A 57,335-nucleotide genomic window follows, 5' to 3' on the forward strand; every position below is an offset into this window, starting at 1 on the left:
GCCGGGATTCGTCTCGGCGAACGTCCACCGCAGCGTCGACGGGGTTCGCGTCACGAACTACGCCCAGTGGAGCGACCTCGGCGCGTTCCAGAAGTACATCCAGAGCGAGGCGGGCCGCGCGCTCATCCTCGAAATGCACAAGTACGCCGACGACGTGGACGTCCACGTCTACGAGGTCGACTGGATCATGGCGGAGGGGACCTGACGTGCGCAGCGCCCGCGAACTCTGGGAAGCGGCCTACAAAGCGGTCGAGGCCGCCGACGACGACGCGCTGCGCGACCTGTGCAGCGCCGACATCGAGATCCGAACGTCCGCGAAGCAGCAGCGCGGACCGGACGCGCTGGCCGGGCTGTTCGCGCAGCAGCGCGGCCTCTACACCGGGCTGGAGAAGGCGGTCGACGGCGTCATCGAGTCGGCCGACGGCCGGGCGATGGCGGCCGAGCTGACCCTGTCCGGGCTGCCCAACGGGACCGACGAGCGGCTGACCTGGGGCGTCGTGGAGACCATCCGCGCCGACGGGGACCGCCTGGTCTCCTGGCACGCGATGCTCGACCGGACCTGGCTCGTCCAGCAGATCCGCGCCAACCAGCGGTGACGGCCGGTGGACGGGCTGCCCCCGCGGCGGGAGACCGAGCTGGCCGACGGCGTCGTGGCCCTCGTGCATGGCGATGGTGGTGGCGGCATGTCCAACGCTGCGCTGCTGCTCAGGGAGCCGGTCACGGTGGTGGACACGATGCTGCTGCCGGAGATGGCGCTCGGGATCCGGGCGGCGCTCGCGCGGCGCGGACGTGACGCCGCGCTCGTCGTCAACACCCACAACCACGCCGACCACATCGGCGGGAACGCGGTCTTCGCGGGCGTCCGGACGATCGCGCACCCGCGCACCGTCGCGAGCACGAAGGCGATGCTCGGCCCGCACCTGCCCGATCTCCTGAGCCAGGTCATGCCCCGGTTCGCGCCGCGCCTGGCCGGCTGGGACACGCCGCCCGCCGAACCCGTCCGCGCCCTGGCGGACGAGCTGCCGGACGGCGTGGAGGCCCTGGCGTTCGAGGACGCGCACTCGGCGGCGGACGTCGCGCTGTGGCTCCCCGGCGACCGGGTGCTCCTGGCCGGGGACCTCTGCTTCACCGGGGTCACGCCGCTGGCCGTCCACGGCCGGATCGGGCGGTGGCGCGCCGCGCTGGACGAGCTGATCGCCCTGCGCCCGCGCACCGTCCTGCCCGGCCACGGCCCGCCGACGGGACCCGAGGCGCTGCACGCCCTGGCCGACTACCTCGACCGCGTCCTCGCCGCCGCCGACGAGGCCCGCGCCGAGGGCCTGCCCGCCGAGACGGTCGCCGGGCGCTTCGACGCGGGCGCCGCCGCCGGATGGCTCGAACCCGGCCGGACGCTCGTGAACATCAAGGTCGCTCTGTCCGAGAAGAACAGCACACCATTCCAAGGAGAACACCATGTCGGCACTGACGGCGCGACGCATCATCGAGGAAGGCTTCTCGAAGGGTGACGTCGACGTCCTCGACGAGGTCATGACCCCCGACTTCGTCAACCACAACGCCCCGCCCGGGATGGACACCGGCATCGACGGCGTCAAGCAGGTCATCCGTGTCGAGCGGACCGGGTTCCCCGACCTCAACGTCGAGATCATCCGCGACTTCGAGGTGGACGGGTTCGTCATCCAGCAGGTCCGCCTCACCGGCACGCACAAGGGACCGGTGTTCGGCGTCCCCGCCACGGGCCGCACGGTCGTGTGGAACGAGATCCACATCGCGAAGATCCGGGACGGCCGCGTCGCCGAGCACTGGGCCTGCAACGACCTGCACTCGCTGCTCATGCAGATCGGCAAGATCGACCCGCCGGACGTGTCGGCGTTCTCGCTGAAGCCCGCCGAGCAGGGCTGATCCCCGTGCGGGTCCCGGCGCGGCCGGGACCCGCGCGGCTCCCGAGGTTCACGAGGAGACGCACCATGACAGCGGTCGCGATCATCGGCATGTCCGCCCGGCTGCCCGGCGCGGACGGCCCGGACGAGTTCTGGGAGCTGCTGCGCTCGGGCACGGACGCGGTGGGCGAGCCGCCGCCCGGCCGGGACGCCCCGCGCGCGGGCGGGTTCCTCGCCGACGTCGCCGGGTTCGACGCGGCGTTGTTCGGCATCGCGCCGCGCGAGGCCGTCGCGATGGACCCGCACCAGCGGCTGACGCTCGAACTCGGCTGGGCGGCGCTGGAGCACGCCAGGCTCGCACCCGACCGGCTGTCCGGCACCGACACGGGCGTCTTCGTTGCCGCGCCCGGCGACGCGTACGCGACGGCGGTCCGCGACCATTACACGTTCACCGGACGGCAGCGGAGCATGGTCGCCAACCGGTTGTCGTACGCGCTCGGGCTGCGCGGGCCGAGCCTCACCGTCGACACCGGCCAGTCGTCGTCGCTGGTCGCGGTGCACCTGGCGGCCTCGAGCCTGCGCGCAGGGGAGTGCGACCTCGCGGTGGCGGGCGGGGTGAGCCTGATGCTGGCGGCCGAGACGGGGCTCGCCGAGCTGGGCGCGCTGTCGCCCGACGGCCGCTGCCACGTGTTCGACGCCCGCGCCAACGGGTTCGTGCGCGGCGAGGGCGGGGGACTGGTCGTCCTCAAACGGCTGGCGGACGCGCTGTCCGACGGCGACCGGGTCCTCGCCGTCGTCCTCGGGAGCGCGGTGAACAACGGCGGGCGCGAGCGCGGGCTGACCGTGCCGAGCGCGTCCGCGCAGGCCGCCCTGATCGGACGGGCGTGCCGCCGGGCCGGGGTGGACCCCGCCGCCGTCGGCTACGTCGAGCTGCACGGGACGGGCACGGCGGTCGGCGACCCGGTCGAGGCGGCGGCGCTCGGGACGGCGCTCGGCATCGCGCCGGGCCGCGTCCGGCCGCTGCGGGTCGGGTCGGTGAAGACGAACATCGGCCATCTGGAGGGCGCGGCGGGGATCGCGGGGCTGCTCAAGACCGTCCTCGGCCTGGCGCACCGGCACCTGCCCGCGAGCCTGCACTACGCGACGCCCAACCCGGCGATCCCGCTGGACGAGCTGAACCTGAGCGTGCAGGACACGCCGGGACCGTGGCCGGACGGGCGGGCGATCGCCGGGGTCAGCTCGTTCGGCCTCGGCGGGACGAACTGCCACGTCGTCGTCGCCGAACCCGAGACCCGTCCGGTCGAGCCGCGCGCGCAAGGCCCGGCGGAGGTGCCGTGGGTGCTGTCGGCGCAGACGGCGGCGGCCCTGCGCGGCCAGGCGCGGAACCTGCGGGACGTTTCCGGCGACGCCCGCGACATCGGCTTCTCGCTGGTCACGACGCGCGCCGAGCTGGAGCACCGGGCGGTCGTCCTCGGCGGCGACGCGCTCGGCGCCGTGGCCGCCGGACAGCCGCACGCCCGCGCCGTCACCGGCCGCGCGCGGAGCCGCAGCCGGACGGTGTTCGTCTTCCCCGGCCAGGGCGCGCAGTGGGCGGGGATGGGACGCGCGCTCGCCGCATCCTCGCCGGTCTTCGCCGCCCGCCTGCGCGAGTGCGCCGACGCGCTCGCCGAGTTCACCGGCTGGTCACTACTCGACGTCCTCGCCGGCGGCCCGATCGGCGGCCCGGTAGACGGCCCGATCAGCGGTCCGAAGGGCGGTCCGAACGGCGGTCCGAACGGCGGTGCGGACGGCGGTGCGAAGGGCGGTCCGGACGGCTGTCCGAACGGCGGTCCGGACAGAGGTCCGGACAGCGGACCGCTCGGCGGCCTGGACGGTGACCCGGTCGGCGGCGCGTTCGGCGGCCCGGATGGCGGCCTGGTCGACGGCCTGGACCGGGTGGACGTCGTGCAGCCCGCGCTTTGGGCCATCATGGTGGCGCTCGCGGCGCAGTGGCGGGCGCTCGGCGTCGAGCCGGACGCCGTCGTCGGCCACTCCCAGGGCGAGATCGCCGCCGCGTGCGTCGCCGGGGCGCTGTCCCTGCGCGACGCGGCGCGCGTCGTGGCGTTGCGCGGCCGGGCGCTCACCGAGCTGGCCGGGACGGGCGGCATGGCGTCGGTCGCGCTGCCCGCCGAGGCCGTCGCCGGCCGCCTCGCGCGCTGGGACGGACGGCTCTCGATCGCGGCGGTCAACGGCCCGGAGTCGTCGGTCGTATCGGGCGAACCGGACGCGCTCGCCGCGTTCACCGCCGCGTGCGAGGCGGACGGGATCCGCGTCCGGACCGTCCCGGTGGACTACGCGTCCCACTCCGCGCACGTCGAGGCGATCCGCGATCGGCTGCTGCGCGACTTGGCGCCGGTCACGCCGCGCACGCCGGAGATTCCGTTCCGCTCGGCCGTCCGGGACATGCCGCCGGACGCGCCGCTCGACGCCGCGTACTGGTACGCGAACCTGCGCCGGACCGTGGACTTCGCCCCGGCGGCGCGTGCCCTCGCCGAGGCCGACGACACCGTGTTCATCGAGGTCAGCCCGCATCCGGTGCTGACGACGGCCGTCCAGGAGGCCACCGGGTGCGACGCGGTGCCGACGCTGCGCCGCGACGACGGCGATCTCGGCCGGTTCCTGCTGTCGGCCGCCGAGGCGTACGTGCGCGGGGTCCCGGTGGACTGGCGCCCGGCGTGCGGCGCGGACGCCCGCTCCACGGACCTACCGACCTACGCCTTCCAGCGAAAGCGGTACTGGCTGGACCGCCCCGAAGAGACCACGGCGGCCATCACCATGCCCGAACCGGACGCCGAACCGGGCGCGGAACCGGACCTCGCCGACCGGGTGGCCGCCCTGCCGCCGGACGCGGGCCGCCGCCTGCTCGGGGACCTGGTCCGCGCCACGGCCGCCGCACTGCTCGGCCACCCCGGACCGGACACGATCGAAAACGGAACATCGTTCCGCGACCTCGGCTTCGACTCCCACACGTCCGTCGCGCTGCGAGACAAGCTGAGCGCCGCGACCGGACGCCCGCTGCCCCGCACGCTCGCCTACGACCGGCCGACCCCGGACGCCGTCGCCGACCACCTCCACGCCGAGCTGACCAACCCGGCCGCCAGACCCGCCGTTGATCGCGCCGTCGGCCCTGCCGACAACCGCGCCGCTAGCCGCGCCGCTGATCACGCCGACAACGTCGCCGTCGGCCACACCGTCGGCCACACCGTCGGCCGCGCTGCCGACCGCGCGGCTGACCGCGGCGCTGGCTCCGCCGCCAACCCGGCCGCCAACCCGGCCGCCAACCCGGCCGCCAACCCGGCCGCCAACCCGGCCGCCAACCCGGCCGTCGGCCGCGCCACCAGCCACACCGCCGACCGTGCCGCCGATCGTGCCGCCGACCCCGCCGACAATCTCGCCGCCGACCGCGCCGCCAGCCCGGCCACTAACCTCGCCGCCAACCTCGCCTCGGAGGCGGCGGAGGCGGCGGAGGCGGCGGAGGCGGCGGGGACGGCGGGGACGGCGGGCGCGCGCGGTCCCGAGCCGATTGCGATCGTCGGCATGGCCTGCCGGTTGCCCGGCGGCGTTGCCGGTCCGGAGGACCTCTGGAACCTTGTTCGCGACGAGACAGACGCGATGGGTCCATTCCCCGACGACCGGGGATGGGACCTCGCGTCCCTCTATGACCCCGATCCCGACCGCGCGGGCCGCACTTACGTCCGCGAGGGCGCCTTTCTCGCCGACGTGGCGGGCTTCGACGCGGCGTTCTTCGGCATCGCCCCCCGCGAGGCGCTGGCGATGGACCCGCAGCAACGCCTGCTGCTCGAACTGGCGTGGGAGTCGCTGGAGCATGCGGGGCTGGACCCGTCGGCGCTGCGCGGCACCCGCACTGGCACCTACGTCGGCATGTACGGCTGGGACGCGGGCGAGACCGTCGAGGGCTACCGCCTCACCGGCGGCATGTCGAGTGTCGCGAGCGGGCGCATCGCCTACACGCTCGGGCTCGAAGGCCCTGCGGTGACGGTCGACACGGCGTGCTCGTCGTCCCTGGTCGCGGTGCATCTGGCGTGCCGGTCGCTGCGGTCGGGCGAGTCCGACCTCGCGCTGGCGGGCGGCGTGACGGTCATGGCGACGCCGAGCATCTTCGTGGAGCTGGCACGGCAGCGCGGCCTCGCCAAGGACGCCCGGTGCAAGGCGTTCGCCGCCGCCGCCGACGGGACGGCGTGGGGCGAGGGCGCGGGACTGCTCGTCCTGGAGCGGCTGTCGGACGCGCGCCGCAACGGCCACGATGTCCTCGCGGTGGTGGCCGGGTCCGCGACGAACCAGGACGGCGCGTCCAACGGCCTGACCGCGCCGAACGGCCCGTCCCAGCAGCGGGTGATCCGCGCCGCGCTCGCCGACGCGGGCCTTGCGCCCGCCGACGTGGACGTGGTCGAGGCGCACGGGACGGGCACGGCCCTCGGCGACCCGATCGAGGCGCAGGCGCTGCTCGCGGCCTACGGGCGGGAACGCGAGCGTCCGCTGCTGCTCGGCTCGCTGAAGTCGAACATCGGGCACGCGCAGGCGGCGGCGGGCGTCGCGGGACTGATCAAGACGGTCGAGGCGATCCGGCACGGGATCGTCCCGAAGACCCTGCACGTGGACGCCCCCACCCCGCACGTCGACTGGACGTCGGGCGCGGTGGAGCTGGCCACGGCCGCCCGCGCGTGGCCGGAGACCGGGCGGCCGCGCCGCGCGGGCGTGTCCTCGTTCGGCATCTCCGGCACGAACGCCCACGTCATCGTGGAACAGGCCCCCGACCCCGAACCGGCGCCCAGAGCCCAGGCGTGGGGCACCGTCCCGTGGCTCCTGTCGGCCAAGACCGAGGACGCCCTGCGCGGCCAGGCCGAACGCCTCCTCGCCCACCTCGAAGACACCGCGAACAACCCCGCCGACGTCGGTCGCTCGCTGGCCGCCCGGACGGCGTTCGAGCACCGCGCCGTCGTCCTCGGCGCCGACCGGGCCGCGCTGACGGCCGGGCTCGCCGCCGTCGCCGCCGCCGAGCCCGCGCCGGACGTCGTGCAAGGCCGGGCGGGTGAGCGGCACGGCGGGACGGTCTTCGTGTTCCCCGGCCAGGGCGGGCAGTGGCTCGGCATGGCGGCGGACCTGCTCGACCGCTCCCCGGCGTTCGCCGAAGGAATGGCCGCCTGCGCCCGGCACATCGACCCGCTCGTGGACTGGTCGCTGCTCGACGTCGCCCGCGAAACGGCCGACGACGCGTGGCTGGCGCGGGTGGACGTCGTCCAGCCCGTCCTGTTCACGGTGATGGTGTCGCTCGCCGGGCTGTGGCGCTCGCTCGGCGTCGTCCCGGACGCGGTGGTCGGCAGCTCGCAGGGCGAGATCGCCGCCGCGTGCGTCGCCGGGGCGCTGCCGCTGGACCAGGCGTGCCGGCTGATCGTGGAGCGGTCGCGGATCTTCGCCGCCGAGATGGCGGACACCGGCCGCGTCGCGTCGGTCGGCGCGGCGGTCGCGGCCGTGGAGGCGCGGCTGGCCGGTCATCCCGCGCTGTGCGTGGCGGGCGTGAACGGGCCGTCGGCCACGACGGTGGCCGGGCCGGTGGCGGAGCTGACGGCGTTCGTCGCGGAGCTGGAGGCGGCGGGCGTCCGGGCGCGGGTCGTCGCGGCGTCGGTGGCGTCGCACTCGCCGGAGGTCGAGCGGGTCCGGGCGCGGCTGGACGACGTGCTCGCGTTCGTCCGGCCGGAGAACGCCGAGGTGGCCGTCTATTCGACCGTCACCGGGACGGCCGTCGCGGGCGCCGAGCTGACGACCGCGTACTGGTACGAGAACTGCCGCCGTCCGGTCGCGTTCGAGACGGCCGTCCGGGCGCTGCTCGCCGACGGCTACCGCGACTTCGTGGAGTGCGGCCCGCACCCGGTGCTCGCGATGAACGTCGAGGAGATCGCCGAGGGCACCGGCGCGATCGTGGTCGGGACGCTGCGGCGGGGCGACGGCGGCGAGGCGCGGTTCCTGGCGTCCGCCGCCGAGCGGTACGCGCGCGGCGGGCCGACGGACTGGCGGCCGGTGTTCGGCGGTGCGCGCCGGGTGCCGCTGCCCGCCTACGCGTTCGAGCACGAGCGGTTCTGGCTGGAGCCGCGTGCCGGGGGTGACGCGGCCGGTCTCGGGCTCGTCGCGGCCGGGCACCCGTTCCTCGGCGCGGTCACCGACGTCCCCGAGTCCGGCGCGGTGATCCTGTCCGGGCGGCTGTCCCGGACGGCGCACGCGTGGCTGGCCGACCACACGGCGGCGGGCGCGGTCCTCGCGCCCGGCACGGCGTTCGTGGAGCTGGCGCTGCGCGCGGGCGCCGAGGTCGGCTGCGGCGACCTGCGGGAACTCGTCCTCCACACGCCGCTGACGCTGCCCGAGCGGGGCGGCGCGGCGGTCCGCGTCGTCGTGGACGAGGCGGACGAGCCCGGCTCCCGCGAGGTCGCCGTCTACTCCCGCGCCGACGGGACGGACGAGCCCTGGACCGTCCACGCGCGCGGTCGCCTCGCCGTCCCGGAAACCGTGGAAACCCCCGGGCGGGGCGCGTGGCCGCCGCCCGGCGCGACCCCCGTCGACCTCGCCGGCGCCTACGACCGGCTCGCCGGGCGCGGCTACGGCTACGGCCCCGCGTTCCAGGGCCTGCGGGCGCTCTGGCGGCACGGCGACGCGGTGTCGGCCGAGGTCGCGCTGCCCGGCGGCGACCCGGCCGGGTTCGGCGTCCATCCCGCGCTGCTGGACGCCGTCCTGCACGCCGCGCTCGTCGCCGCGCCGGACCGGGAGTTCGCGCTGCCGTTCGCGTTCGAGGACGTCCGGCTGTTCGCGCCGGGCGCCGACCGGCTGCGGGTGACGCTGACCCCGGCGGGACCGGACGCGGTGGCGCTGACGGCGTCCGATATGTCCGGGCGCCCGGTGCTCGCGGCCGGGTCGGTCACGCTGCGCCCGCTGTCGCCCGAGCAGCGCGCGGCGGTGTCGCGCGCCGGGCGGCCCGCGCACCGGCTACTCGCGCTGGCCTGGCCGCCGGTCGCGGTCCCCGACGCGCCGCCGGTTTCGGTGACGGCCTGGGACGCCCTCGGCCCCGGCGCGCCCGTCCCGAACGTCGTCGTGCTGAACGGCGCGTTCACCGGCGGCACGGGCGACGTCGTCGCGTCCGTCCACGACGTGACCGCGCGCGTCCTCGCCGTGCTCCGCGAATGGCTGGCCGACGATCGGTTCCTCGGCAGCACGCTGCTCGTCGTCACCCGGAACGCGGTGGACCCGCCCGGCGGCGCCGCGCCCGACCTCGCCGCCGCCGCCGTCTGGGGCCTGGTCCGCGCGGCGCAGGCCGAGGCGCCCGGACGGTTCGTGCTGGTCGACACCGACGCGGACGTGGACGTCGCGTCCGTCGTCGCGACCGGCGAGCCGCAGGTCGCGCTCCGGTCGGGCGTGCTGCGCGCGGCGCGGCTGGCCCCGGTGCGCCCGGCGCCGGGCGGCGGGTTCGACGCGTCCGGGACGGTCCTGGTCACCGGCGGGACGGGCGGGCTCGGCGCCGCGCTGGCCCGGCACCTCGTCTCCGAGCACGGCGTCCGGCGGCTCGTCCTCGCCGGGCGGCGCGGCCCGGACGCCCCCGGCGCCGCCGAACTGCTCGCCGACCTGGCCGAACGCGGCGCCGACGCGCGGGCCGTGCGCTGCGACGTGTCCGACCGCGCCGCCGTGGCCGCCCTGGTCGGCGGGATCGCGGAGCTGACGGCGGTCGTCCACACGGCCGGCGTCCTGGACGACGGCCTGATCGAAGCGCTGACGCCCGAGCGCATGGACGCCGTCCTCGCGCCCAAGGCCGACGCCGCCTGGTACCTGCACGAGACGATCCCCGAGGCCGCGACGCTCGTCCTGTTCTCCTCGGTGATGGCCGTGACCAGCGGACCGGGCCAGGGCAACTACGCGGCGGCCAACGCGTTCCTCGACGCCCTCGCCGCCCACCGCCGCGCCGGCGGACGGCCCGCGCTGTCGATCGGCTGGGGCCTGTGGACCCGGACGACCGGGATGGCCGAACAGCTTCGCGACGCCGACATCGTCCGGCTCAACCGGCAGGGTCTCGCCGAGATGCCCGTCGCCGACGGCCTCGCGCTGTTCGACGCGGCCGTCGCGCAGGACCGCGCCCACGTCGTCGCGGCGGCGCTGGACGCGGCGGCCCTCCAGGTCTCGGCGGGGATCGGGGCGCTGCCGCCGGTGCTGCGCGACCTCGTCCCGGCGGCGCGGCCCGCCCCGGCCGCGTCCGTCGAACCCGGCGACGTGCTCGCGCTCATCCGCAGCCAGACCGCCGTCGTGCTCGGCCACGGCGGCGCGGACCGCGTCGCGCCGGACCGGACGTTCCGCGACCTCGGCTTCGACTCGCTGACGGCCGTCGAACTGCGCAACCGGCTGAAGGCGGCCACCGGCCTCGCTCTCCCGGCGGCGGTCGTGTTCGACTACCCGACGCCGTCCGCGCTCGCCGCGTACCTGAGCGACCGCGTCGCGGGCACCGAAGCGCGTCCGGACGACGCTCCGGTGGCCGTCGACGCCGCCGATCCGATCGTCATCGTCGGGATGGGCTGCCGTTTCCCCGGCGCGTCCTCGCCCGACGAGCTGTGGGACGTCGTCGCGAACGCCCGCGACGTCACGTCCGGCCCCCCGGACGACCGGGGCTGGGACCTCGCCGCGCTGCCCGTCGACCGGGGCGGCTTCCTGCCCGACGCCGCCGCGTTCGACGCCGCGTTCTTCGGCGTCAACCCGCGCGAGGCGGCGGCGATGGACCCGCAGCAGCGGCTCCTGCTCGAAGTGTCCTGGGAGGCGCTGGAACGGGCCGGGATCGCGCCCGGCTCGCTCACGGGCAGCCGCACGGGCGTGTTCGCCGGGCTGCTCGCGCAGGAGTACGGCATCGGCGTGGACGAGGCGGCGGCCGGGGTCGCGGGCTACCGCCTGACGGGCAGCTCGGGCAGCGTCGCGTCCGGCCGCGTCGCCTACGCGCTCGGGCTCGAAGGCCCGGCGGTGACCGTGGACACGGCGTGCTCGTCGTCGCTCGCGGCCGTCCACCTCGCGGCGCAGTCGCTGCGCGCGGGCGAGTGCGACCTCGCGCTCGCCGGGGCCGCTACCGTCATGGCGACGCCGCGCGTGTTCGCCGAGTTCGCCCTCCAGCGCGGCCTGGCCGCCGACGGGCGCTGCAAGCCGTTCGCGGCGGCGGCCGACGGCACCGGCTGGAGCGAGGGCGCGGGCGTGCTCGTCCTGGAACGGCTGTCGCGGGCGCTCGACCTCGGACACCGGGTGCTCGCGGTGGTCCGGGGGAGCGCGGTGAACCAGGACGGCGCGTCCAACGGGCTCACCGCGCCCAACGGGCCGTCCCAGCAGCGGGTGATCCGGGCGGCGCTCGCGAACGCCGGGCTGTCGGCCGGCGACGTGGACGTCGTGGAGGCGCACGGCACCGGGACCGTCCTCGGCGACCCGATCGAGGCCGAGGCGATCATCGCGACGTACGGGCGGGAGCGCGCGGTTCCGCTGCTCCTCGGCTCGGTGAAGTCCAACCTCGGGCACACCCAGGCGGCGGCGGGCATGGCCGGGATCATCAAGACGGTCGCGGCGATGCGGCACGGGACCGTCCCGCCGACCCTGCACGTGGACGCGCCCACCCCGCACGTCTCGTGGACGGACACCGTCGTGCTCGCTCGCGGCGCGGTGCCCTGGCCCGAGACGGGACGGCCGCGCCGCGCCGGGGTGTCGGCCTTCGGGATCTCCGGGACGAACGCGCACCTCATCCTCGAACAGGCCCCCGCCGCTCCCGAAGCCGCGGCCGGGCCGCCGCTTCCCGTCGTGCCGCTGGTGCTGTCGGCGCGGAGCGCGACCGCGCTGCGCGGGCAGGCCGCCCGGCTGCTGGCGACCGTCCGCTCCGGCGCCGATCCGGCGGACGTCGGCGCCGCGCTCGTCACGACCCGGACGCCGTTCGAGCGCCGCGCGGTGGTCGTCGGCACCGACCCGGACGAGCTGGCCGCGCGTCTGGCGAAGGTGGCGGACGGGGCCGTCCGGTCTCCCTCGGCCGCGGCGACGACGGTCTTCCTCTACCCCGGGCACGGGAGCCAGTACGCGGGCATGGGCCGCGGGCTCGCCGCCGCGTTCCCGGTGTTCGCGGACGCGTTCGCCGAGGTCTGCGGTGCGCTGGACCCGCATCTGGACCGTCCGCTGGCGTCCGTCCTGGACGACGCGGACCTGCTGAACCGGACCGAGTACACCCAGCCCGCGCTGTTCGCCGTCGAGGTCGCGCTGACCCGGCTGCTCGGCGCGTGGGGCGTCCGGCCCGGCCTCCTGCTCGGACACTCCCTGGGCGAGCTGGCGGCGGCGCACGTGGCCGGGGTGCTGTCGCTGCCGGACGCATCCCGGCTGGTCGCGGCGCGCGGACGCGCGATGCGGAGCCTGCCGCCCGGCCGGATGGCGCAGATCCGCGCGAGCGCCGACGAGGTCGCGCGGTCGCTGGACGAGCTGGGCTCGGGCGCGTCCGTCGCGGCCGAGAACGCGCCCGACGCGACCGTCGTGTCCGGGCCGGCGGGCGAGATCGAGCGGGTCGTCGCGCTGTGGCGGTCGCGGGGCCGCCGGGCGGTGCGGCTGCCGGTCGCCCACGCGTTCCACTCCTCGGACCTGGACGGCGTCCTGGACGAGTTCGCCGCCGTCGCCGGGGAGGTCGCCTACCGGCCCCCGGAGATCCCGGTCGTCGCGAACCTGACGGGGCGGCTCGCGTCCGGGGACGACCTCATGTCGGCCGGGTACTGGGTGCGGCAGGCGCGCGAGCCCGTCCGGTTCGCGTCCGGCCTCGGCCGCGCCGGGGACGGGGCCGTGTTCCTGGAGGTCGGGCCGGGGCGTGCGCTGTCGTCGCTCGCGGCGCAGTCCGCGACGGGCGCCGCGCTCCCGACGCTGCGGCACGACCGTCCCGAGCCGGTGACGCTCGTGACCGCGCTCGGCGAACTGTCCGCCCGGGACGTCCCGGTGGACTGGCCCGCCTACTTCGGCGCCCGCCCGCCCGTGGACCTGCCGACCTACGCCTTCGACCGCCCCCGGTTCTGGCTGCTGCCCGAACCCGCCGCCGACGCGACCGACCTCGGCTTCGACACCGCCGACCACCCCGTCCTGACCACGCGGATGGAGACGCCCGGCACCCTCATCCTGTCCGGACGCCTGGCGTCCGGCGGCTGGGCGGCCGACCACGTCGTCGGCGGCGCCGCGTCCGCGCCCGGCACGCTGTTCCTCGAACTCGCGGCCCGCGCGTGCGCGGAGGTCGGCGCCGACGTCGTGCGGGAACTGATCCTGCGGACGCCGCTCGTCCTGCCCGCCCCGGGCGTCGCGATGCAGGTCGTCGTCCGATCCGGCGAGCCCGGAACCTGGGACGTGACGATCTCCTCGCGCACCGCCGACGGCCCCTGGACCGTCCACGCCACGGGCACACTCGCCGCCGCGCCGGACCCCGCGCTGGACGCGGTGCCGGTGAGGCTCCCGTCCGGCGCGGTCCCCGTCGGCCTGGACGACGCGTACGCGCGGCTCGCCGACCTGGGCTTCGCGCACGGCCCGGCGTTCCGGGGCCTGCGGTCGCTGTGGCGCGCGGACGACACCGTGTACGCCGAGGTCGGCACCCCGGACGGCGTGGACGTCGCCGGTTTCGGCCTCCACCCGGCACTGCTGGACGCCGCGCTCCAAGGCTGGCTGGCGGCCGGCCCCGGGCGCGCGCTCGTCCCGTTCGCCATCGAGGACGCGACACTCCACATGCCCGGCGCCGGGCACCTGCGCGTCCGCCTCACCCCGGCGGGCCCGGACGCGGTCGCGATCGCAGTGGCGGATGCGGACGGCCGCCCGGTGCTGACGGTCCGCTCGATGCGGACGCGTCCGATACCGCCCGGCGGATTCCGCGCCCCCGTCCGCCTGCACGCGCTGACCTGGACCCCCGCGACGACCCAGCCGCAGGAAATCCCGCAGCTGGAAGCACCGGACGTCCCCCAACCGGCGGCGGCCAACCAGCAGCGGGAGGCGCCGGACGTCCCGGCGGCGGCGAACATTCTGGTGTCCGACGCGTTCGTGAGGGACGTGCCGGTGCTGGAGGTGCCGGACGTCGGGCTCCATGAGGCGGTGCGCACCGTGTTGTGCGCGCTGCAGGACGCGGAGGGGCGCCTGGCCGTCGTCACGCGCGGCGCGGTGGCGCTGCCCGGCGAGGACGTGACAAGTCTGCCCGGCGCGGCCGTCTGGGGCTTGATCCGCTCGGCGCAGGTCGAGGAACCCGGCCGGTTCGTCCTGGTGGACACCGACGGCTCGCTGGATCTCGCCACCGTGCTCGCCACGGGCGCGCCGCAGCTCGTCATCCGGAACGATGTTCCGTATGTGCCGGGGCTGGCTCCGCTGCCCGAGTGTGGAGCGGAAGCGTTCCCAGCCGACGGCACGGTCCTCATCACCGGCGGGACAGGCGGTCTTGGCGCTGTGCTGGCCCGTCACCTGGCCGCCGCGCACGGCGTCCGGAAGCTCGTACTCGTCAGCCGCCGGGGCCCCGCCGCGCCCGGCGCGGACCGGCTCCGCGCCGACCTCGCCGAGCTGGGCGCGACCGCCGCGATCAGCGCGTGCGACGTCGCCGACGGCGCGGCCGTGGCCCGCCTGGTGGCCGGGATCCCGGACCTGACGGCCGTCGTCCACACGGCCGGGGTGCTGGACGACGGCGTCCTCGGCTCCCTCGCGCCCGACCGCGTCGACCCCGTCCTCGCCGCGAAGGCGGACGCCGCCGGGCACCTGCACGACGCGACGCGCGACCGCGAGCTGCGGGCCTTCGTGCTGTTCTCGTCCGTCGCGGGCACGCTCGGCTCGGCCGGTCAGGCCGGTTACGCGGCGGCGAACGCCTACCTGGACGGCCTCGCCGCGCACCGCCGGGCGCACGGCCTGCCCGCCGTCTCGATCGCGTGGGGCGTGTGGGCGCGGCGCGACGGCATGACCGCCCATCTCCGGGACGTCGACCTGGCCCGTCTCAGCCACCGCGGCCTCAAGCCCTTCTCGACGGCCGAGGGCCTCGCGATGTTCGACGCGTCCCTTGCATCGCCCCACCCCGCCGTCACAGCCCTCGGCCCGCACCACACCCCGGCCGCCGCGCCGACCCACCCGCCGCGCCACGCGTCAGACCGCGCAACGAGCGGCGCGACTGGCCGCGCGATGGGCCGAGCAACAGCGGGAGCGGTGGGCGATGCGGCGAGCCGCCCGACAGGCGATGCGATGGGCTGGGCGGCTGGCCGCTCGGCGGTGGGCGGTACGTCGGACCGTGCGACGGGCTGGTCGGCCGATGGCACGGCGAGCAGCACGGCGGAGTGGTCGGCGGACGGTGCGTCGGGCCGGGCTGAGGATCATGAGACCGGCTGGGTGACGGGCCGCGCGGCGGACCGGGCGACGCATCGCGCGGCGAGTGGCGCGGTGGAGTGGGCGGCGGGTGGTGCGTCGGGCCGGGTCGTGGATCGGGCGGCGGGTGGCGTCGGCGGGGACGATCCGGTGGAGCTGCGCAGGCAGCTTGCCGCGCTGGATCCCGACGGGCGGCGGCGCCGGGTGCTGGATCTGCTCGGCCGACGTGTCGCGGAGGTGCTCGGGCACGGGGACGGGGACGTCGAACCCGACCGCAGCTTCCGTGATCTCGGGTTCGACTCGCTCACCGCCGTCGAGCTGCGCAACGCGCTGACCGCCCTGACCGGCACGCCGCTCCCGGCGACGGTCGTCTTCGAGTACCCGACCCCCGCCGCGCTCGCCGACCACCTGAACCGGACCGTCCTCGGGACGGACGCGGCGGCGGAACCGGTGCGGCAGAACCCGGAGGAGCTGATCGAGGCGATGGACGCCGAGCAACTGATCGAGGCCGCGCTGCGCGGCCGGACCGGTCCGCGATGAGCGCGGGCACCGAGGCGCGGCTGGTGGCGGCGCTGCGCGAGGCGCTGAAGGAGATCGAGCGGCTGCGGGCGCACGGCGCGGACGCGTCCGACCCGGTCGCGATCGTCGGCGTGGGCTGTCGCCTGCCCGGCGGCATCGCGTCGCCGGACGACCTGTGGGACGCGGTCGCCGCCGGACGCGACGCGATCTCCGGATTCCCCGCCGACCGGGGCTGGGACCTGGATGCCTTGTACGACCCGGATCCGGACCGTCCGGGCACCTTCTACGTCCGCGAGGGCGGCTTCCTCGACGACGCCGCCGGGTTCGACGCCGCCTTCTTCGGCATCGGCGCGGGCGAGGCCACCGCGATGGACCCGCAGCAGCGGCTGCTGCTGGAGGTCGTGTGGGAGGCGCTGGAGCACGCGGGCATCGACCCGCACGCGCTGGCGGGCACCGACACGGGCGTCTTCGCGGGCGCGATGGCCCAGGAGTACGCGGCGGGGGACGCCGCCGCCGACGGCCACCGCCTCACCGGGACGGCCGGCAGCGTCGTCTCCGGCCGCGTCGCCTACACGCTCGGCCTCGCGGGACCCGCGCTGACCGTGGACACGGCGTGCTCGTCGTCGCTGGTGGCCGTCCACCTCGCCGCGCGCTCGCTGCGGACGGGCGAGTGCGATCTCGCGCTCGCGGGCGGCGTGACCGTCATGGCGACGCCGCGCGCGTTCGTGGACCTGGCGCGCCAGCGCGGTCTGTCGCCGGGCGGCCGGTGCCGGTCGTTCGCCGCGTCCGCCGACGGGACGGCCTGGAGCGAGGGCGCGGGCGTGCTCGTCCTGGAACGCCTGTCGGACGCCGAGCGCCGGGGCCACCGGGTGCTCGCGCTCGTGCGCGGCAGCGCGGTCAACCAGGACGGCGCGTCCAACGGCCTGACCGCGCCGAGCGGCCTCGCCCAGCAGCGCGTCATCCGGGCGGCCCTCGCCGACGCGGGCCTCGCGCCCGCCGACGTGGACGTGGTCGAGGCGCACGGGACGGGCACCGTCCTCGGCGACCCGATCGAGGCCCGCGCGATCCTCGCCGCCTACGGCCGGGACCGCGAGCGTCCGCTGCTGCTCGGCTCGGTGAAGTCCAACCTCGGGCACACGCAGGCCGCGGCGGGCATCGCGGGCCTCGCCAAGATGATCGCCGCGATGCGGCACGGCACGGTGCCCCGCACCTTGCACGTCGACGCGCCGACCCCGCACGTGGACTGGACGGACGGCGGCGTCGCGCTCGTGACCGACCCCGTGGACTGGCCCGCGTCGGACCGGCCGCGCCGCGCGGCGGTGTCGTCCTTCGGCATCTCCGGCACCAACGCGCACGTGATCGTCGAGGAGGCGCCCGCGCCCACGCCGGACGCGCCGCGCCGCCCGCCGGACGCGATCCCGTGGGTCCTGTCCGCCAAGACCCCGGCGGCGCTCGCCGAGCAGGCCCGCCGCCTGCTCGCCCACGCGGAGCACCACGACCCGCTCGACATCGCCTACTCGCTCGCGACGACCCGCGCGCGGTTCGCCCACCGCGCGGCCGTCGTCGGCGCCACCACCGACGAGCTGACCGCCGGGCTGCGAAAGACGGCCGCCGGGCACGCGCCCGTCCCGCCGGACGGCCCCGCGCGCCGCTTCGTGGCCGGCGAGGACGTCGACTGGACGGCCGTGTTCGCCGGCTCGGGCGCCCGCCGCGTCGACCTGCCGACCTACCCGTTCGAGCGGCGCCGCTTCTGGCCGGGCACGCCCGCGTCCGCGCCGGCCGAAGGGCCGCTCGTGGAACTGGTGCGCGCGGCCGTCCTGGAGGTCGTCCCCGGCGAGCCGCCCGGCCCGGACGACGACCTGGTCGACCGGGGCCTGACCTCGCTCACCGCCGTCGAGCTGCGCAGCCGCCTGCACGAGCTGACCGGCGTCCGGATCACGCTGGCCGAGATCTTCGACGACCCGACGATCCGCGCGCTGGCCGAGCGGTCCGCACCCGTCTACGTCCACGACTGAAGGGGAGCCCCATGACCGACCACGCCGTCCATCCCGCGTCCGCCGCGCTCGGCTTCGAGGCGACCGTGCCGCCGTTCGCGGTCAACCGGCGCTCGGCGGCCGAGGTGTTCGTCACCGACGCCGGACGGGTCGCGCCGGACGAGTTCGTCCTCGCGATGCGCGTCCCGCGCGGCCACGTGCTCTGGTCCGACCAGCGCGGCCCGTGGCACGACACCGTCTCGACCGTGGAGGCGTTCCGGCAGGCGTTCGTGCTCGTCCGGCACAAGTACCTGGACGTTCCGCGCGGCACGCCGTCCGGGGTGCAGCGCCTCGACCTGGCCGTGGAGGACCTGGACGCCTACCGCGACGACGGCGTCTCCCCGCTGGACGGCGTCGTCCAGCTCCGCGTCACCCGTCCGGACGGGCGCGGCGACACGTTCGAGATCACCGGCACCTACACGGTCGGGTCGGCCCTGGCGATGACGCTGTCGTTCAGCAGCATCATGTTCCCGCGCGAGTCGTACGAGGAGATCCGCGCCTACCAGCGGTCGCGCCGGACGGCGGGAAGCGCGCCCGAGGTCCGTCCGGTCGATCCCGCGTCGGTGGGACGCCGCGACCCGCGCAACGTCGTCGTCGGACTGGCGCCGTCCCGGCCGGACCGGTTCCCCGTCGTCCTGGACCGCTCGCACCCGTCGTTCTTCGACCGCGACTACGACCACGTCCCCGGCTCGCTGCTCATCGAGGCGCTCCGCCAGAGCACGCTGCTGACCTCGGCGAACGGCGGCGGCGCCGCGCTGACCCGCGCCGCGCTGGACTTCACCACGTTCGTGGAGCTGGACGCGCCCGTCGAGTGCTCGATGTCGGTCGCGCGCGGCACGTCGCCGGACGTCGTGACGGCGTCGGCGGGCGTCGAACAGTACGGCGAGCGCGTCGCGGGCGGCACGCTCGAACTGACCGCCTTCCCCTAGCGCGCGGCGGCCTTGCTCATCGCGTCAAGGTGCGCGCCACGTACGCGCCGACGGCCTTGCTCATCGCGTCGAGCGAGGCCGATGTGACCTGCGTGCCGGCCGACTGCTGGACGAGGAAGTAGGTGAGCGCGGCGGTGCACGTCGCGGCGGCGGCGCGCGGCAGCGTGCAGGTGATCCAGCGCGGCGCGGGCGTGCCCTGCTCGAACGACAGCGTGGTGAGCCCGACGCTGCCGCCCGGCACGGAGTTCCGGCTGGCAATGGCGATCGTGCCCGTCGCCGCGTAGAAGTCGGGCGCGCCGGTCGGAAGGTCCGTGGACCCCTTGTCGTGCCGCGTGCAGCCGGTCCCGTACGCCGGGTCCCGCAACTGGGACGCGACGCCACCGAACACGCTGCACGCGATCTCCATGCGCGGCGTGACGCCCCCGGCCGTGAACCACGCCTGGACGCCCTCGCCGGTGTCGCTCCCGATCCACGCGCCCGTCCCGGAGGAGAGCCCGAGATAGGAGTTGTCGCAGACGGCGGCCGGTCCGATCAGGTACTCCGCGACCGTCCCGTACATGCCCGCCGCGTACACGCGGGCGCGGGGCGGCAGGACGACCTGGCTCGGCAGGCGCACCGACGTCGGTGCCGGCTTCGGCTGCTGCGCCCCATCGACCGTCTTCTCGCAGGGCTCGGCGGTGACCGTCCGGGTCGGCACGGCGATCGGCTGGAGTTCGCCCGACGACGGCACGGTGAACTTCTTCAGCGTGGCGGTCAGGTCGGTGCGGTTGTCCACGAACGCCGGACGGCCGCCGCCCGCCGAGGCGAGCTGCGTCAGCGCGGCCTGCTCCTGCGGCGCGACCTTGTACCCGACGAACCGGAACTGCAGGTCCAGCCCGGCTTTGCGCGCCCGCGCCTCGATCGTGCGCCGCAGCGCGGCCGTGTCGGACGTGCACGCGTCGGTCCCGTGGCTCGTCACGACGACGATCCGGTTCCGCTTGGTGCCCCGCTGCGGGAACCGGCCGGTGAAGTCGTGGATCGCCGCGAGGACGCCGCCGCCGAGTGTGGCCCGTCCGGCGGGGACGAGCCGGCGGACGGCCGCGCCGATCTTCGCCCCGTTGCCCGTCCCGCTCCTGACGAGCTGGGCCGTGGCGTGCGGATCGCCGCACGCCCCGCCGAACCGGCGCAGCGCGAGCGCGTCGTGGTCGCCCGCGTCGTCCGTCACGGCCGCGACCGCGCCGCGCAGCGCGTCGAAGTCCGCCGCGTTCGTGGCCGAGGAGTCGACCAGCAGGGTCGTCCGGTACTCCGGCGCCATCGAACGGACGACGAAGAACCCGATAGCGACGACGACCGCGAGCACCCCGGCGACCGATCCGGCGATGATGAGCCCGCGGCGGCTCACGCGTACCCGTCCACAACGCCTCCCGGCCTCGCAGAAGGGCTTCAGCGTAACGACGGACGACCCCGGAGACCGGGTCTGGCTGGAACCGGCCAGCCCGCCGGATCCCCGCCCCGCGCGGCGACCGACACCGGCGCCGACGGGACACGATCGAGGCCGCCCGGCCCCCGCGCGGTGTGACGGCGCGGGCACGAACCGGCCGCGCTGGACCCCGGCCGCACCACCGTGATCGGCCCGCCGCCACCCGGAATATACCGGCCGGGGGTATCGTTCACCCGTGCTGACGGTTCGACGCACCACGGAGGGCACCATGAGCGACCACCATTCCCACGGAGCACCGGCGGCCGTGGGCGCGACGTGGGCGGCGGCCGCGCAGGCGACCCTGCACTGCCTCACCGGGTGCGCCATCGGCGAGGTGCTGGGCATGGTCCTCGGGACGCTGTTCGGCTGGTCGAACGTCCCGACCTTCGTCGCCGCCGTCGTCCTCGCGTTCGTCTTCGGCTACGGCCTGACGATGCGCGGCGTGCTCCGCGCGGGCCTGTCGCCGCGCGCGGCGCTGAAGGTCGCGCTGGCCGCCGACACCGTCTCGATCGCCGTGATGGAACTGCTCGACAACGCGACCGTGGTGGCGTTCCCCGGCGCGATGGACGCGGGCCTCGGCGACGCGGTGTTCTGGCTCTCGCTGGCCGTCGCCTTCCTGATCGCCTTCCTGCTCACCACGCCCGTCAACCGCTGGATGATCGGACGCGGCAAGGGCCACGCGGTCGTCCATCAGTACCACCACCACTAGGGAGCGGGGTACCCGCAGGAACCCGCCCGGTCGCGACCGGGAGCGCAAGACGTACCGAGCCGACGGGTTGGTGCGGGAGTTCGGGAAAGGCCGCTCATGGGTGGTTGCGGTGTGTCATCCTCTGGGCACAGGAGGATAGATGGTCGCTGTGCTGCCACGGCATGTGGCCTGCGTGATGGACGGCAACGGACGCTGGGCCGAGCGGAAGGGCCTGACGCGGACGGAGGGCCACCGCGTCGCGGAGGGCTCCGTCATCGACGTCATCGAGACGTCGCACGCGTGCGGCGTCGAGTGGCTGACCCTGTACGCGTTCTCGACCGAGAACTGGACGCGTCCCGACGACGAGGTCGCCTTCCTCATGCGGCTGGTGCAGCGGACGCTGCGCAAGCACGCCCCCTCGCTGCACCTGCGCGGGATCCGCTGCCGCTTCCTCGGCGGCGACGACCGGCGGATCCCGTCGTCCCTCGCCCGCGACATCGCCGAGATCGTGGAGCTGACCAGCGGGAACACGCGGATGACGCTGACCGTCGCGTTCGACCACGGCGGACGCGACGCGATCGTCCGCGCGGCGCGGGCGCTGGTGCGCGACGGCGTGCCCGAAGAGGCCGTGACCGAGGAGGCGCTGGCCGCGAAGTTCCAGTACCCGGACACGCCGGACGTCGACCTGGTGATCCGGACGTCCGGGGAGCAGCGCGTCTCGAACTTCATGCTGTGGCAGGTCGCCTACGCCGAATGGATGTTCCCCCCGACCCTGTGGCCCGACTTCCGGGCCGCGGAGTACCGCGCGTGCCTGGAGGAGTACCGGCGGCGCAAGCGCCGGTACGGAGGACTCGGCCGCTTCGACGCGATGGAGATGATCTGACGTGACGGACCCCCTCGACCACGAACAGCGGATCGAACTCGTGCGCAAGTTCGGCAGCGGATCGCTGCTGCGGAAGCTGAGCAGCGAGCTGCGCTGGGGACTGGCCGCCGTCCGCGCCACCGCCCTGGAGGCCGCGCACCCGCAGGTGGGCGGCGCGCTCCTGGACCACTCGACGTTCGCCGCGCACCCGTGGCGGCGGCTGTTCAACACGATCACCAGCGTCGACCGTCTCGTGGACGAGGACGTCGCCGTCCAGTTGCGCGAGGTCGACCGGCTCAACCGGCTGCACGCCCGCATCACCGGCACGGACGAGCAGGGCCGTGCCTACAGCGCCCTCGACGGCGACGCCCGCGCCTGGGTGATCGCCACCCTGTACGACTCGACGGTCGAGGTCTGCCGCCTCACCGGCACGCCGCTGACCGTCCGGGAGGAAGGGCGGCTCTATGAGGAGTTCAAGGCGCTGCTGACCGTCCTGCAGGGCCGCGACGACCTGCTGCCGCCGACCCCGGCGGAGTTCCGCGCGTACTTCGCGGCGATGGTCGCCGAGCAGTTGGAGGACAACGCGGCGGTCCAGGCGATCCTCCACGAGCTGTTCGCGACGGTCCCGGCGCCGCCCCTGCTCAAGGCCCGGCCCGCGCTCTGGGCCGTCGCGCGCGCCATGATCGGTCCCGTCGCCTCGGCCGTGACGCTCGCCTCGCTCCCCGAGACCTTCCGCGCGCGGCACGGCTACACGGCCCCGCCCGGCGCGGACGCGCTCATGCGCGGCGGATACTTCGGCGTCGGCGTGATCACGATGCTGCTGCCGCCGTCGCTGAGCCGCTCGACCGTGGTGATCGACATCCTCGACCCGTCCCGCGAGTCCACGCTCGGCCCCATCAAGATGATGGGCCTGCTGATGGAACAGGCGGCCAAGGCGCAGCGCCTGCTCCGGCCCCGGCACCGGGCGCCCGCGTCCCGGGACGCCGACCGCCTGTTCCACGAGGTGCTCGACCAGACCGGCGACGGGCGCCTGACCTGGCCGGACCTCGCGGCGATGGCCCGTGAGATCGCCACCCGGCTCGACCTCGACGAGCCGGCCGAGACGCGTCTGTTCGGCGCGTTCGCGGCCTGGTGGCAGGAACTGCTCGCCGCGATGGACGCCGACGGCGACGAGGTCGTCACGCGCGCGGAGTTCGCGGCGGGCGCCGCCGCCCTGTCCGGCCCGGCGCTGGCCCACGTCGCCGAGGTGCTGTTCGAGGCGGCCGACAAGGACGGCAGCGGCACGATCTCCGCCGAGGAGTACCGCCTCCTGTTCCGCTCCGGCTTCCAGCGCGACGTGGAGACCACGGGGACCGGCGACATCACGTCCGGCGCGTTCGTCGCCGAGTTCCTGTCGTTCATGACGGGCCGCGTCCCGTCGTCGGCCTGCGACAACCTCCTCGCCACCGCCTGACGCGCGCCGCGCGCGGCAGTGGCGGGGACACTGCCGCGCGCGGGGTCCCGGTGTTGAACCGCCTTGCGCGAGCGGCACGACGCGACGGTTTCGCGCTCATGCCGGAAGGCGGGCGTCAGCAGCCGCGCGGCTTGGCGCCCAGGAGCTTGATGTAGTGCGCGGACACGTAGCCGACGCCTTCGAAATTGTCGTTGTGCGTCGGGTCGAGCTTGTACCAGACGTTGTTCCCGAAGACGCGCTCGCCCTTGACGGAGCACGCGAGCGCGAGAACGTCGCCCTTGTTGTAGGCGCCCTCGCGGAACGACCTGGTGGTGGGCTTGGTCCGGATCGCCAGCTGCGGCGAGGCCGTGACCTTGCCCTGCACGTAGGCCGGTGCGACGGTCTCGGCGTGCGCGGCCGACAGCACGGCGCCCCCGGCGAGAACGGCGCCCACCGTCGCCGCGACCGTCACCGAACGCTTCATCGTGATCATTTCTGCCCCCTGGTAGCGGCCCCTCGGTCGCTCTCGGTGGAGTGAGAGCAACGGAGCGCCGCCGAAGTTCGGGCGTCTCCGGGATTTCTCGCGGCACGGGAGACAGAAGACCCTGTCGTACGAAACACCGGAAGGTGGTCCAACTTTCCGGCCCGACGACGTGTCTCACCCTCCGTATGTCCCGACGAGAGGAGTTCCCGGATGACGCGTCGAGTTCGTGTGCCGGTGGTGACCGCCCTGCTGCTGGCGGGGTCGGTCGTGGCGGCGGCCCCGGCGTCCGCCGTCATCGGCGGGTCGACGAGCACCTACGGGCCGTGGGCCGTCCGGATGCTCATCGACGGGAAACCGGCCTGCACAGGGACGGCGATCACCCGGCGATGGATCCTCACCGCGTCTCACTGCTTCTACGAGCAGGCGCTGCCGATCCGCGACAAGCGGATCTCGTTCCGGGTCGGCGCCCTCGACATGCGCAAGGGCGTCACGGTCCGTCCGGCCGGCAAGCGCGTGGGAAGCGCGCACGCCGACATGATGCTCATCAAGGTGGCGCCGATGAACGTCCCGACGGCGCGCCTGGCCACGACCCACGTCCGGCGCGGCCAGCTCGTGCGGCAGTACGGGTGGGGCGCCACCTGCGCGGCGGAGGACGAGAACGCCTGCCAGTCGCCCGTCCTGAAGCAGTCGACGCTGCGGGTGGTGCGGCCCGACGACCCCCGGTGCAAGGGGTACACCGCGCCGGGCGGCCCGGACTTCTGCATGGAGAAGGTGGCCGGGATCCCGGCCGGCGGCGACTCCGGCGGCCCCGTGATGAGCATCGGCCCGCGCGGCACCGAGACCCTGCTCGGCGTCTTCGACGGCTCCGACCGGGAGCGGACCGCCGAGGCCGGTGAGATCGTCCAGCAGCTCGCCTGGATCCGCTCGGTGGTCCGGGGCTAGGCCGGGTCGCCGTCCGGGCGCGGGGCCCGGACGGCGACCTGTCACACCAGCCGGTCGAGGGGCGTGCCCGGGTCGGCGAGGCGGTCCCGGTCGACGGGACTCGCGGAGCGGATGAGGGCCTGCGTGTCGTCGGTGACGTCCCAGACGTTGACGTTCATCGCCGCGACGACCCGGTCCGCTACGAGCCAGAAGGCGATGAACTCGCGGGCGTCCAGGTCGCCGCGCACGACGACGTCCGGGTCTTCGCCCGGCGGGATGTGGCCGACGTACTCCATGCCCAGGTCGTACTGGTCGGTGTAGAAGTAGGGCAGGTTCTCGTAGCCGCCGGGACGCCCGAGCATGCCGCGCGCGGCGACGGCGGGCTGGTTGAGCGCGTTCGCCCAGTGCTCGACGCGGACGCGCCGTTCCAACAGCGGGTGGTAGGCGCCCGCGACGTCCCCGGCGGCGAAGATGTCGGGGTCGGAGGTGCGCAGGTCGGCGCCGACCTCGATCCCGTCCCCGACGGCGAGCCCGGCGGCCTCGGCGAGGCCGGTGTCCGGGACGGCGCCGACGCCGACCACGACGGCGTCCGCGTCCACGCGCGTGCCGTCGGCGAGCAGCACGCCCGCGGCGGTGATCTCCGCGACCCGCGCGCCGAACGCGAACTCGACGCCGTGCTCGCGGTGCAGCTTCGTGAAGACGTCGGCGATCCGCGGGCCGAGGACGCGCAGCAGCGGCGCGGACTCGGACTCGATCACGGTGACCTCGGCGCCCGCCGCACGGGCCGCCGCGGCGACCTCCAGCCCGATCCAGCCGCCCCCGATGATCGCGATCCGGGCGGCGGCGGCGAGGGTGTCGCGGAGCCGTTCGCTGTCGTCGACCGTGCGCAGGTAGCGCACCGTCGGACCGTCCGCGCCGGGGACGGCGAGACGACGCGGCCGGGCGCCGGTGGCCAGCAGCAGCTTGTCGTACCCGATCCGCTCGCCGCCGGCGAGGGTGACCGTGCGGCCGCCGGGGTCGATGGCCGTGACCTCCGCGCCCAGGCGCAGCTCGACGGCGTTCCGGTCGTACCAGTCCCGGTCGTGGACGACCATCTCGTCCCGCCCGCTGTCCCCTTGCAGGTACCCCTTGGAGAGCGGCGGACGTTCGTAGGGAAGGTGCTCCTCCCGGCCGATCAGGACGATACGGCCGTCGAAGCCCTCGTCGCGCAGGGCCTCGCACGCTTTGGCGGCGGCGAGGCCGCCGCCGACGATGACGAAGGTCGCAGGTTCGGGCATGGTCCGAAGTCTCCTGGGAGTCAGAGGCCGGCGGGGTGCCGGCCGTGGACGAGAGCGAGGAACTCGGCGCGGGTGCGGGCGTCGTCGCGCAGCGTCCCGACCAGCGCGGACGTGATCGTCCGCGTGCCGGGCGTCTGCGCGCCGCGCAGCGTCATGCAGCTATGGTCCGCTTCTACCACCACACCGACGCCCTGCGCCCGCAGATGGGCGTGCAGCCAGTCGGCGACCTGCTTGGTGAGCCGTTCCTGGACCTGCGGGCGCCGCGCGAAGTGCTCGACCACGCGGGCGAGCTTCGACAGCCCGACGATGCGGTCGCCCGGCAGGTAGCCGACGTGCGCGACGCCGACGAACGGGAGCAGGTGGTGCTCGCACACCGATCGCAGCGGGATGGCCCGCACGACGATCAGCTCGTCATAACCCTCGTCGTTCGGGAACGTCGTCAGATCGAACGGACGCGGACCGAACAGCTCGGCATAAGCGTGGGCCATGCGGCGCGGGGTGTCGCGCAGTCCTTCGGCGGAGGCGTCCACGCCGAGGGCGGCGAGGAACTGCGCGGCGGCCTGCTCGGCCGCCGCCAGGTCCAGGCCGTCCGGTTCCCGCACCACCCGCAGCGGCGCGGCGCCGGGCTGCGGACGGACGGGCGGGAGGGCCTGCGGGTCGACGCTCACCGGCGGGGGGCGGTGGCGGGCCGGGCGACCGGTGCGGCGATGTCCATGGTGTTCCTCTTCGTGCGTGACGCCGGGGGGACGGTCGGCCGGACGCGTGGACGGCTCGACCTCCTATTTCGCCAACAAGTCTTAGTGATATTCGCCGGGACGTGTCAACTCACGCGGTGCACGGGCATGTCGGCGCGGCATGGACAAGATCTTTGGGTGTTATCGTGGCGGAGTGATCTCGGATCCCTCCCGGTTCGCGGCGATCGCCGTCCTCGGCGACGACCTGCGCCGCGGCATGTACGCGTTCATCCGCCGGGCGGGCCGGGCCGTCACCCGCGACGAGGCGGCCAGGAGCGCGGGCATCTCCCGCAAGCTCGCCGCCTTCCACCTGGACAAGCTCGTCGACGCCGGGCTGCTGGCCACCCGCTACGAGCACCCCGGCGGGCTGCGCCGCGTCGGCCGCGCGCCCAAGGTGTACGAGCCGTCGTCGCTGGCCGTCCAGGTCAGCATCCCGCCGCGCGAGCCCGTGCTGCTCGCCGGCATCCTGATCGACGCCGTCCGGGCCGAGGCGCCGGGGGAGACCGCGGACCAGGCGGCCCGTCGCCTGGCCCGCGACCGGGGCCGTCGGCTGGGCGAAGACGAACGGGCCGCCCTGCGCGGCGGACGGCTGGGCGCCGAACGGGCCCTGACCTGCGCCGAACAGGTCCTGGAACGGCACGGCTTCGAGCCCGCCCGCGACGCGCCCACCCTGGTCCGGCTCCGCAACTGCCCCTTCCACCCGCTCGCCGCCGAGGCGCCGGACCTGGTCTGCGGCATCAACCACGCGTTCCTGTCCGGGTTCCTGGACGGCCTGGACGCGCCCACCGTCCACGCCGCGCTCAAACCGGAGCCCGGCCACTGCTGCGTCGAACTCGGCGTCACGGACCACCCGGAGTAGCTACGCCGACGGCGTCGATCTCGGCCCGGCGTCCAGTTCCACGAGCCGGCCGAGGAGCTTGCGGTAGGCCAGGCTCATCCGGTCGGCGCGGGTGTGCAGCTCGACCCGGGCGTCGAGGTTGAGTTCGGCGCGGTCGAAGCTCTCCAGGACGAACAGGTCCTCGTCCAGGACGGCGTCCTCGAAGTCGAGCATCGCCTTGATCCTCCCGGCGTCGCCGTGGAAGTCGTTGCGGGTCATGACCTTGTAGATGCGGGTCGAGGTCGCGCTCTCGGGTTGCAGCGCGTAGAGGATCTCGAAGACCTGGTCGGTGAGCGGGAACGTGAGGCACATCGCGACCACGCTCGGCGCGAACGCGGTCTTCTCCACCACGTGCGGCTGGATCTCGGGGTGCTCGCCCGTCGCGGTCAGCGGGTCGTCGGTGTTCCGGTAGTACGTCGTGTAGCGGGTGTTGGCGGTCCAGGCCTGCCGGGTGACGTCGCTCGGCGCGATCTGCGCGCTCTCCGGGGTGCCGAACGTGCCGGTGTGGACGGTCGCGAAGTGCGAGATGTCCACGAAGTTGTCCACGAGCTGCGCCGCCGACGCGGTCGTGCGGCGGGGCTCGGCGAAGATCCGGTCGATGCCCGGGGTGTCCCAGCCCGGCAGGCCCGGCAGGTCGAGGACCGGTTCGCGTGGGGCGATCCAGACGAGGCCGAGGTGCTCGCGCACGCCGAACGGCCTGTCCAGCACGGCCCGCGAGGGGATTCGCGCGTCCGGGCCGGCCGAGGGGACCTCGACGCACCGGCCGTCGGTGCCGTACCGCCAGCCGTGGTACTTGCACTGGAGGGTGCCGTCCACGACCGCGCCGATGCTCAGCGGGGCGAGCCGGTGCGGGCAGCGGTCGCGGGCGGCGAACAGCGTGCCGTCCATCCGCACCACGACCCAGGGCTCGCCGAGGAGCAGGACGCGCGCCGGGCGGGCGGTGATCTCGCCGGACAGGGCGACCGGGAGCCAGGCCCGGCCGAGGGACGGGTGCTCGTTGGTGATCGGCGCCGCCGCCCCCGGCGCGGTCGTCGTTGTCGTGTTCATGGCCGGGACGCTACGGCCGGAGTATGTCAGACAAAGCCTCGCTTCTTTTCGGGGATGTAACCGGCACCTATCCGCGTCGGCGGATCATCTGGCAGCACAGTAGCGTTTCCATGGCCGATTTCGGTGCTGGGGTCTTGTCAGACAAAGTGGCTCCTGCGGTAGCTTGTGGCCCATGACCGCCAGCCATCCGTCGCCCCCCACGCTGCTGCAGCGGCTCCGGGCCACGTTCGAGCGCACCCGGGAGAGCGGCGCGAACCTCCCGCCGGAACCGGTCCTCGCGAGCGACCTCGGCGTGAGCCGCCCGCAGTTGCGCGAGGCGCTCGCCCGCCTCGAAGGCGAAGGGCTCATCGCCCGCCGCTCCGGCGCCGGCACGGTCGTCAACACCGAGGCGCTCGACATCCGGACCTGGCTGTCCCAGCAGGAGCCGTTCATCGAGACGCTGCGGCGGGCGGGCCTGGCCGACGCCTCGATCGAGCTGCTGTCCATCCGCTTCCGGGCCATGACCGGCGACGAGGCGGCCTACTTCGGCCGGCCGTCCGGCTGCGGCATGCTCGACGTCCGCAAACGCTGGCGCGCGGGCGGACGGGTGCACATGCTCGCCGACTACCAGGTGCCCGTGCCCGGCGCACGCGGGCTCAGCGACATCAGCGCGCCCGACGACCCGATCTTCGACGTCGCCGCCCGCGTCCACGGCGCGCCGCCCGCCTGGGAGATCGCGCACACCCGGGCCGAGACCGCCGACGCGCGGCTCGCCGGCGACCTGGAGACCGACCCCGGCAGCCCCCTGCTGATCCTGGACCTCCTCGGCGTCAGCACCAAGGGCTTGCGCCTCTACCGCACCCGCGAACACCACATCGGCAACGCCGTCGACTACGGCTTCGTCCGCACCTTCCGGTGACCCCCAGGAGACCCAAGGCCTTCCCACCGACGACCGGCTACGGCTCACCGTCACCGGCCGCTCCATCCTCCACATCCTCCAGGACGCGGGAATCGACGTCGCCTATTCCTGCGAAGAAGGCATCTGTGGCACCTGCGAGACCGGAATCCTGGCCGGCCGCCCCGACCATCGCGACTCCGTCCTCACTCCGGACGAACAAGCCGGGAACCGCACCATGATGATCTGCGTCTCCCGCAGCCGGACGGCCGCCCTGACCCTCGACCTCTGACCGGCGCCGCGCCCGCCGCGCCTCGTCGTTCCCGGACAGTTCCGCGCCGTTGTCCATTAACGAACGAAAACGGCGATCCCTTGATTGACCTGCGATTTTCGGCGAAACGATACTTCGGTTCCGGCGATTCGGCCGTCGAAATCTGGAGGACGTCATGTCGAGCAAGAACGCACCCGCCGTGAGCAGAACGCTCGGGGCCGCCGGGCGCTGGTCGCTGATCGTCGCGCCGCTGGCCCTGGCGGTCGGCTGGGCGCTGAGCTACCGGAGCGTCGGTGACTTCTTCACCTTCGACTTCAGCGCGCCGTACACCGATTCGGGCGGCAAGACCCCGGCCGCGGAGTTCCTGGCGACGATCACCGCCCCGGACGGCGGATTCCGGGAACTGATCCTGCCGCACATCTTCGTCTACACCGCGATGCCGATCCTCATCGCCGCCGGCCTCTACCTGGCCTCCGTGCTGTTCCCGACCGCGCCGTGGCGTGCCGCCATCGGGGCCGCCCTGACCGCGATCGGCGCGGTGTACTTCGTCGGGGTCCTCGGCGCGTGGCTGTCCTTCCCCGCCGTCGGACGGGCCCGCACCGACACCGGCACCCTGCTCCCGGTCGTCCGGGAACTCGTCAAGCCGCAAGGCATGCTCCTGGTGTCCACGATGCTGTCGGTGCTGGTCTTCATCGGCCTGATCGTGCTCGGCACGGCGCTCTACCAGAGCCGGATCGTCCCGCGCTGGGCGGCCGTGCTGGTCATCGCCGGCAACGCGCTCATCCTGGCGTTCGCGGGCACCGAGAATTGGATGACGATCGGCTCCCTGAGCCTCCTGGCCGGCCTGCTTCCTCTGGCCCGCACCCGCGCCCCGGCCGCATGACCGCTGGGGGCCGTCCCGGCTCCGGGCGGGCAGTGCGGCGGGAAACGCGGTGGAGAACCCGCGCCCGTCCGGGCATCCTGGCCGTGTGCTCATCAGAGACGCGACCCCCGGCGACTGGCCGTCCATCTGGCCGTTCTTCCACGCGATCGTCGCGGCGGGCGAGACCTTCACGTTCCCGACGGACCTCACCCGGGACCAGGGGCGCGACTGGTGGCTCCTGCCCGCCCCCGACCGGACGGTCGTCGCCCAGGACGACGCGGGCGTCGTCCTGGGCACGGCCAAGATGAACCGCAACCACAGCGGCAACGCCTCCCACATCGCGAGCGCGAGCTACATGGTCGACCCGGCGCACGCCGGGCAGGGCGTGGGACGCGCCCTGTGCGAGCACACGATGGAATGGGCGCGGACGGCGGGCTACCGCGCGATGCAGTTCAACGCGGTCGTGGAGACGAACGTCCGCGCGACGAAGCTGTACCAGTCCCTCGGCTTCGACGTGCTGGGCACGATCCCGGAAGGCTTCCGGCACCCGACCCGAGGCTACGTAGGCCTGCACATCATGCACCGCGCCCTCTGACCGGCCCGGGGGCTCGCCGACGTCGGACGCGCGATCGCGGACCACGGGCCTCGCGGGTCAGGCGGCGAGCCGTGTGCCGTTCCTCCACACGGCGCGGGTGTCGAGCGTGTCGCCGATGGACGTCGTCGGGTCGCCGTCGACCAGGAGCAGGTCGGCGCGCAGCCCGTCGGCGATCCGGCCCCGGTCGGTCAGGGCGAAGCGGCGCGCGGTCGTCGCGGTGGCCGCGCGGAGCGCCTGGACGGGCGTGAGCCCGGCGCGCACGAGGTACTGGAGTTCGTGGTGGACGCTCGCGCCGTGGGCGAGCCCGCCGAGGAACGGCAGCGGCAGGGACGCGTCCGTCCCGGCGAGCACGTCGACCCCGGCGTCGCTGAGCGCCTTGACCGAGGCGAGCACGTCGTCCAGGACGCCCTGGGGGTAGTGGCCGAAACTGGAGCGCAGCGCCTTGTCCCAGGCGGGGTCCAGCCGCGAGGCGACGCGGGGGTCGTCGGCCAGCGCGCCGCCGTCGATGCCCATCATGGACGCGTTGAGGACGACGCACGGCACCACGAACACGCCCGCGTGCTTGATCAGGGCGATGATCTCGTCGGTGTGGGGCCGGTCCATGAACAGGTGGGCCAGCCCGTCGATGCCCGCTTCGACGGCCATGCGGGTGGCATCGACCGTCAGGGCATGGGCGATGGTGAGCATGCCGTGCCGCTTGGCCTCGGCGACCCCGGCGTTCAGCGTGGCCCGGTCCAGCATCGGGAGCCCGGGGTGGCCTTCGACGCTGCCGTCGTCGACCATGAACTTGATGTAGTCCGAGCCGTGCTCGATCAGCCGCGGGACGAAGGCGGCGGCCTCCTCGGGCGTCGAGGAGAACGGCATCAGCGGCGGCGGCCCGGACCGGGCGCCGGGCGGGGGCCCGGGGCGGAAGCCCTCGGGGAACAGCTCGCTGGGGTGGCCGCCCGGGGGAGTGATGGCGAAGCCGGACGAACGGACGTCGGCGACCGAGTCGTCACCGCTTATCTGCGCCCGGTTGTCGCGCGTGTTGGTGCCCTGCATCTCCAGCTCGGTCGTGACGCCGAACTTCAGCGCCAGGGCCAGCGAGTCGCGTTGGGTGTGGACGTGGGCGTCGATCAAGCCGGGGAGCAGGGTCGCGCCGCGCGCGTCATGGATCCGCGCTCCGGCCGGCGGCTCGCCGCCGACCTGGACGATGCGTCCGCCGTCGATGACGACGGTGGCGACGCCCAGCGACGTCTCCCCGTCGAAGACGCGGGCGCCGGTGATCGCTGTCGGGGACATGGGGGCTCCTTCGTTCGTCGTCCCTCCACGATACATAGCTTTGGGTATGCATATGTCATACGGGTCGCATATGTCAGACGACACGGCGGCTAGAATCTGCGGCATGACCGGGCCGCGACCGCACGACGCCAGCACCGACGCCCTTCTCGACCAGGTCGGGCCGGCGCTGTCCCGGCTGCGCCGCCGCACCGCGCGCGATCGCGGCGACCTCACCCGCAACCTGGTCCTCAACGTCATCGCCGAGGCGCCCGGGGAGATGACCGTGGGCGGCATCGCCGCCGAGATGGGCGTCACCCAGCCGGTCGCCAGCCGCACGATCGCCGCCTGCATTGCCGACGGCCTCCTGCGCCGGGCCGCCTCCCAGCAGGACGGCCGGCGCATCGTCCTGCACCTCACCCCCGAGGGCGAGGCCGAACGCCGCCGTTTCGCCGCCGAGCAGCGGACCGCCTTTGAGGCGATCACCGCCGAGTGGTCCGCCGACGACCGTGACTGCTTCGCCCGCTACCTCGTCCGTTACGGCCAGGACGCGGCCGACTGGACGGCCCGGCAGCGCGCCCGGAAAGCGGACCGCTAGCGTCAGCGGCGGGAATGGCGTCGACGGTCTTTGTGAAACGTTCGCGGTGGACGAGCCGAATGCGATGTGGCCGACGGAATGCCGCGTGCCCTGAGCCGTGCCGGAAGCATTGGCGATTTCTCGTCGGAAGGTGTCATTAACGCCACTGGGAGGCGCGACGCCGTCCGGTTAGCGTCAGGAGCGATTCCGGCACAGCTCCGAACGCGAAGGAATTCTTGATGCGCGCCCAGATCGTCCTGTTCGACGGCTTCGACCCCCTCGACGTCGTCGGTCCCTACGAAGTCCTGTACGCGGGCGGCACCGCGTCCGGCGGCGCGGTGACCGTGGAACTGGTCTCCGCCGAGGGGCCGCGCGCGGTGGTCGCCGGCATCGGCGGCCTGGTTTTGCACGCCACCGCCGCCTTGGATCCCGCGCGAGCCGACCTGGTCCTGGTCCCCGGCGCCGCAGGCCGCCTGGAAGAGGCGGACGCCGACGGATCGGGGCAGGACGAACTCGTCCACGTCCTGCTCGACCGCGCGCTGGCGACCGAACTGCCCGCGCTGCTGAAAGCGGCGAAGGACGACCCCGACGTGACGCTCAGCGCCGTGTGCGGCGGCTCGATCATCCTGGCCCTGGCCGGCCTGCTGGAAGGCCGCCACGCCACGACCCACCACACGGGCCTGGACGTCCTCGCCGCCACCGGCGTCCACGCCGTGTCGGCCCGCGTCGTCGACGACGGCGACCTCGTCACCGGCGCGGGCGTCACCTCCGGCATCGACCTCGCCCTCTACCTCCTGGAACGTGAGGCGGGCCCCCAGATCGCCCACGCCGTCGAAACGCTCTTCGCCCACGAACGCCGAGGCACCGTCTGGCGCTCCCAGGGCCTCGCCCCCGCCACGTTCTGACGCACGTCCCGCGTCTCCGCCCACGGGGGGATCCGAGGCGTCCGCTCCGTCCGGGGGCGGGGGCGGAAGACCAGACCGTGGCCCGATCTCCGCCGGCGCGCGCGTCCCTAACGTCGAGGTCGGCGGGAGATCCGGCGCGGCGCGCGGCGGACGCGATCAGACGGGTGGTGGGGACGGTGGCGCATCTCAGCGGCGTGGCCGGCGGGCTCGCGGTGGTCCTGGCGGCCGGATCGCCGGGGGCGTGCCCTCCGGCGAAGGCTCCGCTGACAGTGCGCGTCGACTCGGGGCGCGTGCGGGGCGTCGCGGCGGGGACCGCACGGCAGTTCCTCGGCGTGCCGTACGCCGCGCCGCCGACCGGTGCGCTGCGCTGGACGATGCCGAGGCGTCCGCGCCCCTGGAAGAACGTGCGGGACGCCGGACGGCCGGGCGACGACTGCGTCCAGGACGCGGATCGGACGCCGTCCGGCGAGGACTGCCTCTACCTCAACGTCACCACCCCGCGCGTGCGGCGCAGCGGCCTGCCGGTCATGGTGTGGTGGCACGGCGGCGGCTTCACGCAGGGCAGCGGCAAGGACTACGACGCCCGGCGCCTGGCGACGGAGGGCGACGTCGTCGTCGTGACGGTGAACTACCGGCTGGGGATCTTCGGCTACCTCGGCCTCCCCGGGCTGCGGGGCTCGGGCGACTTCGGGTTCGCCGACCAGATCGCGGCCGTGCAGTGGGCGCGCCGCAACGCCGCGGCGTTCGGCGGGGACCCGGGCAACATCACCGTGTTCGGCCAGTCGGCGGGCGCGATGTCGGCGTGCGCGCTGCTCACCTCGCCCAAGGCCCGGGGTCTCGTCGACAAGGCGATCGTCTCGTCCGGATCGTGTGATGTGCGCTGGCCCGTCGGCGGCCTGTTCCCCGGAACGCCCGCCGAGCGGCCCTACGTCCCCCTCGCACGGGCGCAGCGCGACGGCCTGGCCGCCGCGAGGGAACTCGGCTGCCGCAAGGACGCGCTGGCGTGCCTACGGCGCAAGCCCGCCGGGGAACTGCTCCCGCAGTCGCCGGCCTTCGCCGACCATCTCGCCTACGGCACCGAGCTGCTGCCCGAGGACCCGGCGGCGGCCCTGCGGAAGGGCGCGTTCGCCCGCGTCCCGGTGCTGATCGGCGGCACGCGCGACGAGGCCCGCGCGTTCGTCGGCGGCGCGCTCGCCTACGACCCGACGCTGATCACGCCCGCGACCTACCCGCGGCTGCTGCGGCAGGCGTTCGGCGCGGAGGCGGACGCGGTCGCCGCCCGGTACCCGCTCGCCGGCTACCCGTCCGCCGGGCTGGCCTGGGCGGCGGTCCTCACCGACGGAGCGTGGGCCTGCTCGTCCCTCGCCACCGCCCGGCGGCTCGGCGCCCGCACGACCGTCTACTCCTACGAGTTCGCCGACGAGAACGCGCCCAACGTCAACGGCCTGCACGTCCCGGACGTCCCGCAGGGCGCGGCCCACGCCACCGACCTGCCGTACTTGTTCGACCTCGGCGGACGGGACCTGCTCGGCACGCCCGACCGCGTGGGACTGTCCCGGACGATGATCGGCTACTGGAGCGCCTTCGCCCGGACCGGCGACCCGAACCACCGCGGGGCGCCGTCCTGGCGGCCCGGCAGGGGAACGCTGAGCCTCGCACCGCACGCCGTCCGGACCGTGGACGCCGCCGCCGAGCATCAATGCCGCTCCTGGAAGTGACGCCGGGCGTTCGGGTGGGGGAGCGGGCCGCCGCGCTGCTAGCGTCACTGACCGTGCCGGATCGGTTCGAAGCGACGCTCTCCCCACGGTGGCGCGCCGTCCTCGTGGGATGCGCGCTCACGCTGCTGGCTCCGGTCGTCCTCCTCACGCCCGAAGGGGTGCCCGCGCCCGCCGGACGGGCCGCGCTGATCGCCTTGGTGGCGGTGCAGGCGGGCGCCGTCTGGTGGATGGGCGAGCGGCCCGGAGCGGTGACGGCGGTGGCGCTGGTCGCCGGAGCCGGCGTCCAGTTCCTCTCGCCCGAGATCGGACCGGGCATCGCGCTGGTGGTGGTGAGCACCTTCGCCTGGCTGCGTCCGGCCCGCGCGTCGCTCTGGGGTGCGGCTGGGGCACTGGTGCTGACGACCGTCGCGCCGTGGGCGTCCGGGCACGGCGAGGGCGCGCCGCTGTGGGCCGCCGCCGCGCTGCTGGCCTGGAGCTGGGGAGCGCTCGGGAGGTCGCGTTCCGCGCGCCGCGAGGCCGAGGCGCGGCGCGTCATGGTGGAGGAGCGCGCCCGCATCGCCCGCGAACTGCACGACATCCTCGCCCACACGGTGTCGGTCATGGTCGTCCAGGCGGCGGCCGCCGACGACGTGTTCGACGCGAACCCGGCCCGGGCGCGGCAGGCGCTGCGCGATCTGGAGACGTCCGGGCGGCAGGCGCTGACCGAGGTCCGGCGGTTCCTGCGCACCGTCCGGGCCCTGGACCCCGACGCGGACGCCGACGCCGGGTGCGCGCCGCAGCCCGGCCTGGCCGACCTCGGCGTCCTGACCGAACCGCTCGCGGCGGCGGGCCTGGACGTCCGGGTCCGCGCCGAGGGCCTGGACGACCGGGCACTGCCGCCGAGCGTCCAACTGTCGGCCTACCGGATCGTGCAGGAATCGCTCACCAACGTCCTGCGGCACGCCCGTGCCCGGACCGCCGACATCACGCTCGACGCCACCGGCCGCCAACTCGTCGTCGAGGTCCGCGACGACGGGACGGGCGGCGGACGCCTGACCGTCCCGGGCGGCGGCCAGGGCATCGCGGGGATGCGCGAACGGGCCGCGCTGGCGGGTGGCTCGCTGGACGCGGGCCCCGACCCGGCCGGCGGGTTCCGGGTCCGTGCCCGGCTGCCGCTGGAGGAGCCGTCGTGACCGTCCGCGTGCTCGTCGCCGACGACCAGGCCCTCGTCCGGGCCGGCTTCAGCATGATCATTGACGCCCGGGAGGACCTCGCGGTCGTCGGCGAGGCGGGCGACGGCGAGCAGGCCGTCGAGCTGGCCGCCCGGCTCCGTCCCGACGTCGTGCTGATGGACGTGCGGATGCCCGGCGTCGACGGCATCGCCGCCACCCGGCGGATCGTCGCCGCCGCCGACCCGCCGAAGGTCATCATCCTGACCACGTTCGACCTGGACGAGCCGCTGTACGCCGCGCTGCGGGCCGGGGCGAGCGGCTTCCTGCTGAAGGACGTGCGCCCGCCGGAACTGGCCGACGCGATCCGGGTCGTCGCGCGCGGCGAGGCGCTGCTGGCCCCGACCGTGACGCGCCGCCTCCTGGACAGGTTCGTGGCCGTCCAGCCGAGCGAGCCGGCCGCGCCGGAGCGGCTGGCCGCGCTGACCGATCGCGAGGTCGAAGTGCTGACGCTCATCGCCAAGGCCGCCTCCAACACCGAGATCGCCGCCTACCTGGTCGTGGCCGAGGCGACCGTGAAGACCCACGTCTCGGCGATCCTGCGCAAGCTCGGCGCCCGCGACCGCGTCCAGGCCGTCGTGATGGCCTACGACCTCGGTCTGGTCCGGCCCCGTCCCTCCACCTGAAGTCGTACCCGCAGGACCCGACGCCAGGCCGAGGCCCGGCGAATTCCGTCGCCCTACTCTTGTTTCAAGAAGTGGAATTCAGAACGGGGATGGTCGCATGTTCAGGTCACGCCGGGTGCGCAAGAACGACGCCTGGGAAGGGGTCGTCGCCGACAAATCGCGCAATGCGCCGGACGGCTCGAATCTCTACCACTATGTCGAGGTGGCGCTCAACGGCGGCGGCACCAAAAAGATCCGCGTCACGCGGGCGCTGTGGGACTCGCTGTCACCCGGCGACGGACTCGTCAAGCGAACAGGCTCCGACCCCGAGAGAAAGTGACCGCCGAGACCGAATCCGTGTCGCGCGCAGGCTCGTGATCGCGCCGTTCTGAAGGGCCACGGCTCGGGCGGCCGGTCCGGTCTCCGCGCTCAGGCCGGTATGGGATTTCCCTCGACGTGCGACGATGGCCATGCCCGGTCCGGGCCATCCACCCGCCTAAACTTCCTTCATGTCGATGACCAGCAAGGACCGCACGTCCTCGGGCCGCACGGACCGCCGCGGGCTCCTCATCGACGCCGCCGCGCAGTTGTTCGCCGAGCGCCCTTACGACGAGGTCACCACGACCGAGATCGCCAAGCGCGCCGGGGTCGCCTACGGGCTGATCGCCCACCACTTCGCCAACAAGCGCGGTCTGTACCTGGCCACCATCCAGGCCGCCGCCGAACGCCTGCGGGCCGTGCACGAGGCCCCGCTCGCGGGGGACACCCTCGTCGCGCAATTGCGTGACGCGCTCATCCGCCACATCGCCCATATCGAAGCGAACACCAAGGGATTCCTCACGCTCATGCACGGCGCCCAGGGGGCGGACGCCGAGGTGCGCGCCATCATCGAGGACTACCGCTGGAAGGGCGCCCTGCGCCTGCTCGCCGCCGCAGGCGTCACCGAACCCGTCCGCCCGGCCCTGCGCACCACCATGCGCGGCTGGGTCGGATATCTCAACGAGATCATCATCGACCACCTTCACCACCGCGAACTCGACCGGGGCGAGCTGGCCGAGCTGGCGATCGCCACCCTCGCCGCCGCCGTTCGCGCCGCGCACGCCGTGGATCCCGCCCTCGCTGTCGACCTTCACCTCGTCGACCAGATCGACCCCTGACGGCCTGGGGCCGCATTGACAGGCGCGCCCGTCCATCCTTAGCCTCTACTGACTGATAATCAGTCAATCTGGAGGCCTCGATGCCGAAGTTGGATATCGTCGGCGTCTGTGCGCTGGTGCACCGAGGGCGCGGACCGATGAACGACCTGGGCGGCAGGCGGGTCGTGGTCACCGGCGCTTCCAGCGGAATCGGACGCGCGCTCGCGATCGGGCTGGCCCGACGCGGAGCACGGCTCGCGGTCACCGCGCGCCGGGAAGAACTCCTGCGCGAACTCGCCGCCGAGATCACCGGTGCCGGCGGCCCCGCCCCGGAAGTACTGACCGCCGACCTCTCCCACCCGGGGGTGGCGGCCGACCTGGCCGCACGCTGCGTCGCCGCCCTCGGCGGCGTCGACGTCCTGATCAACAACGCGGGCGTCGGCTCCGTCGGCGGCCTGGCCGTCCACGCCGACGACGCCGAGGCCCGCGCCTGGCTGGAGACCAACTTCTGGTCCCCGCTGGCGCTGACCAGCGCCCTCCTGCCGGGCATGCTGGACGCGGGCCGGGGGACGATCGTCAACGTCACCTCCACCGTCCAGGCCGTCCCGCTTCCGCTGCTCGGCTACTACGGCGCGACCAAGGCCGCCCTCGCCCAGGCCACGCGCTCCCTGCGCCACGAACTGCGCCACACGCCGATCACGGTCATCGAAGTCGTGCCCGGCTCGACCGACACCGCGCTGCGCGACATCGACCACCTGCCCTGGCGCGGTGGGACGCCACCGCGCACGTTCCCGCCCGTCCGGCCCGAGGCGGTCGCCGCGGCCATCACGCGCGCGCTGGAATCGGGTAAGGACCGCGTCGTCCACCCGTCCTACTCGCTTCTGCCGCTCGAACTCCCGCTCATCGGACGCCTCGTCGCCGCACTCGGCGCACGCCGCATCGACACCACCAAGCTCACGGACGGCTGAGGGCCGGAACCGCTCGATGAACTGCCGCACCGGATCGTCGGAAGAAGCCCCGATCAGCCTGGGCTGCGGCTGCCCGGGGCCGCCGGTCAGTCGTCGACCCAGTGGTTGTCGTGCAGCAGGAAGAACTCTTCGCGTTCCTGCTCGCTCATGTCGGCGAGGTCGGCGGTCACGCCCTCGAAGTAGCCCTCGCGGGGCGCTCCGGGAGCGAAGAGCAGCAGAAGGGACGCCGGCTCGTCGGTGCTGTTGTGGAAAGCGTGCAGACCTCCGATCGGGACGTACAGGAAGTCGCCGGGCGTGGCGTCGATCCAGCGCTCACCGTCGAAGAGGTTCACCGTCCCCGAAAGGATGAAGAAGGACTCCGAGATCGTGCGGTGGAAGTGGGTGCGGGGCCCGCGCCCGAGCGGCGGCATGTCGATGCGGTAGAGCCCGAACTCTCCGCCGGTTCCGGCGCCCGTCGCCAGGTAGTGGGTGCGCTGGCTGCGGCTCGCGCCGGTGACGCCCCCGTCGGCGCCGCCCGAGACCAGGTCCGGATCAGTGTCGGCGGGCCGGTATCTGGCGTTGACCAGGCCCGTCTTGCCGCCGTACCTGGGTGGTGGATAGGCCATGAATGACATGTCTCGACCTCCTCGTGTGCTGCTCGAACAGCCGTGACGGCCTCCCGGCGAGTTTAGGCGCGAGCCCGCACGGCGAACGATCTCCCCGTGTCGTGGGATGCCCGCGCTAGCTGTCGCCAGAACAGAAACCCTCGGGCTCGCGCGCGCGGATCCTTATACGCTCATAGCATTCGGTGGACCGTTGCAGTACCAGTGTCACCCAAGCACGCTTCGACCGTTCCAGGCTGAATGCGGCCCAGTCCGGCAGTCCGGCGGCATCAGCGTTTTCGTCCTGGACGACACTTGAGCATCATTTCTCGCTCCGGCATCAGCAGTTCCACGCGGTCCACTCCGCACCGATAGTGACCGCGAACGATCGTGCACTCTTGCCCGTTCGCTTCGGTGAGCAGTTGCCGCTGAATATTCGTCGCGCACTTCATGGCCTGCTGGGTGCCGCTGCCTTACAAAGGAGTCCCCGCGCACCCACCCCGCCACCAGGAGAATCGGTGAAACTCCGCTCTATCCTGCCCGCCTCCGCGCTGGCCGCATGCGCCGTCCTTGGGATGGCAGCCACTGCCGCGTCGGCTGCGTCGACCACCGTCCGTCAGGACACCGCCACCGGTGCCCCGTATTCGGGGAACTGGCAGGTGTCCACCGTCGGCCCTGTCACCTTCGGGATCACGTTCTTCGGCCAGAAGATCACCGGTACCTGCGACACCGCGAACCTGAAGGGCACCCTTGCCTCTACTGGGGAGGGTGCGCTGACGGCGGCGTCGATCGGTGCCTGCACGACCTCCAACGGCCTGTCCTCACCGCCCACCGATCTCGGTGACCTTCCCGACAACACCGGCCACGTCACTTACGCGCCCGTCGCCGGCGGACGCGACGGGACCCTCACCATCGACGGCGACCTCACCTTCACCCTCGAAGGCGACTTCCTCTTCGCCCACCGCACCTGCCACTACGGCATCCGTACCAACGGGACCAGCACACTCACCTTCGACCTCTACAACCGCGACAACCCCAACCGCCCCCTCCCCAACGACGACGCCCAAGGTAAAACAACCAACCTCACCCTCGTCAAACTCACCGGAAGCGACGGCCTGTGCCCCAACAACGGCACACTCAACGCCTCGGCCATCGCACGCGGCGAAACCACCCCCAACTCCGGGACCTTCGACCGCAAGCTCTACCTGACCTCATGACGGACTGACACCCGTCCGGACCCGCTTCGGCGGCCGTCCTGCGGACGGCCGCCGAAGCGGGTGACCACGACGGCGTGACAACCCAAAAATAACGGTGGGCATGCTGGCGGATAGCCGATGGTCGGCCGCCTGTTTGCTGGTGGAAGTTCTTCCTCGGGGGCTTATCGGCGAACCGAAAATGGCAATGCTCCCGTCCTGGATCGGGGATTGCAGTGGTTGGAGCGATGCAAAGGAATGTGAGTTCACTCTTTCGTCGGCATGCTCGATGCGCCCCTTGTCAAGCAGGGGGGGCGAGCGTATAAGGGAAATCGGCGCTCTCCTATTGCGTCATCGCCGGGCCGGTATTTCGGCCGGGTCGACGGAGGATTCCGGGCTGATTCTCAGCGAGAGGGGCATCGGTATGTCGTCCTCATCCCAACACAGGTGCCCTGTTCTCGATCCCACGGGCGGTGCGGTGCAGGAGGAGGCGGCTGCGTTACGCGCCAAAGGCCCGGCGGTGCTCGTCGAGCTTCCAGGGCCTATTCATGCGTGGTCGATCACCCGGCACAGCGTCATTCAGGCGTTGACGGGCGACCCCCGCGTCTCGCGTGACGCCCGTCGGCACTGGCCCGATCTGCCCGGCATTCCCGCGGGCTGGCCGCTGGCCCCGATCGCCTTGCAGCAGAGCTTCTTCAACAGCTACGGCAACGAACACCGCACGGCCCGCCGCCGCATCGCGCCGTCGTTCTCGCCGCGGCGAGTCGAGCAGATGCGTCCCCAGGTCCAGGCGACCGCGGACCGGCTGGTCGAGCAGCTCGCCGCCTTGCCCCCCGGGGCGATCGCCGATGTGCGGCAGGCCTTGTCGCTGCCGCTGACCATGACCGTCATCTGCGACTTGTTCGGCGTTCCCGACCACCTGCGGGAAAAGCTCGGCACCGCGATCGACGCCGTCCTGGACCCGTCGGTCGACTCCGAACGCGGGCTGGCCATCCAGGCGGAACTCATGGACCGGCTCACCGAGCTGCTGCGGTACAAGAAGCAGCATCCGGCCGCCGATCTGACCAGTGACCTGCTCCTGCCGCCCGAACCCGACCAGGAGCCCGTACCGGACGCCGTGCTGCTGGACACTCTCTTCCTCATGATCGGCGCGGGCTACGAGACCGCCGTCAACCTCATCACCAGCGCCGTCCAAGCCCTCCTCGCCCACCCCGAGCACCTGGCGCGGATTCATGAGGGGACCATCGGCTGGGAGGACGTCGTCGAAGAGACCCTTCGCGTCGAGGGCCCCGTCATGTACGTGCCGCTGCGTTACGCCGTCGAGGACATCGATCTCGGTGAAGGCGTCGTCATCCGAAAGGGCGACCCGATCATCATCGGCTTCGGCGCCGCCGGACGTGATCCCGAACGGCACCCGGACCGTCCGGAATGCTTCGACCCCGCGCGGGCCGACAAGGAACACCTCGCGTTCGGGCACGGCCCCCACTTCTGCCTCGGCGCGCACCTGGCGCGGTTGGAGGCGAAAGTCGCCCTGGCCACGCTGTTCGAGCACCTGCCCGATCTCGCCCTCGCCCACCCCGAGGAACAACCCGCCCGCGTGCGGTCATTCATCGTCAATGGCGCAGTGAGTTTGGAAATCGTTCCCCGCCCGGCATGACATCTGGCCTCCCTTCCCGTCGGTAGCGGAAAAGTGAGCCTTGGTCGATCTCCGTTTTCCTCAGGCCGTTCGTACGCGGGTCAACTTCCATCCGACGAGGCTCCCACGCGGGTCTGGGCGGGCTGCCGAGCGTGCAAGCAGGCCCTAGGCAGGTTCGTCGTCGGAGCAAGTTGCAGGTCGCGGGTCTTTGCAGGCAGGAGGCCGCTTCGACCGGAATTCGTCTCGAAAGACGACCTGTTCGCCGTTAAACATGCAATCCATGCATTGGAAGTTGCAACGGATCCTGATAGACCGACTGTGCCAGGAAGATCCGATCTCGGACTCCGCACGGGAGGGCATTACCATGATCATCAGAAACTTCGTCGCGGCGGGCGCCGCTGCGGTCATCGCCGCGATCGGCCTCACCACCGCCATTGCCGGCCCGGCCAGCGCCGCTACCAGTACGGCCTGCAGTACCGGGCTGGTCGTCGATATCGGCGGCGGGGTGCTGTTGGCCAGCGGGTGTCACCCGGACCAAGGCAGCGACGCCCCCTACACCGTCGAGGTCCAGGACGAACTGGGAAACCAGGCCCCGCGGACCTTCGTATGCCAGACCGGCAACCCGCTCACCGCTGAGGGATTCGACAACGCCATCAGCCTGCTCAGCGCGGTTCCCTTCTACGGCCTGGTCGTCATGGCGAAGGCGTCGCAGCTCAGAGCCGCGGGGCCGGGCTACTGGGGCGGCGGACAGTGCGTACGCCAGTGAGACTGACCCGCGCGAACCGTCCCGGGAATTTAGATCCCGGCCGCGGGGCGGGCGTTGCGCGGGTCAGGCCTTGGCGCGCTGCTGCTTGAGGCGGAGTTCTTCCTTGCGGACTTCGGCGTGGACGGCTTGCTCGCGCTCCAGCCAGTCGGGCTTTTCAACCTTCAGGTTCTCGATCTCGGCCGTGGTGAGGGGCCCCGTGATCCCGGCGCGGGCCAGGCCTGAGGCCGAGACGCGGAGCCTGGCGGCGACGACCTGACGGGGGTGGGGACCTTCACGGCGCAGGTTCGCCAGCCACGACGGCGGGTCGGCCTGGAGCGCGTTCAGTTCGTCCCGGGAGACAAGGCCCTCCTGGAACTCGGCGGGTGCTGCCGACAGCAGGATCCCCAGCTTCTTGGCCGCGGTCGCGGGCTTCATGGTCTGCGGGGTCTTTGCTTTGGACGTGCCCATGACCCAAGGGTAGCCAGTTGGAGGGAACCGCCCGGACGTGACTAGGGTTGCGGAGTGACCGACGGTGAGTTCCGGGCGGCCTACGTGCCGGGCGTGACGCCCGGGAAGTGGGCCGGGGTGTGGGCCGAGCGGGTCCGGGAGGTGCCGCTTCGCCTGCTCCAGATGCCGGCGAGCGAGGTCGTCCCCCTGCTGCGGAGCGGTGGTGTGGACGCGGCGTTCGTGCGCCTGCCCGTCGACCGCGAGGCCCTGCATGTGATCCCGCTGTACTTGGAGACGACCGTGGTCGTGGTGCCCAAGGATCACGCGGTGGCCGCGGTGGAGGAGGTGCAGCTCGCTGATCTCGCCGACGAGGACGTGTTCGAACCACTCGACGACGTCTTGACCTGGGACGACCGCCCCGGGCAACCGGCCTTCACCCGTCCGGAGAGTACCGTCGACGCGATCGAGCTGGTGGCGTCGGAAGCCGGCGTCCTGCTGCTCCCGCAGTCTCTGGCCCGCCTCCACCACCGCAAAGACCTCACCTACCGAACCGTGAGCGACGCTCCTCAGTCCCAGATCGGCCTGGCCTGGCTCGAAGCCGAGACGACCGACCTCATGGAGGAGCTGATCGGCATCGTCCGCGGCCGCACCCCCAACAGTTCCCGTGGCCGCACCCCCCAACAGCCCACCCGCAAGAAGCCGCAGCGCTCCGCCTCCGAACACCGCAGCCAGAAGCGCCGCCGGAGGTGACGACGTCGCGGACCAGCGCGCTGAACCGTCCGGCGAGTTGATCCGCGTTCCGTCTCTCTGAGCGCTTCCGGGGCCATTGGGACTCAGTGGCGGTATGTGCTTCAGGTCGGGTCGTTCGCGGTGGTTGTGACCGGCGTCAGGTTCCGGTGCGCCCATTCCTCGAAGCTGGTGAGCGGGATGCCGAGGTCCCGGGCGTACTGCGGGCGGGCCGGCTGGCCGACCACGTTCAGCCGGTCGTGCGCGGCGCCCATCGGGGGCATTCCGGCGGCCATGGCCTCGGCCTCGGTCATGTCCGGTGCGGAAAGCGGCGTGCCCAGCGCGCGGGAGAGGATCTCGGCGATCTGCGTCATCGACAGGTAGTCGCTCGCCAGCTCCAGTTCGACGCGGTCGAAGCGTTCGGGCGCGGCGATGGCGGCGGCCGCCGCGCGTCCGATGTCGTCCACGGCGACCAGGGACAGCCGGGTCTGCGGCTTCAGGACGCTCACCAGCCCGCCTTCGACGCCGCGCGGGAACAGGAAGCCCGCGGACGGGAGGAGGTTCTCCATGAAGAAACCCGGCTTGAGCAGCGTCCAGCGCGGGAACCCGGCCGTCCGCAGCCGGTCCTGGACGGCGGTCTTGGCGCTCAGCGTGGGTTCGACCGCCGCCCAGCGGCCTTCGGCCCAGCCAGGGTCCCGGGTGTGCTGACCGGCTCCGGTGACGGACGTGTGCACGAACTGCGGCACCCCGGCGGCCCGCGCGCCCTCGATCAGGTTGACGCCCTGGGCGACCTCGCCGGGGAAGTCGAACCCGGACGCGGTCCGGCCGGGCATCTGCACGGAGAACACGGCGCGGGCGCCCGTGGCGGCCCGGACCACCGAGGCGCGGTCGTGCAGATCGCCGGCGACCAGCTCGGCGCCGAGCGCTTCGACGGCCTTGGCCTGTTCGGTGCCCGGATCGCGCACCAGCGCGCGGACGGGGACGCCCGCGGCGAGCAGGGCGCGGGCGGTGGCCCCGCCCTGCCTGCCGGTAGCGCCGGTGACCAGGACGAACGCGGAACGTGGCGGCATGACAGCCCTCCCGGAAGCTAAACGGCGGACCCCGCCGTTTATGGTGCGGCTAAGATATGGCGGACCCCGCCACTTAGCAAGCCAGGGAGACGCCGATGCCGGACCGTCGCCGCGCCGACGCCCGGCGCAACTACGCGCGGATCCTCGCGGTCGCCGAGGAGGAGGTCGCCGCCCACGGGGCCGACGCGTCGCTCGAACAGATCGCCCGCGTCGCCGGGGTCGGCTCGGCGACGGTCCGCCGGCATTTCCCCAGCCGCCGGGCGCTGCTGACGGCGGTCTCCCGGGGACGGATCGAGGCCCTGCGCGTCCGCGCCCACGAACTGGCCGCCGAGGACGACAGCCGGGCCGCGCTGCTGGCCTGGCTGAACGACGTCCTCGCCTACTGCGTCGCCGCCCGGGGGCTCGCCGCCGCGCTCGCCTACGACAGCGCGGCGTCCGATCCGGTGCACGACAACGCCTGCGCCGCGACGCTCCAGGAGGCGGCGGACCCGCTCCTCCGCCGGGCCGTCCAGGACGGCGCCGTGGACCCGGACGTGACGGTCGCGGACCTGATCTCCCTGCTCGTCGGCATCGCGCTGGCCACCGAGCACGGGCCCGATCCGGCGGCCCGCGCCGGCCGGCTGTTCCGCCTGGCCACGGCGGGAGTGGGCGCGCCGCGCGGAGATGAGCGGCTTTCGAAAAGGCTACTTGGCGTCCAGCCGCCCCATCGGGTGGACGTCCGGGGCGAGGGCTGATCGCACGGCCGTCCAGTCGGAGCCGTCGACGCCGAGGACGTGGCGCAGATAGGCGAGAGTGACCTGCTGGACGAGGGCGACCCGTGCCGGATTCTCGTCGGTGGTCTCCGTGACGCCGTGACCGGAGATGCCGCCGAGGAAGTGCTCGGCGCCGAAGAGGGTGAGCAGGTCCTTCCGTCCCGGGCTGAGGGTGTAGGGGTCGGTGGTCCAGTCCGGCCCCCGGGTGGACAGCATCGGGAGGTCGTCCTTGTCCCCGGCGACGACGAGCGCGGGCGCGGTGAGGCGCGAGAAGTCCTGGTCGCGCAGCCAGGGGAGGTGCTCGGTCGCGAACGGGGTGAGTTCGTGGCCGCCCTTCCCGGCCGTGGCCAGCAGGACGCCCGCCGAGACCCGCGCGTCGGACAGATCCTCCGCGACCCCGGTCTGCGGGTCGGTGACGCGCAGACCCAGCAGGATCGCGGCGGTCTGCCCGCCGAAGGAGTGCCCGGCGACGGCGATCCGGCTCGGATCCGGACGCCCGGCCAGGCCGGGGACCGCCGCCGTCAGCAGGTCGAGCTCGTCGAGGACGCGCTGCATGTCCGAGACGCGGAACCGCCAGAACCGGGCTCTGCGGGGGTCGTCCGCGGCGAGGTCCAGCCGCTTGGAGTCCAGATGGGTCGCCTGGATCACGACGAAGCCGTGGGCGGCCCAGTAGTCGGTCAGGGGCCGGTAGCCGTCGAGGGACGACCCGAACCCGTGGGCGAACAGGACGATCGGCAGGTCGCCTCCGGTGACCGGCGCGGTCACCCGCACGTGCAGGTCCTCGCCTCGCTCCGGTGCGGGCAGCACGATCGGGCTGACCGAGACGATCGGGGTGGCGTTCATGGGGTCCCCTTCATGTTCCGCTTCTGCGCATTGACCAGGCGAGGAACGGTCGGCTCGCCGTACGTCCGCTACGCTAAAACCTGACGTTGACGTCAGAGGCAAGGGGAATGCCGCACATCACCGGGAGGGACGGATGCGCATCGGGGAACTGGCCGACAGAACGGGCGTCAGCGTCCGGGCCCTGCGGTACTACGAAGAACAGCACCTGCTCACCGCCGAGCGCAGTCCCAGCGGCCAGCGCCACTACCCCGACGGCGCGGTCGAACGGGTTCAACTGATCCAGCGGCTCTACACCGCAGGCCTGTCCAGCAGGACCATCGTCGAACTCCTGCCGTGCGTCGTGGACGGCAACGCCACCCCCGCACTACTGGACAGGCTGGCCGCGGAACGCGACAGCATCGACAGGCGGATCGCCGAACTGGCCGACACCCGCGACCGGCTCCACTCCGTCATCAACGGCGCCACCGCCAACATGCTCACCGGACGACCCTGCCCGGCGGCGGACACGTCTCGACCCGGAGACGAGCGGGCTTAGAAGCACGCGAGCACAGATCGCTGGCCGGCATGTTCGGTCAGGGACGAAGGCCTTGGGCGAGGAGGCCGAAGCGCCGGTCGAGGCCGGCCAGGCGCAGGACCTTCGCGACGTTGGGGCGCAGATGGGCGAGCGTGATCCGGCCGCCGCGCCGCTCGGCGCGGACCGCCCCGGCGACGAGTGCGGCCAGGCCGCGCGCGTCGCAGAACGTCAGCCCGGACGCGTCGATGACGACGCGCGGCCACAGGTCGGCGACCGAGACCAGCAGGTCGCGGAACGCGGCCCAGGTCGCCAGGTCCAGTTCACCGTGGACGGCCAGGTGCATCGTCTCGCCGTCGCCGGGCGCGACCCGCATCGTCGTGTCGAGCCGCGGGTCCGGATCGGTCGCGGGTGCCGCCATCGTCAGCATCATCGTTCCCTCCCACGGGACTTCCGTCGAACACCATGCTGGGGGAACCGCGAGGTCGGTCGTAGGGACGAACGTCCCGGAGCACGGCCGCCAAGGTCCACTCGCTCAGGCGAGCGGGAAGCCGAGTGCGCGGCCCTCGTCGCGCAGTTCCGCGCGGGCGTCGGGGTGGGCGACGCGGTCGATGATCTGCCGGGCCTGGGACACGGCGTCGTGCCCCCAGATCGCCGCCGTGCCCTGTTCGCTCACGATGTAGCTGTGCTGGAAGGACGTCACGGGCCCGGCGAGCCGGGGGATGACGGTGGAGACGTCGGCGCGGGGATGCCAGGACGGCAGCGCGATGATCGCAAGGCCGCCGGGAGAGTGCAGCGCGCCGACCACGAAGTCGGTCTGCCCGCCGAAGCCCGAGTAGACCGTCCCGCGCACGCGGCTCGCGTTGGCCTGCGCGTACAGGTCGACCTCAAGGGCGCTGTTCACCGACACCAGGCGCGGACGGCGCGCGATGAGGCCGGGGTCGTTGGTCTTCTCGGTGCGCAGCATCCGGACGCGGTCGTTGCGGTCGATCCAGTCGTACAGCTCCGGCCCGCCGAACGCGAACGACGCGGTGACCGGCACGCCGGTGTCGAGCGCTCCCGCCTTCTCAAGCTCCAGGACGCCGTCGCTGAACATCTCCGACCACACCGCGAGCCCGCGCCGTCCGGCGAGGGACGCCAGCACGGCGTCGGGGATCGCGCCGATCCCGATCTGGAGGGTGGCGTGCCCGGGGACGAGCCGCGCGACGCGCTCCCCGATTCGGCGGGCGACGTCGCCGGGCGTCCGGCGCTCCGGGACGGCCAGGGGCGCGTCGGTCTCGACGGCGTAGTCGATCTCGTCCAGCGCGAGCACCGCGTCGCCGTGGGTGAAGGGCATGCGCGGGTTCAGCTCGGCGACGACGAGCCCGCCGCGCGCCCGGACGGCCTCGATCGCGGCGGGCAGGATGTTGACCTCGATGCCGAGCGAGACCGTGCCGTTCACCGGCGAGGATGTCTGGACGATCACGACGTCGGGCGGCAGCGTCTCCTTGAGCAGCAGCGGAACCAGCGACAGGCGGCACGGGAAGTACAGCAGCCGCTCCCGTCCGCGCATCCCGGGCCCCACGAACGGCGTCTCCAGCGTCACGCCGTCGCGGTCCGGCAGCGCGCCGTGGGCGTTCAGCATGAACAGCCGGTACTCGGCGACCGCCGCGTCCAGCACCGCCAGCACACGCCGGGGCGTGGCGAAGTTGCCCCCGGCCACGACGCGCGGGCAGCCGGGAAGCCCGGCCAGGACGGCGGCCAACTGCGCCTCGGCGACGACCCGCATCAAGATCCCCCTTTTCCCGAACGGTACCTCCGGCGTGCTCAGCCGGCGGCCGGACGGGTCGCCGCGAGGGCCTGGGCGAGGGCGGTCGCGAGTGCGCCGGACGTGTCGACGGGCGTCGCTTCGGACCAGGGATCGGCGCGGGCCGCCATGGCCGCGGCGATGGCGGGGTCGGCGTCGGAGGCGCCGTGCGGACGGGTCCGGACGCGTTCGGCGGCGAGCCGCGCGGGCGCGCGGCAGTCAAGTTCGGTGAGGTCGGCGTGTTCCTGTTCGGTGACGTCGCGGAGCAGCGCGCGGTGCCCGGCGGCGGTCCAGGACGCGTCGAGCACGACGGTCTCGCCGAGGCGCAGGAGCCGCCGGGCGCGGGCGGCGAGTTCGGTGTAGGTGCGTCCGGTGCGGTCGGCGGTGTAGAGGCCGGTGCCGTAGAAGGCGGCGGCGGACGTGTCCGGGTCGATCCCCGCCAGTTCCTTGCGGACGCGGTCGCTGCTGAGCAGGACGGCGCCGAGCCGGTCGGCGAGCGCGCCCGCCAGCGTCGACTTGCCGGTGCCGGGCAGGCCGCCGACCAGGACCAGGCCGACCGCGCCCGCCCGCAGGTGCCGCAGCGCGACCCCGGTCAGGCCCGCGGCCTCGGCGGCGGCGCCGGCGGCGCCCTGGGCGTGGCGCAGGCAGGCGACCTTGGCGCGGACGAACGCCCGGTAAGCCACATAGTGGTGCCACAGGGACGGCGGCGCGGGATCGGCGGCGAACTCGGCGTACCGGGCGGCGAACCGGCGGGCGGCGGCGGTCGCGCCGAGGCGTTCCAGGTCCATCGCGAGGAAGGCGGCGTCGTCCAGGCCGTCCACGCTGCGCAGCGCGGCGTCGAACTCCAGGCAGTCGAGGACGCGGGGGCCGTCGTCCAGGCAGAAGACGTCGGCGGCGAGCAGGTCGCCGTGGCCGTCCACGACTCGCCCGCCGGCGATCCGCGCGGCGAACAGGTCCGCGCGCCCGGCGAGGAACCGGAGCGCGAGCCGTTCGGTCTCGGTGGCCTCGGCGCCGTCGACCGCCCGGCCGTGGAAGGGCCGGACCTGGTCGAAGCCCGCCGTCCACCGGGCGCGCAGGGCGTCCCGGGTGCCGGCGGCGGCGATGCCGGGTCCGCGCGGGGCGCGGGCGTGCCAGGCGGCGAGGAGGCGGGCGATGGCGCGCAGCGCGTCGTCCACCGGGGCGCCCGCGGCGGCCAGCGTCGAGAGCCGCCGGCCGGCGGGCAGGCGCCGCATCACAAGCAGGTGGTCGCACGGTTCGCCGCCGGGGCCGCAGACGTCCGCGACGCCGAGGTACACGTCGGGGGAGAAGCGGCGGTTGAGCCGCAGCTCCTCGTGGCAGGCGCGTTCCCGCGCCTCCCGCGTGCGGAAGTCCACGAACCCGAGGTCGACGGGCTTCTTCATCTTGTACGCGCGGTCGCCGGCGAAGAAGACGATCCCGGTGTGGGTCTCGGCGACGGCGGCGGGGCTGTCGTCCATGTCAGGCGGCGGTGTGGTCGGCGCAGATCAGGACCTCGCACGGCGCCTTCTCCAGGACGCGCGGGACGGTGTCGCCGCCGAAGGGGTTGCCCTGCTCGGAGTGGACGCGCGCCCCGATGACCAGCAGGTCGGCGTTGCGGGCCGCGTCGGTGAGGACGGTGCCGGGGTCGCCGTGCGCGATGTGCAGCCGCGTGGTGAAGTGCTGCGAGCGGCGGAGCGTGCGGGCGGCCAGCGTGCGGAGCCGCAGCCATTGGCCGACGGTCCGCAGCGGGTGCGCGGCGGTGCCGGTGGTGTCGGGGACGCGGATGACGTCCAGGCGCGCGTGGCGGCGTTCGGCCTCGGCGGCGGCGCGGCGCAGCGCGGCGAGGGAGTTGACCGATCCGTCGACGCCCACGACGACGTGGCGCTGACCGGGGACGAAGAACATGTTTCCTCCTTGGGGGCCGTCTCCAGCGTGGCGGTCGCGGCCCGGACGCGGGCAGGGCCTCTGGTCGGCCGCCGCCGGGACCTTCGGCCTCAGACGAACGCGGCGTGCCAGAGGGTGAAGCGGAAGAACTCGCCCTCGTCCCAGCGGTCCGTGCCGTACCACCAGCCGACGCGGACGCGGGACGGGACCGTGAACCCGCCGAACGTCCGCTCTGCCAGGAACTCCGCGCCGAACACGTGCTCGCGGTACGGCCCTTTGTCCGGGTTGCCCCAGCGGGGGAGGGTGACGGAGGTGAGCGCGCCGTCCGGGGCGACGGTGAGCGTCACCGGATGCGCCTCGCCGCCAATCGTGACGTGCGCGCGGACGCGGCGGTCGTCCACGTGCTCGAACGTGACGGCGGACGTCAGCGCGGCGGCCGGGTCCAGGACGAGTTCGCCCGCGAGCCGTCCGGCGGCGCTGCGCGTGACGTCCGGCCCCGAGGCGGACAGGACGGGGATCGCGCCGAGCAGCCGCCAGCGCATCTCGCCGACCCCCGCGTCGTAGCGGTCGTGGCCGATGACGGGCAGCCCGGCGACCCGCGCGGTCGCCGACCAGAGGAACCCCTCGGGCGGGCGCAGGACCTGAGCGGCGGTGAACGGCCGCCAGGCGCCGAGCCGGATCGCGCCGCGCATCCGCAGCAGCGCCCCGGTGGTGAGCGGCGTGCCGGGGGCGATGGCGTGCAGGAGCCAGCGCCGCGCCGCGTCCGGCAGGCCGGCGACCATGCCGGGATCGAACGCCGCGGGACGTTCGGTGGGAGCGGCGAGCCTGCGGCGGACGGTCATGACGCCTCCTCGTGCGGACGTTCGGCGGCCGGCGCGAACCGGCGGCCCGTCACGTGCTCCCCGGAGATGCGGACCCCGGACGGGCCGGGCACGGCGCGGCCGAGCCCGACGAGCGTGACCGTCCAGCCGCCGGCCGCCGCGTCGTACTCGTCCACCTGGAACGCGACGACCGCGCCGAGCACCGCCCGTTCCAGCCGCGAGCCCGGGACGGTCCGGACGACCACGCCGTCCCCGTCCACCGTGAACGCGGCCGGCTCGACGGCGGGCAGCGCGTGGTCGGTGAAGACGATCCGTCCGGTGCGTCCGGGCGGGGCGGCGCGCAGCAGCGCCAGGCATTCCTCACGGCCGAGAACTCCCCGGCCGTCCCCGTTGGTGTTCATGGGTCCAGCGTGCGTCCGGAACGGGCGGCGCGGGCAGAGACCAACGTCCCTCTCCCGCCGCCGAACGCCCTCGGGACGGCCTTGACGCTCTCGACGAGCAGGTAGGACGCGACGGCGACGACGGCGGCCCGGCCCCATGCGGCGGCGTCGATCGGGGCGGAGCGGAAGACCGCGTTCATCGCCGGCAGATAGGTGTAGGCGGCCTGGACGGCGATGAGCGCGGCGGCCCCGGCGGCGACCCACGGATTGCGGCGCACGCCCCGCCACAGCAGCGGCCGGTCCAGCGACAGGCAGTTGAACAGGTAGGTCAGCAGCGTCAGCGCGAACACGTTCACCACGACCGTGCGGGCCTCGGCGAGCGAGCCGCCGTGCGCGTGCTCCCAGTGGAACAGCCCGTACGCCCCGGCGAGCAGGACGGCCGACACGAGCAGGATCCGTCCGGTCAACGCGCGCGTGAGCAGCGGCCGGGCGGGGTCGCGGGGCGGACGGCGCATGATCGCCTCGTCGCGCGGCTCGACGGTGAACGGGAGCCCGAGGATCAGCACGGCCGTCATGTTCAGCCACAGCACCTGGACGGGCTCGATCGGCAGTTCCCCGCCGGTGAGGATCGCGGCGGTGAGCAGCAGGCCGAGGCCGACGTTGGCGGGCAGCGCCCACACGATGAACTTGACGAGGTTGTCGAAGACGCCGCGCCCCTCCTCGACGGCGGCCTCGATCGAGGCGAAGTCGTCGTCGGTGAGGATCATGTCGGCGGCCTCCTTGGCGACCTCGGTCCCGTCGCGTCCCATCGCGATCCCGATGTCGGCCTGGCGGAGGGCGGGAGCGTCGTTGACGCCGTCGCCGGTCATCGCGACCACGTGCGCGCGGCTGCGCAGCGCCCGGACGAGCCGGAGCTTCTGCTCGGGCGACACGCGCGCGAACACGGTGACGCGCTCGACGGCGTCGGGCAGGTCGGCGTCGGAGCACGCCGCCAGCTCCCGGCCCGTCATGACGGCGCCGCCGAGGCCGATCCGCTCGCCGACGGCCCGCGCGGTCGCGGCGTGGTCCCCGGTGATCATCTTGACCTGGATCCCGGCGGCGTGGCAGGCGCGCATGGCGCGGGCCGCCTCCTCGCGCGGCGGGTCGTGCATGGCCTGCAACCCGACGAACACCAGCCGGGGCAGCTCGCCGATGCGGTCGGCGTCGTGGTCGGCGCGGGCGAACGCGAGGACGCGCAGCGCTTGCCGCCCGTACTCGGCCGCCAGGTCCTCGACGGTCGCGGCGTCCAGCGGGACGGGCCGCCCGGACGCGTCCAGCCGCGTGTCGCACAGGGCGAGCACGCGTTCGACCGAGCCCTTCACGTAGAGGGCGCCGTCCGCGTGCAGTGTGGCCATGTACTGCCGTTCGGAACTGAACGTGATCGTGTCCAGGCGTTCGGGGACGTCCGTCACCCCGCCCTTGGCCGCGCTGACGACCAGCGCGCCCTCGGTGGGGTCGCCGACCAGCTCCCAGGTGCCGTCGCGTTCGGTGACCCGTGCGTCGTTGCAGGCCAGCCCGGCGAGCAGGCATTCGCGCAGCGCGGGGTCGGCGGCCGGACGCCCGTCCGCCTCGATCCGGCCGTGCGGCGCGTAGCCGGAACCGGTGACGGTGTAGCGGCGGTCGCCCGCCGCGATGGCGGTGACGGTCATCTGGTTGCGGGTCAGCGTCCCGGTCTTGTCGGTGCAGATGACCGTCGTGCCGCCCAGCGTCTCCACGGCCGGGAGGCGGCGGACGATCGCGTTGCGCCGGACCATCCGCGCGACCCCGAACGCCAGCGTGATCGTCACGACGGCGGGCAGCCCCTCGGGGATCGCGCCGACGGCCAGTGCGACCGCCGCCGTCAGCATCTCGGCCGCGGGCTGCCCGCGCAGCGTCCCGACCGCGAACGTCACGGCGGCCAGCGCGAGGATCGCGACGGTCGCGCGCCGGCCGAACTGGGCGATCTTGCGGGTGAGCGGCGTCTGGACGGCGGTCGCGCGGTCCACGAGCCGGTGGACGCGGCCGATCTCGGTGCCCCCGCCCGTCGCGGTCACGACCCCGGCGCCCCGGCCGTAGGTGACGAGCGTCCCGGAGTACGCCATCCCGGCGCGGTCGGCGAGATCGGCGTCGCCCCGCGCGGCGGGGTCCTTGGCGACGGGGGCGGACTCGCCGGTGAGGGCGGACTCGTCCACGGTCAGTTCCGCCGCCCGCACGAGCCGCAGATCCGCCGGGACCTTGTCCCCGGCCTCCAGCGCGACCAGGTCGCCGCGCACCAGTTCCTCCGACGGCACGCGCCGCGCCCGCCCGTCGCGCACGACGGTCGCGGACGTGCTCGCCAGCGCCGCCAGCGCGCCCAGCGCGTGCTCGGCGCGCGACTCCTGCGCGAATCCGACGACCGCGTTGACGACCACGAGGACGAGGATCACCGTCGCGTCCACGTGCTCGCCGAGGCCCGCCGTGACGCCCGCCGACACCAGCAGCACGTAGATCAGCGGGCTGTCGAACTGCGCCAGGAACCGTCGCACGGGGCCGCGCCGGCGCGCGGCGGGCAGCGTGTTCGGCCCCGAGCGCGCGAACCGCGCGGCGGCCTCCGCCGCCGTGAGGCCGGCGGCGGCGTCGGTGCCCAGGTCCCGGGTGACGTCCTCGGCGGTCCGCAGGTGGGGCGGCGTCGCGTTCACCCTTCAAGGGTTCCCCGCGTCCGGCCGTCCGACGAGGGACCAAGGTCATGGCCGGGTCGCGAACGTCCCCCGGATCGGGGCCGAACGGCCCTGGGGAGGGCCCCGGCGCTCGCGGTGGCATGGAGGCACCGGAGCGGAGGAGGAGCCATGAGTCCCGGAACGAGCGTCGTCGTCGGCTACGACGGGAGCGAGGAGAGCGAGCGCGCGCTGGCGTGGGCGGCCGAGGAGGCCGCGCTGCGCCGCCTGCCGCTGACGGTCTGCCACGCCTGGCACTGGCCGTACCCGGTGACCTACATCGACCATGAGGGCACGGCGATCGTCCGGCGGATGGGTCAGCACGTCCTGGACCACGGAGTCTCGCTGGCGCGTGCGCTGCGTCCCGGGCTGAAGGTCCACGGCCGGCTGCTGGACGGCCCCGCCCACGCGGCCCTCGTCCACGCCGCCGCGGACGCCGAGGTGATCGTGGTCGGCGGACGCGACGAACCGGCACCGGGCTCGACGGCGCTGCGGCTGCCCGAGCACGCGGACCGTCCCGTCGTCGTGGTCCGCCCGGCCGGGCGGCGGTCCGGCGAGATCGTGGCCGGAGCCGACGGCTCGGCGGCCGGTGACGCGGCCCTCGGGTTCGCGTTCGAGGAGGCGGCGCTGCGCGGCCGGTGCGTCCGCGCCGTGTACGGCTGCTGGGAACCGGGCGCCGGCGGGGGCCGGGACCTCGCGCTGTTCCACGACGCCGACGCCGTCCGCCGTGAGCGCGGCGCGCTGCTCGAACGCGCCGTCGCCCCGTGGCTCGCCAAGTACCCGCAGGTCGACGCGCGGACGTCGCTGGTGGTGGAGCCGCCGCGCAAGGCCCTGCTGGACGCCGCGCAGACCGCCGCCCTGGTCGTCGTCGGCGACCGGGGGACGGGCGGCTTCGACGCGCTGCGGCTCGGCACGACGAGCGGGACCGTCCTGCGGTACGCGCCGTGCGCCGTCGCCGTCGTCCCCTCGCTCCGCGCCGGCCGGCCGAGCGGGCGGGAGTGACCATGACGGACGAGCAGAGGCCGCGCGGCGTCGTCGTCGGATACGACGGTTCCGCGGCGAGCGAGACGGCGCTGCGGTGGGCGGCGCGCGAGGCCCGGCTGCGCGGGCTGCCGCTGACGGTCTGCCACGCCTGGGAGATCTTCATGGCCGCCGGGCCGATGGCGTTCCCGGTCGCGGACCTGGAGGCGGCGGCGCGCGAGGTGCTGTCCGGCGGTGCGGAGCACGCCCGCGCGCTGCACCCGGACGTCCACGCCGAACTCGGGCGCGGACCCGCCGCGCAGATCCTGCTGCGGGCCGCCGAGCGGGCCGACCTGCTGGTGGTCGGGTCGCGCGGGCACGGCGGGTTCGCCGGGCTCCTGCTCGGCGCGGTGCCCGCGCAGGTCGCGGGCCACGCGCCCTGCCCGGTCGTGGTGGTGCGCGCGGACGGCCCGGCCGGGGACGGCCCGTTCGGGACGGTCGTGGTCGGCGTCGACGGTTCGGCGTCGTCGCCGGAGGCGCTGGCGGCGGCGTTCGCCGTGGCGGACGCGCGCGGCGCGCCGCTGGTCGCCTTGCTGGCCCGGCCCGCCGCCGAGGCGTTCGGGACGTTCGGGCCGCTGGTGGACGCCGACGGCATCGCCGGTCTGGCCGCCGAAGGACTCGCCCGCCTGCTCGACCCGTGGCGGGCCGAGTATCCGAAGGTGGCGGTGCAGTCGGAGGTGGTGACGGGAGCACCGCGCGACGTCCTGCTCGCCGCCGCGAAAGAC

At 74.1% G+C, this 57,335-nt stretch carries 49 protein-coding genes (2 of these 49 only partly in view); 32 read left to right on the plus strand and 17 right to left on the minus strand.

The genetic code is table 11. From position 1 onward, the window contains the following. The 7 genes from BTM25_RS23280 to BTM25_RS23360 form a co-directional block, all read left to right on the plus strand. Positions 1 to 205, plus strand: the 3' portion of a protein-coding gene (locus tag BTM25_RS23280; RefSeq protein ID WP_103565112.1) for an antibiotic biosynthesis monooxygenase family protein. The gene continues 125 nt to the left of window position 1, outside the view; 205 of the gene's 330 nt are visible here — the last part of the coding sequence; the start codon falls outside the window, past its left edge; its stop codon occupies positions 203 to 205. A gap of 1 nt (position 206) precedes the next feature. Further along, positions 207 to 596 carry a nuclear transport factor 2 family protein gene (locus BTM25_RS23285; protein ID WP_103565113.1) on the plus strand — a complete coding sequence of 130 codons (390 nt, stop codon included), beginning with the start codon at positions 207 to 209 and terminating at the stop codon, positions 594 to 596. A 6-nt stretch (positions 597 to 602) separates the two neighbouring features. Then, positions 603 to 1,505 carry an MBL fold metallo-hydrolase gene (locus BTM25_RS23290; protein ID WP_103565114.1) on the plus strand — a complete coding sequence of 301 codons (903 nt, stop codon included), beginning with the start codon at positions 603 to 605 and terminating at the stop codon, positions 1,503 to 1,505. Next, positions 1,453 to 1,899 carry an ester cyclase gene (locus BTM25_RS23295; protein ID WP_103565323.1) on the plus strand — a complete coding sequence of 149 codons (447 nt, stop codon included), beginning with the start codon at positions 1,453 to 1,455 and terminating at the stop codon, positions 1,897 to 1,899. Before BTM25_RS23290 ends, BTM25_RS23295 begins: the two co-directional genes overlap by 53 nt. A 65-nt stretch (positions 1,900 to 1,964) precedes the next feature. Further along, the gene (locus BTM25_RS30500) at positions 1,965 to 15,809 is read left to right on the plus strand and encodes a type I polyketide synthase (protein ID WP_268877682.1); all 13,845 of its coding nucleotides are present in this window, start codon (positions 1,965 to 1,967) and stop codon (positions 15,807 to 15,809) included. Next, the gene (locus BTM25_RS23355) at positions 15,806 to 17,803 is read left to right on the plus strand and encodes a type I polyketide synthase (protein ID WP_103565115.1); all 1,998 of its coding nucleotides are present in this window, start codon (positions 15,806 to 15,808) and stop codon (positions 17,801 to 17,803) included. Before BTM25_RS30500 ends, BTM25_RS23355 begins: the two co-directional genes overlap by 4 nt. An 11-nt stretch (positions 17,804 to 17,814) precedes the next feature. After that, on the plus strand, positions 17,815 to 18,750 hold the full coding sequence (locus tag BTM25_RS23360) for an AfsA-related hotdog domain-containing protein (protein WP_103565116.1): 936 nt from the start codon (positions 17,815 to 17,817) through the stop codon (positions 18,748 to 18,750). Between the two features lie 16 nt (positions 18,751 to 18,766). Here the strand turns inward: BTM25_RS23360 and BTM25_RS23365 are convergent, their stop codons facing one another. Continuing rightward, positions 18,767 to 20,131: a vWA domain-containing protein gene (locus tag BTM25_RS23365; protein ID WP_103565117.1), complete on the minus strand. Its 1,365-nt coding sequence runs from the start codon at positions 20,129 to 20,131 to the stop codon at positions 18,767 to 18,769. Between the two features lie 307 nt (positions 20,132 to 20,438). Between BTM25_RS23365 and BTM25_RS23370 the strand changes: the two genes are divergently transcribed. The 3 genes from BTM25_RS23370 to BTM25_RS23380 all read left to right on the plus strand — a co-directional run bounded on the left by BTM25_RS23370 (position 20,439) and on the right by BTM25_RS23380 (position 23,212). Beyond that, a complete protein-coding gene (locus BTM25_RS23370; protein ID WP_103565118.1) occupies positions 20,439 to 20,918 on the plus strand; it encodes a DUF4396 domain-containing protein in 480 nt (159 codons plus the stop codon). A 139-nt stretch (positions 20,919 to 21,057) separates the two neighbouring features. Next, the gene (uppS, locus tag BTM25_RS23375) at positions 21,058 to 21,780 is read left to right on the plus strand and encodes a polyprenyl diphosphate synthase (protein ID WP_103565119.1); all 723 of its coding nucleotides are present in this window, start codon (positions 21,058 to 21,060) and stop codon (positions 21,778 to 21,780) included. A 1-nt stretch (position 21,781) separates the two neighbouring features. After that, complete coding sequence (locus BTM25_RS23380; RefSeq protein WP_235828585.1) at positions 21,782 to 23,212, plus strand: oxygenase MpaB family protein; 1,431 nt, start codon at positions 21,782 to 21,784, stop codon at positions 23,210 to 23,212. 115 nt (positions 23,213 to 23,327) lie between these two features. Here the strand turns inward: BTM25_RS23380 and BTM25_RS23385 are convergent, their stop codons facing one another. Then, positions 23,328 to 23,684, minus strand: a complete 357-nt coding sequence (locus tag BTM25_RS23385) for an SH3 domain-containing protein (protein ID WP_103565120.1) — start codon at positions 23,682 to 23,684, stop codon at positions 23,328 to 23,330. 201 nt (positions 23,685 to 23,885) lie between these two features. Here BTM25_RS23385 and BTM25_RS23390 point away from each other — a divergent pair, with 201 nt between their 5' ends. Next, on the plus strand, positions 23,886 to 24,617 hold the full coding sequence (locus BTM25_RS23390; protein ID WP_103565121.1) for a S1 family peptidase: 732 nt from the start codon (positions 23,886 to 23,888) through the stop codon (positions 24,615 to 24,617). Positions 24,618 to 24,658: 41 nt separating this feature from the next. On the opposite strand, the gene BTM25_RS23395 is transcribed toward BTM25_RS23390, so the two are convergent. Together BTM25_RS23395 and folE are read right to left on the minus strand one after the other, a co-directional pair. After that, positions 24,659 to 25,873 (minus strand): NAD(P)/FAD-dependent oxidoreductase, encoded by a 1,215-nt coding sequence (locus BTM25_RS23395; protein ID WP_103565122.1) that lies wholly within the window; start codon positions 25,871 to 25,873, stop codon positions 24,659 to 24,661. 20 nt (positions 25,874 to 25,893) lie between these two features. Then, on the minus strand, positions 25,894 to 26,478 hold the full coding sequence (gene folE, locus BTM25_RS23400; protein WP_205648254.1) for a GTP cyclohydrolase I FolE: 585 nt from the start codon (positions 26,476 to 26,478) through the stop codon (positions 25,894 to 25,896). A gap of 283 nt (positions 26,479 to 26,761) precedes the next feature. Between folE and BTM25_RS23405 the strand changes: the two genes are divergently transcribed. After that, the gene (locus tag BTM25_RS23405; protein ID WP_205648232.1) at positions 26,762 to 27,466 is read left to right on the plus strand and encodes a helix-turn-helix transcriptional regulator; all 705 of its coding nucleotides are present in this window, start codon (positions 26,762 to 26,764) and stop codon (positions 27,464 to 27,466) included. Here BTM25_RS23405 and BTM25_RS23410 read toward each other — a convergent pair whose 3' ends face one another. Next, on the minus strand, positions 27,467 to 28,531 hold the full coding sequence (locus BTM25_RS23410; protein WP_103565124.1) for an aromatic ring-hydroxylating oxygenase subunit alpha: 1,065 nt from the start codon (positions 28,529 to 28,531) through the stop codon (positions 27,467 to 27,469). Between the two features lie 172 nt (positions 28,532 to 28,703). On the opposite strand from BTM25_RS23410, the gene BTM25_RS23415 reads away from it, so the two are divergent. From BTM25_RS23415 to BTM25_RS23430, 4 genes are all read left to right on the plus strand, one after another. Beyond that, positions 28,704 to 29,429, plus strand: a complete 726-nt coding sequence (locus BTM25_RS23415) for a GntR family transcriptional regulator (RefSeq protein ID WP_103565125.1) — start codon at positions 28,704 to 28,706, stop codon at positions 29,427 to 29,429. A gap of 64 nt (positions 29,430 to 29,493) precedes the next feature. Further along, positions 29,494 to 29,697 (plus strand): 2Fe-2S iron-sulfur cluster-binding protein, encoded by a 204-nt coding sequence (locus BTM25_RS30825; RefSeq protein ID WP_103565327.1) that lies wholly within the window; start codon positions 29,494 to 29,496, stop codon positions 29,695 to 29,697. A gap of 154 nt (positions 29,698 to 29,851) precedes the next feature. Next, on the plus strand, positions 29,852 to 30,559 hold the full coding sequence (locus BTM25_RS23425; protein WP_103565126.1) for a DUF4386 family protein: 708 nt from the start codon (positions 29,852 to 29,854) through the stop codon (positions 30,557 to 30,559). An 85-nt stretch (positions 30,560 to 30,644) separates the two neighbouring features. Then, entirely contained in the window at positions 30,645 to 31,133 is a 489-nt protein-coding gene (locus BTM25_RS23430) for a GNAT family N-acetyltransferase (RefSeq protein WP_103565127.1), read from the plus strand. A gap of 57 nt (positions 31,134 to 31,190) precedes the next feature. Here BTM25_RS23430 and BTM25_RS23435 read toward each other — a convergent pair whose 3' ends face one another. Next, the gene (locus BTM25_RS23435) at positions 31,191 to 32,414 is read right to left on the minus strand and encodes an amidohydrolase family protein (RefSeq protein WP_103565128.1); all 1,224 of its coding nucleotides are present in this window, start codon (positions 32,412 to 32,414) and stop codon (positions 31,191 to 31,193) included. A gap of 103 nt (positions 32,415 to 32,517) precedes the next feature. On the opposite strand from BTM25_RS23435, the gene BTM25_RS23440 reads away from it, so the two are divergent. The 8 genes from BTM25_RS23440 (at position 32,518) to BTM25_RS23475 (ending at position 39,507) form a co-directional block, all read left to right on the plus strand. Further along, positions 32,518 to 32,988, plus strand: a complete 471-nt coding sequence (locus tag BTM25_RS23440; protein WP_103565129.1) for a MarR family winged helix-turn-helix transcriptional regulator — start codon at positions 32,518 to 32,520, stop codon at positions 32,986 to 32,988. A gap of 218 nt (positions 32,989 to 33,206) precedes the next feature. Continuing rightward, positions 33,207 to 33,872: a DJ-1/PfpI family protein gene (locus BTM25_RS23445; RefSeq protein ID WP_103565130.1), complete on the plus strand. Its 666-nt coding sequence runs from the start codon at positions 33,207 to 33,209 to the stop codon at positions 33,870 to 33,872. Between the two features lie 176 nt (positions 33,873 to 34,048). Continuing rightward, positions 34,049 to 35,590, plus strand: coding sequence for a carboxylesterase/lipase family protein (locus BTM25_RS23450; protein WP_205648233.1), 1,542 nt, complete (start codon positions 34,049 to 34,051; stop codon positions 35,588 to 35,590). Positions 35,591 to 35,643: 53 nt separating this feature from the next. Continuing rightward, positions 35,644 to 36,762 (plus strand): sensor histidine kinase, encoded by a 1,119-nt coding sequence (locus tag BTM25_RS23455; RefSeq protein WP_205648234.1) that lies wholly within the window; start codon positions 35,644 to 35,646, stop codon positions 36,760 to 36,762. Beyond that, positions 36,759 to 37,424, plus strand: coding sequence for a response regulator (locus tag BTM25_RS23460; RefSeq protein ID WP_103565132.1), 666 nt, complete (start codon positions 36,759 to 36,761; stop codon positions 37,422 to 37,424). Before BTM25_RS23455 ends, BTM25_RS23460 begins: the two co-directional genes overlap by 4 nt. A 115-nt stretch (positions 37,425 to 37,539) precedes the next feature. Next, the gene (locus tag BTM25_RS23465; RefSeq protein ID WP_205648235.1) at positions 37,540 to 37,743 is read left to right on the plus strand and encodes a DUF7489 domain-containing protein; all 204 of its coding nucleotides are present in this window, start codon (positions 37,540 to 37,542) and stop codon (positions 37,741 to 37,743) included. Positions 37,744 to 37,912: 169 nt separating this feature from the next. Then, positions 37,913 to 38,560, plus strand: a complete 648-nt coding sequence (locus BTM25_RS23470) for a TetR/AcrR family transcriptional regulator (protein ID WP_103565134.1) — start codon at positions 37,913 to 37,915, stop codon at positions 38,558 to 38,560. Between the two features lie 137 nt (positions 38,561 to 38,697). Then, entirely contained in the window at positions 38,698 to 39,507 is an 810-nt protein-coding gene (locus BTM25_RS23475) for an SDR family NAD(P)-dependent oxidoreductase (RefSeq protein ID WP_235828586.1), read from the plus strand. Positions 39,508 to 39,593: 86 nt separating this feature from the next. On the opposite strand, the gene BTM25_RS23480 is transcribed toward BTM25_RS23475, so the two are convergent. Continuing rightward, a complete protein-coding gene (locus tag BTM25_RS23480; protein ID WP_205648236.1) occupies positions 39,594 to 40,121 on the minus strand; it encodes a cupin domain-containing protein in 528 nt (175 codons plus the stop codon). Between the two features lie 485 nt (positions 40,122 to 40,606). Here BTM25_RS23480 and BTM25_RS23485 point away from each other — a divergent pair, with 485 nt between their 5' ends. The 3 genes from BTM25_RS23485 to BTM25_RS23495 all read left to right on the plus strand — a co-directional run bounded on the left by BTM25_RS23485 (position 40,607) and on the right by BTM25_RS23495 (position 43,683). Beyond that, entirely contained in the window at positions 40,607 to 41,305 is a 699-nt protein-coding gene (locus tag BTM25_RS23485; protein WP_146059121.1) for a hypothetical protein, read from the plus strand. A 454-nt stretch (positions 41,306 to 41,759) separates the two neighbouring features. Next, the gene (locus BTM25_RS23490; protein WP_235828587.1) at positions 41,760 to 42,938 is read left to right on the plus strand and encodes a cytochrome P450 family protein; all 1,179 of its coding nucleotides are present in this window, start codon (positions 41,760 to 41,762) and stop codon (positions 42,936 to 42,938) included. Between the two features lie 259 nt (positions 42,939 to 43,197). Continuing rightward, positions 43,198 to 43,683, plus strand: coding sequence for a hypothetical protein (locus tag BTM25_RS23495; RefSeq protein WP_146059122.1), 486 nt, complete (start codon positions 43,198 to 43,200; stop codon positions 43,681 to 43,683). A 63-nt stretch (positions 43,684 to 43,746) separates the two neighbouring features. On the opposite strand, the gene BTM25_RS23500 is transcribed toward BTM25_RS23495, so the two are convergent. Continuing rightward, positions 43,747 to 44,130: a DUF5997 family protein gene (locus tag BTM25_RS23500; RefSeq protein WP_103565139.1), complete on the minus strand. Its 384-nt coding sequence runs from the start codon at positions 44,128 to 44,130 to the stop codon at positions 43,747 to 43,749. Positions 44,131 to 44,184: 54 nt separating this feature from the next. On the opposite strand from BTM25_RS23500, the gene BTM25_RS23505 reads away from it, so the two are divergent. Further along, positions 44,185 to 44,859, plus strand: coding sequence for a LysR family substrate-binding domain-containing protein (locus tag BTM25_RS23505; RefSeq protein WP_103565140.1), 675 nt, complete (start codon positions 44,185 to 44,187; stop codon positions 44,857 to 44,859). Positions 44,860 to 44,960: 101 nt separating this feature from the next. On the opposite strand, the gene BTM25_RS23510 is transcribed toward BTM25_RS23505, so the two are convergent. Continuing rightward, positions 44,961 to 45,905, minus strand: a complete 945-nt coding sequence (locus BTM25_RS23510; RefSeq protein WP_103565141.1) for an NmrA family NAD(P)-binding protein — start codon at positions 45,903 to 45,905, stop codon at positions 44,961 to 44,963. A gap of 95 nt (positions 45,906 to 46,000) precedes the next feature. Between BTM25_RS23510 and BTM25_RS23515 the strand changes: the two genes are divergently transcribed. Continuing rightward, on the plus strand, positions 46,001 to 46,639 hold the full coding sequence (locus BTM25_RS23515) for a TetR/AcrR family transcriptional regulator (RefSeq protein WP_103565142.1): 639 nt from the start codon (positions 46,001 to 46,003) through the stop codon (positions 46,637 to 46,639). Here BTM25_RS23515 and BTM25_RS23520 read toward each other — a convergent pair. Next, positions 46,589 to 47,500 (minus strand): alpha/beta hydrolase family protein, encoded by a 912-nt coding sequence (locus BTM25_RS23520; protein WP_103565143.1) that lies wholly within the window; start codon positions 47,498 to 47,500, stop codon positions 46,589 to 46,591. The genes BTM25_RS23515 and BTM25_RS23520 overlap by 51 nt on opposite strands. Before the next feature lie 133 nt (positions 47,501 to 47,633). Between BTM25_RS23520 and BTM25_RS23525 the strand changes: the two genes are divergently transcribed. After that, positions 47,634 to 48,035, plus strand: a complete 402-nt coding sequence (locus BTM25_RS23525) for a MerR family transcriptional regulator (protein ID WP_103565144.1) — start codon at positions 47,634 to 47,636, stop codon at positions 48,033 to 48,035. 37 nt (positions 48,036 to 48,072) lie between these two features. Here BTM25_RS23525 and BTM25_RS23530 read toward each other — a convergent pair whose 3' ends face one another. From BTM25_RS23530 to BTM25_RS23560, 7 genes are all read right to left on the minus strand, one after another. Beyond that, positions 48,073 to 48,432: an STAS domain-containing protein gene (locus BTM25_RS23530; RefSeq protein ID WP_168212217.1), complete on the minus strand. Its 360-nt coding sequence runs from the start codon at positions 48,430 to 48,432 to the stop codon at positions 48,073 to 48,075. Positions 48,433 to 48,546: 114 nt separating this feature from the next. Continuing rightward, positions 48,547 to 49,779: an acetyl-CoA hydrolase/transferase family protein gene (locus tag BTM25_RS23535; protein ID WP_103565146.1), complete on the minus strand. Its 1,233-nt coding sequence runs from the start codon at positions 49,777 to 49,779 to the stop codon at positions 48,547 to 48,549. 38 nt (positions 49,780 to 49,817) lie between these two features. Continuing rightward, complete coding sequence (locus BTM25_RS23540) at positions 49,818 to 51,272, minus strand: bifunctional aminoglycoside phosphotransferase/ATP-binding protein (RefSeq protein ID WP_103565147.1); 1,455 nt, start codon at positions 51,270 to 51,272, stop codon at positions 49,818 to 49,820. A gap of 1 nt (position 51,273) precedes the next feature. After that, the gene (locus BTM25_RS23545; RefSeq protein ID WP_103565148.1) at positions 51,274 to 51,699 is read right to left on the minus strand and encodes a universal stress protein; all 426 of its coding nucleotides are present in this window, start codon (positions 51,697 to 51,699) and stop codon (positions 51,274 to 51,276) included. 89 nt (positions 51,700 to 51,788) lie between these two features. After that, positions 51,789 to 52,520, minus strand: a complete 732-nt coding sequence (locus BTM25_RS23550; protein WP_103565149.1) for a DUF6544 family protein — start codon at positions 52,518 to 52,520, stop codon at positions 51,789 to 51,791. Then, on the minus strand, positions 52,517 to 52,900 hold the full coding sequence (locus BTM25_RS23555; RefSeq protein ID WP_168212218.1) for a pyridoxamine 5'-phosphate oxidase family protein: 384 nt from the start codon (positions 52,898 to 52,900) through the stop codon (positions 52,517 to 52,519). The genes BTM25_RS23550 and BTM25_RS23555 overlap by 4 nt, the downstream gene beginning before the upstream one ends. Further along, the gene (locus BTM25_RS23560; protein ID WP_103565151.1) at positions 52,897 to 55,575 is read right to left on the minus strand and encodes an HAD-IC family P-type ATPase; all 2,679 of its coding nucleotides are present in this window, start codon (positions 55,573 to 55,575) and stop codon (positions 52,897 to 52,899) included. Before BTM25_RS23560 ends, BTM25_RS23555 begins: the two co-directional genes overlap by 4 nt. A gap of 147 nt (positions 55,576 to 55,722) precedes the next feature. Between BTM25_RS23560 and BTM25_RS23565 the strand changes: the two genes are divergently transcribed. Then, complete coding sequence (locus tag BTM25_RS23565) at positions 55,723 to 56,592, plus strand: universal stress protein (RefSeq protein WP_103565152.1); 870 nt, start codon at positions 55,723 to 55,725, stop codon at positions 56,590 to 56,592. Between the two features lie 2 nt (positions 56,593 to 56,594). Further along, a protein-coding gene (locus BTM25_RS23570; protein WP_103565153.1) for a universal stress protein crosses the window boundary here: on the plus strand, positions 56,595 to 57,335 show its 5' portion. Its footprint extends 153 nt past the window's final position; the window shows 741 of its 894 coding nt (coding positions 1-741); it begins with the start codon at positions 56,595 to 56,597; the stop codon falls past the right edge of the window.

This window comes from Actinomadura rubteroloni (assembly GCF_002911665.1).
Classification (GTDB): Bacteria; Actinomycetota; Actinomycetes; order Streptosporangiales; family Streptosporangiaceae; genus Spirillospora; species Spirillospora rubteroloni.

Coding starts and splice junctions, on each gene's coding strand:
- BTM25_RS23295 (WP_103565323.1), top strand. CDS start 1,453: ATGTCGGCACTGACGGCGCGACGCATCATCGAGGAAGGCTTCTCGAAG.
- BTM25_RS30500 (WP_268877682.1), top strand. CDS start 1,965: ATGACAGCGGTCGCGATCATCGGCATGTCCGCCCGGCTGCCCGGCGCG.
- BTM25_RS23355 (WP_103565115.1), top strand. CDS start 15,806: ATGAGCGCGGGCACCGAGGCGCGGCTGGTGGCGGCGCTGCGCGAGGCG.
- BTM25_RS23360 (WP_103565116.1), top strand. CDS start 17,815: ATGACCGACCACGCCGTCCATCCCGCGTCCGCCGCGCTCGGCTTCGAG.
- BTM25_RS23370 (WP_103565118.1), top strand. CDS start 20,439: ATGAGCGACCACCATTCCCACGGAGCACCGGCGGCCGTGGGCGCGACG.
- uppS (WP_103565119.1), top strand. CDS start 21,058: ATGGTCGCTGTGCTGCCACGGCATGTGGCCTGCGTGATGGACGGCAAC.
- BTM25_RS23385 (WP_103565120.1), bottom strand. CDS start 23,684: ATGATCACGATGAAGCGTTCGGTGACGGTCGCGGCGACGGTGGGCGCC.
- BTM25_RS23390 (WP_103565121.1), top strand. CDS start 23,886: ATGACGCGTCGAGTTCGTGTGCCGGTGGTGACCGCCCTGCTGCTGGCG.
- BTM25_RS23395 (WP_103565122.1), bottom strand. CDS start 25,873: ATGCCCGAACCTGCGACCTTCGTCATCGTCGGCGGCGGCCTCGCCGCC.
- BTM25_RS23410 (WP_103565124.1), bottom strand. CDS start 28,531: ATGAACACGACAACGACGACCGCGCCGGGGGCGGCGGCGCCGATCACC.
- BTM25_RS23415 (WP_103565125.1), top strand. CDS start 28,704: ATGACCGCCAGCCATCCGTCGCCCCCCACGCTGCTGCAGCGGCTCCGG.
- BTM25_RS23425 (WP_103565126.1), top strand. CDS start 29,852: ATGTCGAGCAAGAACGCACCCGCCGTGAGCAGAACGCTCGGGGCCGCC.
- BTM25_RS23435 (WP_103565128.1), bottom strand. CDS start 32,414: ATGTCCCCGACAGCGATCACCGGCGCCCGCGTCTTCGACGGGGAGACG.
- BTM25_RS23440 (WP_103565129.1), top strand. CDS start 32,518: ATGACCGGGCCGCGACCGCACGACGCCAGCACCGACGCCCTTCTCGAC.
- BTM25_RS23445 (WP_103565130.1), top strand. CDS start 33,207: ATGCGCGCCCAGATCGTCCTGTTCGACGGCTTCGACCCCCTCGACGTC.
- BTM25_RS23470 (WP_103565134.1), top strand. CDS start 37,913: ATGTCGATGACCAGCAAGGACCGCACGTCCTCGGGCCGCACGGACCGC.
- BTM25_RS23475 (WP_235828586.1), top strand. CDS start 38,698: ATGAACGACCTGGGCGGCAGGCGGGTCGTGGTCACCGGCGCTTCCAGC.
- BTM25_RS23480 (WP_205648236.1), bottom strand. CDS start 40,121: ATGTCATTCATGGCCTATCCACCACCCAGGTACGGCGGCAAGACGGGC.
- BTM25_RS23495 (WP_146059122.1), top strand. CDS start 43,198: ATGCATTGGAAGTTGCAACGGATCCTGATAGACCGACTGTGCCAGGAA.
- BTM25_RS23500 (WP_103565139.1), bottom strand. CDS start 44,130: ATGGGCACGTCCAAAGCAAAGACCCCGCAGACCATGAAGCCCGCGACC.
- BTM25_RS23510 (WP_103565141.1), bottom strand. CDS start 45,905: ATGCCGCCACGTTCCGCGTTCGTCCTGGTCACCGGCGCTACCGGCAGG.
- BTM25_RS23515 (WP_103565142.1), top strand. CDS start 46,001: ATGCCGGACCGTCGCCGCGCCGACGCCCGGCGCAACTACGCGCGGATC.
- BTM25_RS23520 (WP_103565143.1), bottom strand. CDS start 47,500: ATGAACGCCACCCCGATCGTCTCGGTCAGCCCGATCGTGCTGCCCGCA.
- BTM25_RS23525 (WP_103565144.1), top strand. CDS start 47,634: ATGCGCATCGGGGAACTGGCCGACAGAACGGGCGTCAGCGTCCGGGCC.
- BTM25_RS23530 (WP_168212217.1), bottom strand. CDS start 48,432: ATGGCGGCACCCGCGACCGATCCGGACCCGCGGCTCGACACGACGATG.
- BTM25_RS23535 (WP_103565146.1), bottom strand. CDS start 49,779: ATGCGGGTCGTCGCCGAGGCGCAGTTGGCCGCCGTCCTGGCCGGGCTT.
- BTM25_RS23540 (WP_103565147.1), bottom strand. CDS start 51,272: ATGGACGACAGCCCCGCCGCCGTCGCCGAGACCCACACCGGGATCGTC.
- BTM25_RS23545 (WP_103565148.1), bottom strand. CDS start 51,699: ATGTTCTTCGTCCCCGGTCAGCGCCACGTCGTCGTGGGCGTCGACGGA.
- BTM25_RS23550 (WP_103565149.1), bottom strand. CDS start 52,520: ATGACCGTCCGCCGCAGGCTCGCCGCTCCCACCGAACGTCCCGCGGCG.
- BTM25_RS23555 (WP_168212218.1), bottom strand. CDS start 52,900: ATGAACACCAACGGGGACGGCCGGGGAGTTCTCGGCCGTGAGGAATGC.
- BTM25_RS23565 (WP_103565152.1), top strand. CDS start 55,723: ATGAGTCCCGGAACGAGCGTCGTCGTCGGCTACGACGGGAGCGAGGAG.